Raw genomic sequence first — 56803 nt, forward strand, 5'->3', positions numbered from 1 at the left:
CCCCGCACCCACTCCACCCCCCTGCCGTAGCTGCGGGCAGTCGTGCCGCTAGGGGCGGCACGGGTGGGCGCAGCGGCACCCCGCAAGCGCGGGCAAGCGACAACGCCCCTACCTCAGCCCCCCACACACCCGCACCCACCCACACCCCCTCCCCCACAGCCCTCCCCTGGGGCGCGGCCACCCTCGCGGCCGGCCTGGCCGTGGAGGCGTACGCGGCCCGCACCACCTCCACCCCCCTCACCCTCCCCGCCGGCCTCCCCACGGGCCCCGCCGCGGTCCTCCTCGGCTGGACCCTCACCGCCCTGGGCCTGGCCCTGGCGGGCCCCGGCCTCACCCACCTCTGCGGCAGACTCCTCCAGACCTTCCGCCCCGGAGCCCTGCGCCTCCTCGCGGGCAGGGGCCTCATGGAGGAGTCGGCGAGAATCGGCCGCCCCCTGGGCATCCTGTGCGCGGTCCTCTCCGGCGCCTACACGATGGCCACCCTGAACGGCGACAGACCGACCGGCCCCCTCTCCACCCTGGGCGTCCTGCTGGTCACCGGCTGCGCCCTGGGCACCCTCCTCACCGCGGCCGTGGAGTCCCGCCAGTCGAGGGCGGACACGACAGCGGCCCTCCTGAGACTGGGCGCCCCGGCGAAGACGCTCCGCACGGCGGCAGCCGTACGCACAGCCGCCCTCCTCCTGGTCTTCGCCCCCCTCACCCTCGCGGTGGCCCAACTGGCCACCCTCCCCCTCGCGACCTGAACCCGGCCCCCTGAAAATTCGTACGAAAAAAATCCCGGACCACCGATGAGTAACCCGCACCCCCGGGGTCTACCTACCGAACACGACGGACCGACACCGATGGAGACCCCGAGATGACCACCCCCGCGTACCAGCAGATGATCTTCATCAACCTCCCCGTGGCGGACCTCGCCGCGTCGAAGGAGTTCTTCACGGGCCTGGGCTACGCCCTGAACCCCCAGTTCAGCGACGACAACGCGGCCTCGGTGGTGATCAGCGACACGATCGTGGCGATGCTCCTGGCGAAGCCGTTCTACGCGACGTTCACGAAGAAGGAGATCGCGGACGCCACGAAGACCAGCGAGGTCATGCTCGCGCTGAGCGCGGAGAGCCGCGCCGCCGTGGACACCCTGGTGGACCGGGCCCTGGAACTGGGCGCGACGGAGCCGAGGGACCCCCAGGACATGGAGGGCTTCATGTACGGCAGGGCCTTCGACGACCTGGACGGCCACACGTGGGAGGTCATCTGGATGGACCCGTCGGCGATCGAGGGCTGACGAGACCTGCCTAGCATGGGCGGGTGGACCAGACACCCGCCCATCAGTACGACAGCGCCCAGCCGTACGACGGCGTACGCGACCGCGAGATCGAATCCCTGGCGGAGTTCGACGAGGTGATCGCCGAGTCCGGCACCCTGGCGAGATACCGCGTCCAGGCGGTGGACCTGACGGCGCGTACGCCGGCGCTCCTGACGGCCGACGCGACCGGCGCCGTCTTCCTGGGCTGCCCGATGACCCCGGAGGCGGACGCGCACGTGAGGTCGGCGGGCGCCCTGGTGTTCCCCCCGGTCCCTGGCCTCCCGTTCGACCCGTACCGGGGCCTCCTGTACACCCCGGACGAGCTGTTCGAGGGCTTGGCGGACGGCTACGAGCACACCCCCGACGCCCGGACGTACGCGTGGTTCCAGCAGACGAAGGCGGACGGCGACATCTTCGCGTCGATGCTCCGCTCGGTGCACGACGACGCCGTCTCGGACGCCCTGGACGAACTCCTCGTCGGCGCAAGGGTGGTGGGAGTGATGGGGGGCCACGCGATGGCGCGCGGCACGGACGAGTACGCCGGCGCCGCGCGCCTGGGCCGCACGCTGGCCCGAGCGGGCCTGACCGTCGCGACGGGCGGCGGCCCGGGCGCGATGGAGGCGGCGAACCTGGGCGCGTACGCGGCCCCGTTCGAGGACGCCATGCTGGAGGAGGCGCTCCAACTCCTGGCGAAGGCACCGACGTTCACCCCGTCGGTGACCGAGTGGGCGTCGGCGGCGTTCGAGGTACGGGGCCGGTACCCCGGCGGTGGGCCGTCGGTGGGCATCCCGACCTGGTTCTACGGCCACGAGCCGCCGAACGCGTTCGCCGCTCACACGGCGAAGTACTTCTCCAACGCCACCCGCGAGGACGGCCTGTTGGCGCGCTGCACGGCGGGCGTGGTGTTCCTGCCGGGCGCCGCCGGGACCGTACAGGAGATCTTCGACAACTCGACGCCGAACTACTACGAGTCGCGGGGTGAGCCGAGGCCGATGGTGCTGGTCGACGAGGCGCACTGGACCAGGCGCCTGCCCGCCTGGCCGCTGTTGGAGGCGCTGGCGAAGGACAGGGCGATGGCGGCGCGGATCACGCTCGTGGACCGTATCGAGGACGCGCCGGGAGCTTTGAAACGCGCGGGTAATTAATAAGCGAGCAAAGCCGTGGGTCAAATGGGATGCGCGCGTTGACACTTCTTATGGCGCGCTTATACACCTGTGAGCCTCAAGGGGATGCTGATGCGCCCCGCGCGGGCTCATCCCCCCTACAGCCCCCCGCAGTTGTGCCTCCCGCAAAGGACAAACGTGTCCATATCCCGCCGCACCGCCGCTCGTTCGGCTCGAATGCTCGGCGTAGCCGCCGCTTCCGCGGCCGTCGTCCTCTCCGCGTCCACGAGCGCACTCGCCTGCACCATCCAGGACTTCTCCGCCGCCGCGTCCTGCGACGGCGACAAGGGCGTCATCACCGTCAAGGACGTGGACGCCACGGGGGTGACCGCCACGGTCACCGTCTACCTGGAGAACAACGGCAGCGACCTCCGCAAGGTCGGAGAGCAGCCGGTGAAGGGCAGCCTGACCGGCACGACCGTCACCTTCACCGAGGACTGGAAGCCGAACGCGGAGTACCGCGTCCACGTCAAGGCCGGCGACCTCGTGAACGAGGACATCAGCCCCAACCTCACGACGCCCTCCAAGGCGTGCAAGGCGGAGGAGTCGCCCTCCCCGTCGCCGTCCCCCTCGGAGTCGGACGCCTCCCCGAGCCCGTCCCCCTCCGCGTCCCCGTCCACCCCGCAGCCGTCGCCCACCCCCGGCGACAGCAGCACCCCGCCCGCCCCCGCGAACAACGCCCCCACGCCCGCGGTCGGCGACTCCCACCTCGCGGAGACCGGCGCGAACTCCAACACCGGCCTGATCGCCGGCATCGCCGCGGTCCTGGTCGTCATCGGCGGCGGCGCGATCTTCTTCGGCATGCGCAGGAAGGGCAGCAGCAACCGCTGACGCCAGGCATGTCGACGGGCCCGCCGCTCGAGTGGCGGGCCCGTCCCCACAGTTGCCGCCCCCTCCGCCTCACCCCATGCTCGCCCGCTCCAGCCAGTACTCCAGCACCCGCCGCTCCCCCACCACGTCCACCGCGTCCAACGGCAGCCGCCGGTAGAACGCGAGCATCACGTCGGCGAGCGGCCCCCGCATCACCACGTCCGCCTTCTCGTGCCCCCGCCGCCAGGTCACCCCGTCGGCCCCCCACTCCACGATCCACTCGGCCCCCGGCACATCGGTCGCGTGCAGATGCAGGCTCCCCCGCGAGGCCGCCTCCCGCAGTTCCTCGGCGGCGATGTGCGGCATGTTCCGCTGCACCCACACGACGATCTCCAGCCACTCGTCGAGCGTGTCGGCGGCGACCTCGGGCACGACGCCGTACGGCACCCCGGCGGCGAACGCCGCGTCGGCGCCGTGCACGGTCAGTTCGTGCGCCATACGCCGCGCCCAGAACCCGGCGTCCCACCGGTCCGCCCAGGCCCACACCCGCGCCTTCGCCCCGGCGTCCCGCAGCGCCGCCACGACCCCGCGCCCGGTCTCCTCCAGCCACGCCCCGAGCGCCCCGGCGTCGCCCGCGAACTCGGGCGCGGCGACCTCGGGCAGCCGTTCCTCGGACCGTGTCCGCACCATCCGCTCGACCCACCCGAGCGCGCCCCCGACATGCCGCAGCAGATCCTCGACGGACCACTCCGGACAGGTCGGCACGGCGGCCCCGAGGTCCACCCCGGACCCGGCCACGGCCCTCAACTCCCCGACCCGCAGGGCGATCTCGTCGCAGTAACGGTCGTGCGAAAGAAGCGTCATGCCTCGACGCTAGACCGATTCGTCCCCGCCGAGAACGACCACTTCGGCCGCGTCGAACCCCACTCCGACGACATCCCCGACCCCCGGAGCCTCCCGCAGCGCCACCGCCGCCTCCAGCCGGGGCGCGTCCCCCTCGGGTGCCAACTGCACCGAAACGTGCGTCCCCTTGAACGTCCGTCCGACGACGACGCACCGCGGCCCCTCCCCGATCCGCACCCCGGCGGCCCGCACCAGCACGTCCCGCTCCCCCTGCGCCGACCCGGCGGGCACCGGCACCTTCCCCCACGGCGTGAGCGCGAACTCCCCCTCGACGGAAGCCGGTACGACGTTCTCGAAGCCGAGGAACCGCGCGACGAACGCGTCGGCGGGCCGCTGCCACACGTCGAGCGGCGTACCGGACTGGGCGATCCGCCCGTCCCGCATCACGACGACCCGGTCGGCGAGGGCGAACGCCTCCCCCTGGTCGTGCGTGACGGCGAGCACGGTCGTCCCCAACCCCCCGAACAGCTCCCGCAGTTCGACGACGAGCCGCTCCCGCAGCGACCGGTCCAGCTGCCCCAACGGCTCGTCCAGCATGAGCAGCCGTGGCCGAGGAGCCAGCGCCCGCGCCAGCGCGACCCGCTGCTGCTCGCCCCCGGACAACGCCCCGACGGCCCGCCGCCCGGCCCCCGGCAGCCCGACGAGGTCGAGCAACTCCTCGACCCGCGACGCCTGTTCCCCCCGCGAGGCACCATGCATCCGCAGCCCGAACGCGACGTTCCCGGCGACATCCCGCTGCGGAAACAGCTGATGGTCCTGGAACATCAGCCCCACTTCCCGCCGATGCGCCGGCACCCCGCCCTGGTCCTTCCCCCCGAGCGACACCCGCCCGGCGTCGAGGGACTGAAGCCCGGCGACCACCCGCAGCAACGTCGACTTCCCGCTCCCGCTGGGCCCGAGCACACACACCACCTCGTGCTCCCCGACCTCCAGATCGACGGCGTCCAGCACGGCCCGCCCCCCGAACCGCACGGTCGCGCCCTCAAGCCTCAGCACCTAGAACTCCCCGTTCCGAAGCATCACAGCTCCCCGCTCCGCTCGGTCCGCAGCCGCTCCAGCACCAGCAGAGCCACCGCGCACACCAGCATCAGGATCGTCGAAAGGGCCATCGCCTGCCCGTAGTTGAGCTCCCCGGCCCGCCCCAGCAGCCGCGCCACGGCGACGGGCAGCGTGGGGTTGTCGGGCCGCGCGATGAACACGGTCGCCCCGAACTCCCCGAGCGACACGGCGAACGCGAACCCGGCGGCGACGAGCAACGCCCGCCGCACCAAAGGGAGATCGACCTCCCGCCACACCCGCCACGGCGACGCCCCGAGCACGGCGGCGGCCTCCCGCAGCCGCTGGTCCACCGCCCGCAGCACCGGCAGCATCGTCCGCACCACGAACGGCACCCCCACGAGCGCCTGCGCGAGCGGCACCAGCAGCCACGAACTCCGCAGATCCAGCGGCGGTTCGTCGAGCGAGATCAGGAACCCGAACCCGACGGTCACCGCCGACACCCCGAGCGGCAGCATCAGCAGCGCGTCGAACCCCCGCACCAGCCGCCCCGCGTCACGCCGGGCGAGCGCGGCGGCGGCGAGTCCCCCGATCAGCACGGCGATCCCGGTCGCGACGACCGCGTACTCCAGCGAGTTGCCGATCGCCTCGATCGGCGGCACCAGGAAGACGTTCCCGTCGTCGGAGGTGAGCGCCCGGTAGTACGCGAAGTCCGTTCCCCCGAGGGAGCGTTGGACCAGGACGGCGAGGGGGAGGACAAGAAGGAGGGCGATCGTCATCAACACCCCGGCCAGCAGCGCCCATTGGCCGAGGCCGCGCGGCCTGCGCGCCGTCAGCGACGCGTCCACCAGCCGCAGCGCGCTCTCCCGCCGCCGTACGGTCCACGCGTGCACGGCGAGGATCGCCCCCACCGCCGCGAACTGGACGACCGTAAGCACAGCGGCCGTCGACAGGTCGAAGATCTCGGACGTCTGCCGGTAGATCTCGACCTCCAGGGTCGAGAACGTCGGCCCGCCGAGGATCTGCACGACCCCGAACGACGTGAACGTGAACAGGAACACCATCAGCGCGGCAGCCGCGACGGCCGGCCCGAGCGCGGGCAGCGTGACTCCGGCGAACGCCCGCAGCCGCGACGCCCCCAGCACCCGCGCCGCCTCCTCCTGCCGCGGGTCGAGCTGGGCCCAGAGCCCGCCGACGGTCCGCACGACGACCGCGTAGTTGAAGAAGACGTGCGCCAGCAGGATCGCCCACACGGTCGTGTCCAGCCGTACGCCCCACAGCTCGTCGGTGAGGCCGCCCCGGCCCACGAGCGCCAGGAACGCCGTACCGACGACGACCGTCGGCAGCACGAACGGGACGGTGACGACCGCGCGCAGCACGCCGCGGCCGGGGAAGTCGAGGCGGGCGAAGACGTACGCGCCCGGCAGGGCGATCAGCAGGGTCAGCGCGGTGGACGCGAGGGCCTGCCAGGTCGTGAACCACAGGACGTGCCGGATGTCGGACTGGCCGAGGACGTCCCCCAGCCGGCCGAGGTGCCAGGTGCCGTCCGCGTGCAGGCCGCGCAGCAGGATCGCGACGACCGGGTAGGCGAAGAAGATCCCGAAGAACGCGAGCGGCAGGGCCATCAGGCCCAGCCGGACTACTTGAGGACGAGAGAGGCCCACGTCTTGACCCAGTCGTCACGCTCGGCGGCGATCTTCGCCGGGGCCATGGTCGCGGGGGACTTCGCGGCGGGGCCGAACTTCGTGAACTCGGCCGGGACGGCGGCCCCTTGAAGCACCGGGTACACGAACATGTTCAGCGGCATGTCCTGCTGGAACTCCCGGCCGATCAGGAAGTCGATCAGCGCCTTGCCGCCCGCCGTGTTCTTCGCGTTGCTGAGCAGCCCGGCGAACTCGACCTGCCGGAAACAGGTGCCCTCGGCGACCCCGGTCGGCGCGGTCGCCGGCTTCGGGTCGGCGTAGATCACCTCGGCGGGCGGGGAGGAGGCGTACGACACGACGAGCGGCCGGTCCCCCTTGGCCTTCCTGCCGCCGGCCGACCCCGAGAACGCCTCGTTGTACGCCTGGTCCCAGCCGTCGACGACCTCGACGCCGTTCGCCTTCAGCTTCTTCCAGTAGCCCTGCCAGCCGTCGTCCCCGTACTTCGCGGCCGTCCCCAGCAGGAAGCCCAGGCCCGGGGAGGAGGTGGAGACGTTCTCGGTGACCAGCAGGTTCTTGTACTCGGGCTTGATCAGGTCGTCGTACGACGCCGGCGGCGCGAGCTTGTGGTCGGCGAAGTACTTCTTGTCGTAGTTGACGCAGATGTCGCCGTAGTCGATGGGCGTGACCCGGTGCTTTCCGGCGTCGAGCTGGAACTCCTCGCCGACCTGCGCGAGGCCCTTCGCCTCGTACGGCTGGAAGAGGCCGTTGTCGAGGGCGCGGGACAGGAGGGTGTTGTCGACGCCGAAGAAGACGTCGCCCTGCGGGTTGTCCTTCGTCAGGATCGCCTTGTTGACGGCCTGCCCGGCGTCGCCGTCGGTCAGGACCTTGACCTGGTAGCCGGAGGTCTTCTCGAAGGCGGCGAGGACGGGCTTGGAGACGGCCCACGAGCTGTGGCTGACGAGGGTGACGGTCTTGGAGCCGGAGGAGGTCTGATTATCAGACCCCTCGGACGATGATCCGCACGCGGACAGCGCGACCATGCCGAGACCCACGGCGACGACGACGAACTTCTTCACGGTGATGACCGAACTTCCTACCCAGAATGACCTGGGCGAGGTTCAGAGGGTCTGCGGCCCGTTCGCCGCACTCTCAGCGCTGTCGCGCTCCCCTGTCGGATATATGACTGCTACATGACTGTACGACTACGAGCTTACCGTTCGGTAGCGGCGAGCTGTCCACACGCCCCGTCGATCTCCTGCCCCCGGGTGTCCCGGACGGTGACCGGCACGCCGTGCGCCGCGATGGCCTCCACGAACGCCTTCTCGTCCTCGGGCCGCGACGCGGTCCACTTCGACCCCGGCGTCGGATTGAGCGGGATCAGATTGACGTGCACGGGCTTCCCCCGCAGCAGCCGCCCCAGCCGGTCCCCGCGCCACCCCTGGTCGTTGATGTCCCGGATCAGCGCGTACTCGATCGACAGCCGCCGCCCCGACTTCTCCACGTACTCGAACCCGGCGTCCAGCACCTCGCGGACCTTCCACCGGGTGTTGACGGGTACGAGGGTGTCGCGCAGCTCGTCGTCGGGCGCGTGCAGCGAGATCGCGAGCCGGCACTTGAGCCCCTCGTCCGCGAACCGGTTGATCGCCGGGACGAGCCCGACGGTCGACACGGTGATCCCGCGCTGCGAGAGCCCGAGCCCGTCGGGGTTCGGGTCGGTGAGCGCGCGAATGGCACCGACGACGCGCTTGTAGTTGGCGAGCGGCTCGCCCATCCCCATGAAGACGATGTTGGACAGCCGCGCCGGCCCTCCGGGCACCTCTCCGTCCCGGAGTGCCCGCATCCCGTCCACGATCTGGTGCACGATCTCGGCGGTGGACAGGTTCCGGTCCAGCCCTGCCTGCCCCGTCGCGCAGAACGGGCAGTTCATCCCGCACCCGGCCTGCGAGCTGATGCACATCGTCACCCGGTCCGGGTACCGCATCAGCACCGACTCGACGAGCGTCCCGTCGAACATCCGCCACAGCGTCTTGCGGGTGGCCCCCTCGTCGGTGGACAGATGCCGCACGACACTCATCAGCTCAGGAAACAGCGCTTCCTGAAGCTTCCCCCGAGACCCCGCCGGAATATCGGTCCACTCCGCCGGGTCGTGCGCGTACCGCGCGAAGTAGTGCTGCGAAAGCTGCTTCGCGCGAAACGGCTTCTCCCCGATCTCCGCGACGGCCGCTTTCCGCTCGGCGGGCGAGAGGTCGGCAAGATGCCGCGGCGGCTTCTGGGCTCCGCGGGGGGCGGCGAACGTCAGCTCGCCGGGAACTGGACGTGCCACGGTCGTACAACTCCTCAAGACGACACGGTCCGGCACCCCCGCGTCAGCGGGTACGACGGCTGGGCCATGCCCAGGCCAGGAGACCTCACCGGACCACCCCGCAGAGCCGCGGGGACGAACGAAGAGCCCGCGGCCTGATGCCACGAGCCCTTCCAGTGTCGCAGACGCGGGAGAGTGCCTCAGCTCGTGACCAAGTCGATCAGGCCGTCGATCAGATCGAAGACCCGCCTGAGCCGCGACGCCTTCCTCCGGTGCTTCCACCCGCAGTACCTCTTCCGGAACCGCCGCCCGTTCTGCGGGACGGGCTCACCGCAGTACTCGCACGGCAGCTCCCCGTACCCCCGTCTCCCCCACGCCATGCGCGGCACCCTACGCAAAGAGCCCCCGCCCGGGAAGGGCGAGGGCTCCACGCATCGCGAGGGGTCAGCCGGAGCCGACGAACAACACCAGCAACGACCACACCACCGGCGCCGTCGGCAGCAGGGAGTCCAGCCGGTCCATGATGCCGCCATGGCCCGGCAGAAGCGTGCCCATGTCCTTGATGCCCAGGTCCCGCTTGATCATCGACTCGCCCAGGTCACCCAGCGTCGCACTCGCGGCGACCGCGAGGCCGAGGAGGAGGCCCTGCCACCAGGTGCCGTCCTCGATGACGTACTGCATGAGCAGGGCGCCCGCGACCATGGCGAACGTGACCGCTCCGAACAGGCCCTCGCGGGTCTTGCCGGGGCTGATGCGGGGCGCGAGCTTGTGCTTGCCGAAGCGCCAGCCGACGGCGTACGCCCCCGTGTCGCTGACGACCGTCAGGACCAGGAAGACGAGCACCCGGCGGTGCCCGTCGCCGGCGGTGAGCATCAGCGCGACGAACGTGGCCAGGAAGGGCACGTAGAACGCGGCGAAGACCCCGGCGGTGACGTCCTTGAGGTATCCCTCGGGAGGTTCCGTCATCCGCCAGACCAGCACCGCGAGGGCCGTGAGCGCCATGGCGACCCAGGCCCCCTCGGGCCCCCGTACGTACCCGGCGACGACCATCGCCGCACCGCCGACGGCGAGCGGCACCAGCGGCGCCTTGATCCCCTTGCGTTCCTGGAGCCGACTGGTCAGCTCCCACAGCCCGACGACGACGGCGACCGCTATCACCCCGACGAACACGGCCTTGACGATGAACAGCGAGGCGACGATCACCACCCCGAGTCCGACCCCGACCCCTATGGCCGCGCCCAGATCACGCCCCGCGCTCTTCTTCTGCGGCGCGGGCTGCCGCTCGTCGGCCATGGGCTCCGGATTCTGCGGCACCGCCGCCTGGGGCTGCGCCGACGGGTTCTCGTCGTGGGGCACGATGGGCATGGGGCGAGTCTGCTGCGCCTGCGGCGCATCGTACGCGGGACCCGCCGGAGCGCCCCCCCAATACCCGGCCTGCCCGGACTGTGGCGGCGCCCCCCAGGAAGAGTCGTTCATCAGACTTCGAGCAGCTCCGCTTCTTTGTGCTTGAGCAGCTCGTCCACCTGAGCGACGTACTTCGCGGTCAGGTCGTCGAGCTCCTTCTCCGCGCGGCGGACCTCGTCCTCGCCGGACTCCTTGTCCTTGACGAGCTTGTCGAGGGTGTCCTTGGCCTTGCGGCGCACGGCGCGGATGGAGACCCGGGAGTCCTCGGCCTTGCCGCGCGCGACCTTGATGTAGTCGCGGCGCCGCTCCTCGGTCAACTCGGGGAAGTTGACGCGGATGATGTTGCCGTCGTTGCTGGGGTTGACCCCGAGGTCGGAGTCCCGGATCGCCTGCTCGATGTTGCGCAGCGCCGTCTTGTCGAACGGGGTGACGACGGCCATGCGCGGCTCCGGCACGGAGAACGAGGCCAGCTGGTTGATCGGCGTCGGTGCCCCGTAGTACTCGGCCACGATCTTGTTGAACATCGCCGGGTGCGCACGGCCGGTGCGGATCGCGGCGAAGTCCTCCTTGGCGACCACGACGGCCTTCTCCATCTTCTCCTCGGCTTCGAGGAGGGTCTCTTCGATCACCACTTGCTCCTGCGTGTCTTGAGTAGGCCCGGCTGCGGGTGCCTGTCGGCGGCGGCCGGCTGCGTCGCGTCTTCTTCCTGCACGGTTCCCGACCGGCAGGACATTGTCCATCCCCCGGTCAGGCCCGGGTGTCCTGGTCACCCACCAGAGTGCCGATCTTCTCACCCTTGACGGCGCGCGCGATATTGCCCTCGGCCAGCAGCTCGAAGACGAGGATGGGCAGCTTGTTGTCGCGGCACAGCGTGATGGCGGTGGCGTCGGCGACCTTGAGGTCGCGGGTGATGACGTCGCCGTAGCCGAGCGCGTCGAACTTGACCGCGTCCGGGTTGGTCTTCGGGTCGGAGTCGTAGACCCCGTCGACGCCGTTCTTGCCCATGAGGAGCGCCTCGGCGTCGATCTCCAGGGCGCGCTGGGCGGCGGTGGTGTCGGTGGAGAAGTACGGCATGCCCATGCCCGCGCCGAAGATGACGACGCGGCCCTTCTCCAGGTGGCGCACGGCGCGCAGCGGGATGTACGGCTCGGCGACCTGGCCCATCGTGATGGCGGTCTGGACCCGGCTGTCGATGCCCTCCTTCTCCAGGAAGTCCTGGAGGGCGAGGCAGTTCATGACGGTGCCGAGCATGCCCATGTAGTCCGAGCGGGCCCGGTCCATGCCGCGGACCTGGAGTTCGGCGCCCCGGAAGAAGTTGCCGCCGCCGATGACGACGGCGATCTGCGCGCCGTCGCGGACGACCGCGGCGATCTCACGGGCGATCTTGTGCACCACGTCGGGGTCCACACCCAGGCCGCCGCCACCGGCGAACGCCTCGCCGGACAGCTTCAGCATGAACCGGCCGCGTACCTTGCCGTCGTCGCTCTTCTGGGTCATGGGTGATCCCGTCTCTTTCACGTGGTGCACATACGAAGAAGGCCACTGCCGGTGGGATGTGTTCGCAACCCGTGCGCGGCAATGGCCTCCTTGTCAGATCTGCGGTCGTCCGTCACGCGCACCCGACCTTATCGGGATCGGGTGCTCGTCGCGGTACGGACTCAGATGCCGACCTTGATGCGCGTGAAGCGCTTCAGGGTGACACCGGCCTCGTCCAGGACCTTCTGGACGGACTTCTTGTTGTCCAGCGCGTAGGGCTGGCCGAGCAGCGTGGCGTCCTTGAAGAAGCCGTTCACGCGACCCTCGACGATCTTGGCGATCGCGGCCTCGGGCTTGCCCTCGGCGCGGGTGGTCTCCTCGGCGATACGGCGCTCCGACTCGACGATCTCGGCCGGGACGTCGTCCTTGGTGAGGTACTTCGGCGCGAACGCGGCGATGTGCTGCGCGACGCCCTTGGCGACCTCGGCGTTCGGCTTGTCCAGCTCGACGAGGACACCGATCTGCGGCGGCAGGTCGGGCATCGTGCGGTGCATGTACGCGAGGACGAAGCCGTCGCTGTACTGCGCGAAGCGGTCGAGGACGATCTTCTCGCCGAGGTTGGCGTTGGCCTCGTCGACGAACGCCTGGACGGTCTTGCCGGCCTCGATCTCGGAGCCGAGCAGGGCGGCGAGGTCGGCCGGGGACGTCTTGACGACGTGCTCGGCGATCTGCTGCGCGACGGCCTGGAACTTCTCGCCCTTGGCGACGAAGTCGGTCTCGCACTTCAGCTCGACGAGGACGCCGGAGGAGTTGTCGTCCGCGATGATCGAGACCACGGCGCCGTTCTCGGCGGAGCGGCCCTCGCGCTTGGCGACGCCCTTCTGGCCCTTGATGCGCAGCGCCTCGACGGCCTTCTCGACGTTGCCGTCGGCCTCGTCCAGGGCCTTCTTGCAGTCCATCATGCCGGCACCGGTGAGCTCGCGGAGCTTCTTGACGTCGGCGGCGGTGTAGTTCGCCATGAGTCGTTAAGTCTTTCTCGAAGTCTGGAAGATCTACCCGGTCCCGGCCTACGTGTAGCGGTGGCGCGGGACCTGCGGGTGAACGGCGGGGGCGACTCGGATGTCGTCGCCCCCGCCGTCAACGCTGACGGTGGCGGATCAGGCCTGCTCGGCCTCGGCGGCCGGGGCCTCGACCTCGGCGGCGGCCTCGGCGACCGGGGCCTCCTCGGCCGGAGCCTCGGCGGCGGGGGTCTCGGCGGCGGGCGCCTCGTCGGCCTTCTTCTCGCCCTCGAGCAGGTCGCGCTCCCAGGCGGCGAGCGGCTCGGCGGCGGCCTTGTCACCCTTGTCGCCGGTGTTGACGCCGGAACGGGAGATGAGGCCCTCGGCGACGGCGTCGGCGATGACGCGGGTGAGCAGGGTGACGGAGCGGATCGCGTCGTCGTTGCCCGGGATCTTGTAGTCGACCTCGTCGGGGTCGCAGTTGGTGTCGAGGATCGCGACGACCGGGATGTTCAGCTTGCGCGCCTCGCCGACGGCGATGTGCTCCTTCTTGGTGTCCACGATCCAGACGGCGCTGGGAACCTTGGACATCTCGCGGATACCGCCGAGGGTCTTCTCCAGCTTGGCCTTCTCGCGCGAGAGCACGAGGAGTTCCTTCTTGGTGAGACCGGACGCGGCGACGTCCTCGAAGTCGATGAGCTCAAGCTCCTTCAGACGCTGGAGGCGCTTGTAGACGGTCGAGAAGTTGGTGAGCATGCCGCCCAGCCAGCGCTGGTTGACGTACGGCATGCCGACGCGGGTCGCCTGCTCGGCGATGGCCTCCTGCGCCTGCTTCTTCGTGCCGACGAACATGACCGTGCCGCCGTGGGCGACGGTCTCCTTGACGAACTCGTAGGCGCGGTCGATGTACGACAGCGACTGGAGCAGGTCGATGATGTAGATGCCGTTGCGCTCGGTGAAGATGAAGCGCTTCATCTTCGGGTTCCAGCGACGGGTCTGGTGACCGAAGTGGACGCCGCTCTCCAGCAGCTCCCGCATCGTGACGACGGCCATGGCCGCACTCCTAGTTTTCTCGGTTGTGCCGCGGAAACCGGACGGTTCCCGCGCCTGACGCCCGCGATGCGCCGAGCCACGAGGACCGAGAGGCGCAGAGTACGGACCGTTTCCGGCCCCGTACCGGGGCGTGCGAAGTCGACCCGGTGACCCGGATCGCCGCTAAAAGTGTACGGGACGCGTACACCCCCGGATGACGCCGCTGTCCACAACCGGGGAGTACTCCACAGGCGTGAACACGGACGACCGCCGAGGACGACGCTCCACTCATGCAGAAAACCCTCTACGCCCTGCTGCTCCTGCTCCCCCCGGCCACCACCTGGCCGGTAACCCCCCACCCCCCGATCCTCCGCCCCTACACCCCGCCCCCGACCCCCTACACGGCCGGCCACCGAGGCGTCGACCTCTCCACACCCCCGGGCACCCCGGTACGAGCGGTCTCCCGAGCCACGGTGACCTTCGCCGGCCGCGTGGCAGGCAGAGGAGTAATCACCCTGCGACTCACCGCAACAGGCCTCCACACAACCTACGAACCGGTCCACCCCACGGTCTCCAAGGGCGACAAGGTCGAGGAGGGCCAGCTCATCGGCAAGGTGGAACCCGACGGAACCCACTGCACGATCCCCTGCCTCCACTGGGGCCTGAAACAGGGAAACACCTACCTCAACCCTCTCTCCCTCCTCCCCCGAACCCCGCCAAGACTGCTCCCCTACCTGGACACCCCCCGCAGCACCATCCCCACCGCGGCCTCGGCAACCGCCCCAGGATCCTCGACCCCCAGCTCGATGCGCCGCACAGCGGAATCCACCACGCCCTGAACCAGCATCGCCGCCAGCCGGGGCTCAGCGTGTCCGAGTTCCGCCAGCGCCTCGACGATCATCGCGACCAGCCCCCCGTGCGCGGCCCGGATCTTCTCCCGGGCCCCCGCGTCCAGCTCACTCGCCGAGATGGCGACCACAGCCCGATGCCGCCGGTCCCCGACCAGCTCCAACTGCTTGCGCACATACGCCTCGACCTTCCCCGCACCCCCCCGAGCCGCCCCCATGGCCACCTCGACCTCAGCGGCCCACACCGGGAAGTCGACCTCGCACAACTCCTCGACGACAGCCGCCCGGGACCGGAAGTACTCGTACACGGACGACCGCGCGAGCCCCGTCCGCTCGGCGAGCGCCGGAAACGTCAGCGCCTCCGTCCCCCCTTCGGACAACAGGGACCGAGCCGCGTCCAACAGGGCGGCTCGCTGCATCGACCGGTGCTCGGCCACGGAGGCCGCTCGAATCCTTGGCACGGCATCCACTGTACGGACGAGCCGCCCGGCACGGGAGTCTCACCTCCCGAACCCGGCCAGCTTCGCCCGCAGCTGGAGCACCGACTTCGTGTGGATCTGGCTGACCCGGCTCTCGGTCACCCCGAGCACGTTCCCGATCTCCGCGAGCGTGAGCCCCTCGTAGTAGTAGAGGGTCACGACGGTCTTCTCCCGGTCGGGCAGCGTGTTGATGGCCCGCGCCAGGAACCTCCGCAGCTCCCGGTCCTCGGCGACCTCGACGGGGTTGTCGGCGGCGTGGTCCTCCAGCGTGTCCACGAAGCTGAGCCCGTCCCCGTTCTCGCTGCCGACGTGCAGCAGTTCGTCGAGCGCGACGACGTTGGCCAGCGACAGCTGACTGAACACGGCGTGCAGATCCTCGACGGCGATCCCCAGCTCCGCCGCCACCTCCTGCTCGCTCGGCGTCCGCCTGAGCCGCGCCTCCAGCGTCGCGTACGCCCGCTCCACGTTCCGCGCCTTCTGCCGCACGGACCGCGGAATCCAGTCCAGCGCCCGCAGTTCGTCGATCATCGCCCCCCGGATCCGGGTGATGGCGTACGTCTCGAACTTGATCTCCCGCCCGACGTCGAACTTCTCGATCGCGTCGATCAGCCCGAAGATCCCGGACGACACGAAGTCCGCCTGCTCCACATTGGGCGGCAGCCCGACGCTCACCCGTCCCGCCACGTATTTCACGAGGGGCGAGTAGTGCAGGATGAGCTGCTCCCGCAGCCGTTCGTCCCCCGTCTCCTTGTACGACCGCCACAGCTCGTCGAGCGTCGAGGGAGCGGGCCGCACGCTGCCGCCGTCCCGGGCGGCTGGGGGGCCGGCCGTCCGGTCGGACCCGGAGGTGTGCTGGGGCATTCGTCGCCTTGTGCCGTTCTGCCGTGAGTACGTGAGGTAGGAGTGCCTACAGCCGGTCTGTGCCGGAATCCTCGTGAGCGTAGCGTGACAAAGGTGTCGCGGTGTGCGAAGAACGAGCCCCGGACGGTGCGCAGATACGTTCACTCTCCCGTCCCCCAGGGCTCCGCCCGGCACTCGTGTGATCTGTCGCGTCCGTCAACTGCCGGAATTCCCAAGGGGTTACGCGTTCCCTCGGACGGCCGAACCACGGGCCTCACCGCCCGCTCCGGGGGCCCCGAACGGACATCACCGCCTGGCGTGTCAACTTCCAGTTCTCGCCGTGTCGTTCGACGTACCCGAGCGCCCGCAGTTCGTACAGCCGGGCGACGGCGTCGTCCCGGGAGGTCAACGCGGCCCGCGCGATCTCCACGACACCGGCGGCACGGTTGCCCGGCAGCGCGTCCAGCACCTGTGCCGTGGCCGCGCCCAGCAGATCCCGGGGCAGCACGGGCCCTCTCCTCTCCGGCCCCAGCTCCCCCATCTCCCCCACCAGCTCCACGACATCGGCGGCGTCCGTCACCACCTGCCCCTGCCCGCGCAGCAGTTCGTGCACCCCCGCCGACAACGCGCTCGTCACCGGCCCCGGCACCCCCATCGTGTACCGCCCCAGCCGCAGCGCGGCCCGGGCCGTCACCAGCGACCCACTGCGCACGGCCGCTTCCACGACCACGGTCCCCCGCGTCAACGCAGCGATCACCCGGTTCCTGAGCACGAACCGGCTCGGCGTCGGGTGCGCTCCCGGCGGCAACTCCCCCACCACCAGCCCCTGCTCGGCGATCCGCTCGATCAACTCGGCGTGCCCGCGCGGATAGGCCCGGTCGACCCCGCAGGCCAGCACCGCGACGGTCGCCCCACCGACGCCGAGCGCCCCGCGATGAGCGGCCCCGTCGACCCCGTAAGCACCCCCGGACACAACGACCCACCCCCGCTCGGCCAGCCCCGCCCCCATGGCGGCCCCCACATGAGCCCCGTACTCCGTGCAGGCCCGAGCCCCCACCACGGCCACCGACCGCAAAGCCCACACCCTCAGACTCGCCCGCCCCCGCACCCACAGCCCCAACGGCCGCGCGTCCCCCAACTCGTCCAGCGTCGAAGGCCACTCCCCCTCCCCCGGACACACGAACCGAGCCCCCACCCCCCGAGCCACCTCAAGATCCCGCTCCCCATCAGCCTCCAGGGCCCGCCCCCGCATCCCACTCCACCGCCGCTCACCAACCCCCTCCGGCACACCGCCACCCCACCGAACCCACCGAGCCGCCTCCACAGCCCCGACCCCCCGAACCCACCGCCCCCCGACCTCATCCCCAGGCTCGACAACCCGCCCAAGAAACACCCGAGCAACCCGCTCTTCCTCGTCCACCCACAGCTCCTTCCGAGAGGGGCCGCGCACCGCACCTCGGTACGCGGCCCGACCACATGCGTCAGGTCAGCGCGCCGATCGCCATCGGCACCCCGCGCGGTACCCCGGTCCGCAGTTGCAGCGCCAGGGCGACATCGGCCGTGTCGGGGCGGTCGTGGCCGACGAGGTCGGCGACCGTCCAGGCGACCCGCAGGACGCGGTCGACGCCCCGGGCGGTGAGCACACCGCGTTCGAGCCCCCGCTCGGCCTCGTCCATCGCACCGGGCACCGCCTGCCAGCGGCTGCGCAGCTCCCGGCCGGGGACCTCGCTGTTGGTCCGCCACGGCGTGCCGGCCAGCCGGGCCGCCGCGCGCTCCCGGGCGGCCAGCACCCGCGCGGCGACCGTCGCCGTGGACTCCCCGCCGGGCCCGCGGTACGCCAGTTCGGCGCGGCTGACGGGGTCCACCTCGACCCTCAGGTCGACCCGGTCGAGGAGCGGCCCGGAGAGCCGGGCCTGGTAGCGGCGGATCACGGAGGGCGGGCACTCGCACAGCGTGTCCCGCTGCGAGAACCTCCCGCAGGGGCACGGGTTCGCCGCCAGCACCATGAGGAAGCGCGCCGGGAACCGCACCACGCCGGCGCTGCGGGCGATCACCACATGCCCCGCCTCCAGGGGCTGTCGGAGGGCGTCGAGCGCGGTGCTGTTGAACTCCGGGGCCTCGTCGAGAAAAAGCACCCCGCGATGGGCCAGGGACACCGCTCCCGGCCGGGCGATGCCAGGGCCGCCTCCGACGAGCGCCTGCATCGTGGCCGAGTGGTGCGGGGCGCAGTAGGGGGCCACGTCGACGAGCGGCTTGCCCGGCGGCAGCAGTCCGGCCACCGAGTGGACGGCCGTGACCTCCAGGGAGTCCTCCCGCCCGAGCGGGGGCAGCACGGCCGGCAGCCGCTCCGCCAGCATGGTCTTGCCGGCTCCTGGCGGACCCTCCAGAAACAGGTGGTGGCCACCGGCCGCCGAGACCTCCACGGCCGTACGGGCCGAGAGCTGGCCCACGACGTCGGCGAGGTCGTGGCCCTGGTCCTGCTGGGCCGCGCCCATGCTGTGGATGCCGGTGGCCGCGCCCGTCCCGGGCACCCGCAGGCCCGCCAGCAGCGGATCGGGCCGCCCCGCCTCGTCCGGCTCCTCCTCGGGCACCGGCTCGTCCGCGAGGACGGCGATGAGCTGGCGCAGACTGCGCACCCCGAGCACGGACACCCCGGGGACCAGCGACGCCTCCGCCGCCGCGCACTCCGGGACGACGACCTGCTGGTACCCCGCCTCTGCGGCGGCCAGCACGGCGGGCAGGATGCCCCGCACGGGACGCACCCGCCCGTCCAGCCCCAGCTCGCCGATCATCACGATGTCGGCCAGCACCCTCGGATCGATCCGCTCCGCCGCGCCGAGCACCGCGCAGGCGACGGCGAGATCGAAGCCGGAGCCCGCCTTGGGCACCGACGCCGGGCTGAGCCCGACCGTGAGCTTCTTCTGCGGCCACTCGCCACCCGAGTTGACGACAGCCGCCCGCACCCGGTCCCGGCTCTCCGTCAGGCTCTTGTCCGGCAGCCCCACCAACGTGAACGCCGCCACCCCCGGCTCCAGGTCCGCCTGGACCTCGACGACGACTCCCTCGACCCCCACCAGGGCCACGGAACACGTGCGTGCGAACCCCATCTCAGGCCACCCCCCGCACGTGCTCGACGACGGCGGCCCCGCGCCGGGGCAGGAGCACGGCGACGACGTCGATGCGGACGCCCCCGGGCGGGGCGCCGCCGTGGGTGTGGAGCCAGTGTTCGGCGAGGCCGCGCAGGCGGTCCGCCTTCTGGGGGGTGACCCCGGCGAGGGGGTGCTGGAAGGGTCCGTCCCGCCGTGTCTTCACCTCGCAGACGACCAGGACGTCCCCGTCCCGCGCCACGATGTCGATCTCACCGGCCCGGCCGGAGCGCCAGTTGCGCTCCAGGACCGTCATCCCGGCGTCGGCCAGCCGCCGCGCGGCCAGCTCCTCGCCGTACTCTCCGACTGCCTTGCGTGCCAGATCCGTGTTCATGTCGGCACCACCTCCGGCACCGACGATCACGCACCCGGCGAGACCGAAAGGATCTTGGTGGACAAGCCGGGACCTGGGGAAAACTCCGTCACCCGTACAGGTGACGTACTCAGTTCCCCGGCAGTTCCAGATCGCTCTTGTTCAACTCCTCGATGTTCACGTCCTTGAACGTCAACACCCGGACCTGCTTCACGAACCGAGCCGGCCGGTACATGTCCCACACCCAGGCATCCGCCATGGACACCTCGAAGAACACCTCACCCTGGACCGAGTGCACCTGCATCTCGTAGTCGTTGGTGAGATAGAACCGCCGCTCCGTCTCAATCACATACTTGAACAACCCGACGACATCGCGGTACTCCCGATAGAGCTTCAGCTCCATCTCGGTCTCGTACTTTTCGAGGTCCTCGGCGCTCATGGCATGTTCCCCTTCAGCCGTGCGGTCCCACCATTGTGCGCCAGTCCCGCGCGCCCCTAGACGATTTCCGTGTCAAGGGTCACGGGCCTGGGCGGGGGCCCTTCGTCGAGCAGCCGGCGCAGCAGCTCGGCAAGTCTGGTCGGATACACCGTCTCATGCGACCGGCCCAGTTCCCGACAGGTCCACCACCTCGCACCGGCGACACTGCGCCGCTCCAGCTCGGTGAGGGCCGTGGCACGGGTCACGGTCGTCGTCGTACGCGCGAGGTAGTACCACTCGTCCTGGTCCCACCGCCGCCCCGCGAAGGGGAACGAGCACACCCGCCGCCACAGCACGGGCCCGAGCCGCACATCCCTGATCCCGGTCTCCTCGACGAGTTCCCGCAGGGCGGCGTCCTCACGGCTCTCCCCGTCCTCGACACCCCCGCCGGGCGTGAACCACCAGTCGTTCCCGGGATCGTCGGGCTCGTGCCCGTGCAGCAGCAGAACCCGGTCCTCGGGATCGAGCAGCACGACACGGGCGACCTTCCGCAACACCCCCGAGCCGAACGCCTCAGCCGCACCGGACACCCCGCCCACACCAGCCCCCTCAGCCACGCCGGACGCTCCGCCCACACCAGCCCCTTCGGCCACGCCGGACGCCCCGCCTGCACCAGCCCCCTCAGCCGCACCGGACACCCCGCTCACTCCACCCGCCCCGCCCACACCGGACGCCCCGGCCCCGTCAGGCCGCACCGGCCGCCGCCCGCGCCGTGCTCCGCCGGCGCCGCCCCACGAACCCCGCGACAGGCCCGTACGCCCCGCCCGCCAGCACCAGCACCCCGCCCACGACGATCAACCCGACGATCAACCGGACCGGCCCCGGCTGGGACAACGGCCCCAGCTCCTCGAACCCGGTCGGTTTCTTCAGCATCCCGTTCATCGGCCACACGACGGCATCCACGCGCGCCTTCACGGCGCTCCGGGCGACCGTCCCCTGCGCCGCGTCCGTGAGGTGCGCGGTGGAGTCCAGCGACCCCTGCCGCTCGTCGCCGAGGAGGAACAGCCGCCCCTGGGGCACGGTGATCGTCGGGAAGCCGGTGACCTCAGCGACCCCGTCGGCCAGATACGGCTCGGTGATCTTCTTGCCGTTGACCGTCAGCTTCCCGTCGGTGCAGCAGGCGACCGTGTCCCCGCCGACCGCGACGACCCGCTTGACGACGGCCGCGTTCTCGACCCACGTCTTGTCGTTGAAGACGACGACGTCGCCCCGCCGCACCTCGTCCCCGCCGATCTGCTCGGCGAGCACCCGGTCACCGGCCTGGATGGTGGGCGACATGGAGTTCGTCGGCACGGTGTACGGCCGGTAGACGAGGGCCGCCCAGGCGAACCCGCCCACGAACATGACGATCCCGAGGGCGACCGCCACCCCGGACAGCCTGTTCCCGAGCCGGCCCCCCGCGGGAGCCCCCGCCGAAGAAGCCTGCCCGCCACCCTGCCCGCCGCGCGGAGCCGTACGCGTCACACTCTCACCACCCATGACCCGGCACCCTACCCGGCGGTACCGAACAAGGTCAGCCCTTCCCCGAGGCCAACCGCACAACCTTGGGAAAAGGCTTTCCCTCCCACAACACACGCCCACAGCACACGCCCCCGACACGCGCCCACCGCACACGCCCCCAACACATGCCCCCAACACACAGGGCCCGCCAGAACGCACCGAGTGCGTCCCGACGGGCCCCGCAAAAACCCTGCCGGCCGTCAAAGGCTCAGCCGCGTTCCCCCGCGGCCCCCGCGTACTTCCGCCGCCGCCACAGCACCACCGGCACCATCCCCGCCAGCGCGACCCCCTGCGGAGCCACGCTCAGCGCGGCCGACGACTGGTCGTTCAGCCCGGACTGGTCGAAGGTGTCGGGAACCGGCAGCGTGCCCCAGCGGTTGATGGGCCAGGCCTTGACGATCGCGCGCCCCACGACCTCGTCGACGGGAACCATGCCGTGGTTCTTGTCGGACTGGTTGTAGCGGGAGTCCCGGGAGTTCTGCCGGTGGTCGCCCATGACCCAGATCATGCCCTTGGGCACCTTGACGGTGAACTGCCCGCCCTGGTCGTCCATGGAGCAGGGCGTGTTCCCGGGGTAGACGTACGGCTCGTTGAGCGCCTTGCCATTGACCTTGAGCGGCCCGGTCCCCTTGCACTCGATCGTGTCGCCGCCGACCCCGATGACCCGCTTGATCAGGTCCTTCTCCTGGGCGGACGGCATGAGCCCGATCCAGCTCAGAAATGTCTGGATCGCGTTCGGGTCGGCGGTCGGCTCGCCGGCGAGCCAGTCGGCCGGGTCGTGGAAGACGACGACCTCACCGCGCTCGGGCTCGGACCCGAACCACGGGGTGAGCTTGTCGACGAGGACGCGGTCACCCTGCTGGAGGGTGTTCTGCATCGAGTCGGAGGGGATCGAGAACGCCTGCACCAGGAACGTCTTGATCAGCAGCGCGAGGACGAGCGCGATCCCGATGAGGATCGGCAGCTCCTTCCAGAAGGAGCGCGGCTTCTTCGCCTTGGGTGCCGAACCGTCCCCGGACGAGCCCGTGTCCTCGGGTGGCTGCCCGTCCGCGGGACCGTCCGCCACCGGCTCACTCCCGGAGGTCACGGCGTCGTCCGTCGCCGGGACGGCGTCTTCCACGGAACGTCCGCGGTGATCCTCGCCGTCCTGCCCGGACCGTGCGCCAACCGCCACATCCCCCACGCCAGCTCCTCACTCTGTGCCGCTGCCTGCCCCACCTACGGCGCAGGCCCACTACTCCCATAACGAGCGGGAGTTCCGCAGGGCTCGGGAGTCGGACGGTTCCGTTCGGATCGTCCTGGGCAACCCTATGCGACGGCGAGGAGGCGGCGGCCTTCTGTGACGCGGACTTCGCCACAGAAGCAAAGGTTTGCGGATCCTTGAAGCTCGTCCAGTGCCCGACCGGCCAGGCGATGACCATGGCCCTTCCGACGACCTCGTCCTCGGAGACCGTCCCGCCGTACGACGTGTTCTGGTGCGAGCGGGAGTCCGCGGAGTTCGCGCGGTGGTCCCCCATGACCCACAGCCGTCCCTGGGGGACGGTGACCTGGAAGGGGGTCTGGGAGGGCTCGTTGCCCGGATACAGGTACGACGCCTCTTCGAGAGGCGTGCCGTTGACGGTGACCCTCCCGTTCGCGTCGCAGCACTTGACGACGTCGCCGCCGACCCCGACGACCCGTTTGATCAGGTCCTTCTCGTTGTCGGACGGCAGCAGCCCGATGAAGGTCAGGACCTCCTTGACCTGCTTGACGACGACGGGGTCGCTCTTCTTCCCGGTCGCCTGCTCGTCAGCGAGCCAGCCTCCGGGGTCCTTGAAGACGACGACGTCCCCGCGCTCGGGCTTCGAGCCGAACCACGGCGTGAACTTGTCCACGAGGACCCGGTCCCCGATCTGGATGGTCTGCTCCATGGACCCGGACGGGATGACGAACGCCTGCACCAGGAACGTCTTCAGCACCAGCGCGATCAGCACGGCGACCCCGACGAGCAGCGGTATCTCCCGCATCGCCGAGCGCCGCCGCTTGCGCTTGACCTTGCGCTGGAGCTTGCGCCGCTCCGCGCGGGACCGGCCGCCGGCCGGCGTACCGGACGTGCGCCGCGATCCGGTGGGGAGCAGTTCCTCGGCCGCGCTCTCCGGCACTCCGCGCGGTCTGCCGCGGTTACCCATGCGCACCCTCCGGCACGCGCGCGTAGGCGCCCTCCTCGTCGGGCACCCGCCCGATCCGGCTCCAGGGCCATACGACGTACTGCGCGCGCCCGATGACGGCACCGACGGGAATCATGCCGCCGCCCGGCGAGCCGAGGTGGTCGCGGGAGTCGCTGGAGCGGCTGCGGTGGTCGCCGAGGACGAAGAGCGTGCCCTTCGGCACGACCACGACGAAAGGCACCGAGGACGCGCTGTCGCCCGGGAAGAGGAACGCCGACTCGTCGACGGACCGGCCGTTCACCTGGATCCTCCCCTCCTTGTCGCAGCAGACCACACGGTCACCGCCTACCCCCACTACGCGCTTGACGTAGTCGGAGTTCCCGAAGTACCCGGTGCCGTCGAACACGATGACGTCGCCGCGGCGCGGCTCGGCACCGAAACGGTACGCCAACCTATTTACGAGAACCCGGTCCCCGATCCTCAATCCGTTCTCCATGGATCCGCTGGGAATCTGGAAGGGCTTGGCCACGAACGCGTTGAGGAGGAGCAGAAAGACCAGGCAGAGGAGGAGGGAGAGGCTGATCCGGCCGCCGGGCAGCCACGCGGCGGGGCTGCGCAGCCATGCGAAACGCGACCGGCTCTCCGGGCCGTCCGCCGGATCGGCGGGACCTGGTGAGCGGTCGCGTTCGGTTGATCGTACTTCGGTGTCCATCGGGGCCCGATGCTATCCGGCCCCGCTGTGACAACCGCCGTGAGATCAGTTGTCGCGCTTCTCCTTGATCTTCGCGGCCTTGCCGCGCAGCTCGCGCAGGTAGTACAGCTTGGCGCGACGCACGTCACCGCGGGTGACGAGCTCGATCTTCTCGACGATCGGGGTGTGCACCGGGAAGGTGCGCTCGACGCCGACGGAGAAGGAGACCTTGCGGACCGTGAAGGTCTCGCGGACACCGGCGCCCTGGCGGCGGATGACGACGCCCTTGAACTGCTGCACACGGGAGCGGTTGCCCTCGATGACGCGGACGTGGACGTTGACGGTGTCACCCGGGCGGAAGGCCGGGACGTCGCTGCGCAGCGACGCGGCGTCGACGGAGTCGAGCAGGTGAGACATTTCGTCTGCTTTCTTCGCCCATGCCACAGGTCATAGGCGGAAACTAGGTTTCACAAAAGAGGTCTGCCGCTTCCGTCGGGGCGGACGTCGTGTCCCCCTGTGGCAGGGGCGAACGCCGGACGGCACAACAGCAGCGGCCTATTCTTCCACGTCAACGACGCGACGCCAAAATCGGCCGTACGGCGCACCCGCCGGGTCGGGTGCCCAGCCCAGGATCGAGAGCATCTCCCGGTCCTTCTTGTCGAAGCCCTCGGGGGCGGCCCGCTCGATCAGGTCGGGCCGGTGCAAGGTGGTCCGCCTGAGGGCCTCGTCGCGCCGCCAGCGGGCGATCTTCCCGTGGTGGCCGCTGAGCAGCGTCTCGGGGATCTCCCGGCCGCGCCAGGCGGGCGGCTTGGTGTAGACGGGCCCTTCGAGGAGGTTGGCCATCGCGCCGGGCGCGAAGGAGTCGTCCCGGTGCGACTCGGCGTTCCCGAGCACGCCGGGCAGCAGCCGGGCGACGGCTTCCGTGATGACGAGGACGGCCGCCTCGCCGCCGGCGAGGACGTAGTCGCCGATGGACACCTCGTACACCGGCATCCGGGTCGCGTACTCGTCGACGACCCGGCGGTCGATGCCCTCGTACCGGGCCGGGGTGAACACCAGCCAGGGCCGCTCGGAGAGTTCGACGGCGAGGTCCTGCGTGAAGGGGCGTCCGCTGGGGGTGGGGACGATCAGCGCGGGTTCGCGGGCGCCGGTGTCGTACCCGTCGGCGAGGATCTCGTCGAGGGCGTCGCCCCAGGGCTCGGTCTTCATGACCATGCCGGGGCCGCCGCCGTAGGGGGTGTCGTCGACCGTGTTGTGGCGGTCGTGGGTCCAGTCGCGGAGGTGGTGGATCCGTACGTCGAGCTGCCCGCGCGCGCGGGCCTTGCCGACGAGGGAGACGTTCAGGGGGTCGAGGTACTCGGGGAAGATCGTGACGACGTCGAGCCGCATTACGCCTCGTCCCGGGACGACACGATGTCGGCCTGGTCGTCGATCAGGCCCGGCGGGGGGTCGATGATCGCGCGCTGTTCCTCCAGGTCGATCTCCGTGACGATCTCGGAGACGAACGGGATCATCACCTCGCTGCCGTCGGGGCGCTCGACGATGAAGAGGTCCTGGGAGGGCAGGTGGGAGATCTCGGTGATGCGGCCGACCTCGGTGCCGTCGACGGTCACGACGTCCAGGTCCATGAGCTGGTGGTCGTAGTACTCGTCCTCCTCCTCGGGCAGCTCCTCCGGGTCGACGTCGGCGATCAGGAGGGTGTTGCGGAGGGCCTCGGCGGCGTTGCGGTCGGCGACGCCCTCGAAGCGCAGGAGGAGCCGGCCGCTGTGGACGCGGCCGGTGGCGATGGTCAGGGGCCCGGTGGCGGCCGGGTCGGTGGCCAGGACGGCGCCCGGAGCGAGCCTCAGCTCCGGCTCGTCGGTGCGGACCTCCACCGTGACCTCGCCCTTGATGCCGTGGGCACGGCCGACGCGAGCGACTACCAACTGCACTGTGCTTGATCTCCTGTCGGGAACGGCGGCTCATACGACTGCGGGCCGGGGACAGCCCCCGAAAAGGCCCTCCCCGGCCCGAGCCGGTGTTGCGTGCGAAACGTCAGCGCACGTGGTCCACGTCGACGAGGTCGACCCGGACTCCACGACCGCCGATGGCGCCCACGACGGTACGCAGAGCGCGCGCGGTGCGGCCGTTGCGGCCGATCACCTTGCCGAGGTCGTCGGGGTGGACCCGGACCTCCAGCACGCGCCCGCGGCGCAGGTTGCGCGAGGCGACCTGCACGTCGTCGGGGTTGTCGACGATGCCCTTCACGAGGTGCTCAAGCGCCTCTTCGAGCATGCTGCTCAGGCCTCGGCCGACTCGGACTCGGCAGGCGCCTCGTCCTTCTTCTCGGCCTTCTTCTTCTGGGTGATCGCCTCACCCTTGCCCTCGTCGTCGCCGCCCAGGGCCTCGAACGTGGGACGCGCCTTCTTCGGCTCGGCGACGAGCAGCGGAGCCGGGGCGGGCTCGCCCTTGAACTTCTGCCAGTCGCCGGTCTTCTTCAGGATCGCGAGGACGGGCTCGGTCGGCTGCGCGCCGACACCCAGCCAGTACGCGACGCGGTCCGCGTCGACCTCGATGACCGACGGGTGGTACGTCGGGTGGTACTTGCCGATCTCCTCGATCGCACGGCCGTCACGGCGGGTGCGGGAGTCGGCGACGACGATGCGGTAGTGAGGCGAACGGATCTTGCCCAGACGCTTCAGCTTGATCTTGACTGCCACGGGAGTGGACTCTCCTGGTTTTGACGTGGTTGGGCACGACGAGCGAGCCGCGTGGGGTTGCGGTACCCGAGTGCCCGATGGACGCGTCAGCCGGAGGAGAGAGGGGTCCTGTGCGACTGTCGAGTACAGCTAGCCATTGTGCCACAGGGTAGGGGGAGCTTCCGTCGCGGGTGGATGCCATGCGCACGGGGGTGCGCATGGCATCGCCACGGCCGAACCGGCAGCCACGAGATGCCGGTGCGTACGGCCCTTACGCCGCCCCGACGATCTCGGCGATCTCAGGGATGCGGAACGGCTTCCCGCACCCCCCGCAGACGATCGGCGCCTGCGCGAGGACCGACGGGACGACCCGGACGTTGCGCCCGCAGTCGCACACGGCCTTGACCCGCACACCGCCCCCGGAGGAGCCGTGCCGGGCGGCGGGCCCGCGGAACGCGCGCGTCGTCTCCGCGGTCGTCGCCGCCGTGTGGGCCTTGAGCGCCCGCTGGAGGCGCTCGATGGTGGGCCGGTAGCGCCGCTTCGCCTCGGGGCTGAGCGTCACCAGCGAGAAGCCGCTGCTGGGATGCGGCTCCTCGGGGTGGTCGAGGCCCAGCTCCTCGGCGATCGCGAGGAATCTGCGGTTGTGGTACCGCCCGGCGCGGGACGTGTCACGCACGCCGCGCGCGGCGGCGATGCCATGGACTGCCTCGTGAAGCAGTCGCTCGAAGGAGAGTTCGTGACCGCACGCGGACGACGACTCCCCGATCAGGGACTCTGGCGCGGCAAGGTCGGGCAGTTCGGGGTGGTACCGCTGGATATCGGCCCACGCCTCCGCCAACTCTGCGGCGAGAACAGGTGGTGTCTGTGTCGTGCTCACGTAATGACAACGAGCGGGAGTGCCGCTGTGTTCCTATTCCGGGCCATCCCAAATAATTTGCACGTACCCGTCAGTTGGCACTGATGAGCGGAGACGAGGGCGGGTGCGCTGATCTGCGGAGAAGCCTCACAGCTCACCGCAAGGTGGTGCGTAGTCACAGATACGCCCCGGCGTGTACGCCGTCTCCTCGCGCCGGGGGAGCCGTGATCCCCCGGGGCGCAAGGGGCCTTTCGGCCGCGCTCGCGTCCCCGGGGCACCGCCCTCAGTACGCGCGCGCGACGATGGCGACGTTACCGGGTGCGTCCCCGTCGCTCGGCACCGACCCGTCCTCAGCGAGCAGACACCGTACGGTCAACCCCCGTTCCCCCAGCCCGACTTCACCTTCCTCGCCGAGCACCGACCACGGCACGCGCGCCCAGCCGCCCGCCGAAGCCGCCTCCACCGCCTCCCCGACGCTCGCGCAGTCCGCCGTACGGGACTCGCGGTGCGCGCGGGACTGGCGGAGCAGGAGGGCCTGGTCGTCCTCCAGGTACCCGGGAAGCAGCGCGGCAAGCCCGTCGAGCGCGACCGGCTCCTTCGTGCCGGGGACGCGCCGGACCAGGGTCGCGGTGCCGCTCGCCAGGTCACGCGGGCCGACCTCCACGCGCGCGGGGACGCCCTTCAGCTCCCAGTCGACCGCGCGGCGCCCGAAGGGGGTGTCGGTCCGGTCGTCCACGCGCACGCGCAGGCCCGCCGCACGCAGCCGTTCGGCGACCTCGCGGACCTTGGCCAGAACCGCCTCGTCGTCCTTCACGGCCACCACGACCACCTGGACGTGCGCGAGCCGGGGCGGGACGCGCAGCCCGTCGTCGTCCCCGTGGGCCATCACCAGCGCGCCGATCATGCGGGTCGTCGAACCCCAGGACGTCTGCCAGACGTGCTCCTGGGTGCCCTCCCTCGACAGATAGCGCGTGCCGAACGCCTTCGCGAAGTTCTGGCCCAGCTCGTGGCTGGTGACCATCTGGAGGGCCTTGCCGTCGCCCATCATGCTCTCCAGCGTGAGCGTGTTGATCGCCCCCGCGAAACGCTCCCGGGGCGTCTTGCGCCCGCTGACGAAGTCGATCGCGAGGACGTTCTCCAGGAAGTCGCCGTACACCTCCCGCTGGATGCGCGCCGCGAAGTCCCGCGCCTCCTCGTACGTCGCGTGCGCCGTGTGGCCCTCCTGCCACAGGAACTCCGTCGTCCGCAGGAACAGCCGGGGGCGCAGCTCCCAACGGACCACGTTCGCCCACTGGTTGATCAGCAGGGGCAGGTCCCGGTAGCTCTGGACCCACTTCGAGAAGTACTCGTTGATGATCGTCTCGGAGGTCGGGCGGACGACCGCCGGCTCCTCCAGCTCCTTGCCGCCGCCGTGCGTGACGACCGCCAGCTCCGGCGCGAACCCCTCCACATGGTCGGCCTCACGGGTGAGGTACGACTCGGGGATCAGCAGCGGGAAGTACGCGTTCTCCGCGCCGACCGCCTTGATCCGGGCGTCCATCTCCGCCTGCGTCCGCTCCCACAGCCCGTACCCGTACGGTCGGATCACCATCGTGCCGCGCACCGGGCCGTTGTCGGCCAGCTCGGCCTTGGTGATCAGATCCTGGTACCAGCGCGGGAAGTCGACCTCGCGCGGCGTGAGTACGGGTGCTTTCGCCATGACGGGATGCTACGGGCCCACGTTGCGGGGATGTGAATTCTTTTCGCCCGCGCGGGCGCACCCGTAAACCACCCCCTTCGACCCCTGGACGGCACCCCCGTACGGGAGTTACCTGACAACTGCGGGGAGAAGTGCCGCAGCACTGCACGGGGGCCCACGCGGAATCGACACGGCGACACGCTTCGAGAACTCGGCGGATTGGGGCGCTTTTCGATGACACCTACGCTCGTGCGCCGGACCCCCTCCCACGCGGGCACCGCCCCGCCCACGGAACCGGGTGCCCGCGCGCGTGACTGGTCCGAGATCCAGGAGCGGATGCTCGTCCCGCTCTACGAGGCCGCCTACGACCGCCTCGACGTCGGCCCCGGCACCCGGCTCCTGGGCCTGTCCTGCGGCTCGGGGCTGGCCCTCCTGATGGCCGCCTCCCGGGGAGCCACCGTCAGCGGGACCGAACCCCGCTCACCCCAGCGCCTCGCCCTCGCGCGCGAGCGCCTGCTGCCGGACCACTGGTCACCCCGCGCGCGCCAGGACACCCACCTCGGCAGCGCGCTGCCCCCGGCCCGCGAGCCGTACACCCTGATCACCGCCTTCCACGGCACCGGGCTCCTCGCCGACGCCGTCCCCCTCGCCGAGCGCGGCGCACCCGTCGTCCTCGCCGGATGGGGGCCACCGGAGCGCTGCGCCACCTCGGCCGTCCTGCGCGTCGCCGACCCCCTGAACGGCGGCTGGCGCCCCGCCTGCCGCGACGACCTGGAGGAGGTCGCGTACAGGGCGGGACTCAAACCCGACGGCTCCGGACGCGTCGCGTGCCCCTTCGGGTACGCCGGTGTCGACAGCGCCGTACGGGGGCTGCTGTCGACGGGGCTGTTCGACGCGGCCGTCGAGGCCGGCGACCCGGACCAGGTGGACAAGGAGATCCGGGAAGCGCTGCACCCGTACGTGCAGCGGGACGGCACGGTGTGGATGCCGAACGTGTTCCGCTACCTGATCGCCCGCGTGCCCTGAACGCGCCCCCTATAGGGGCGTCGATCCGGTCAGAAAACGACACGTGGTGCCCTAATCCGCGTCCTTCATCAGCCGCGTGATCCCCGCCACCCGGTACGCGTCCGCCTCCTCCAGCGTCTCGCTCTCCAGCAACGCCAGGGCGAGCGCGTCGAGCTGGTCCCGGTGCTCGACCAGCTTGCGGCACGCCTCGTAGTAGCACTCGTCGACGATGCGCCGCATCTCGCCGTCGATGACGTCGAGGGTCTGCGGCGCCGCGGCGAGGCCGTACGCGGACTGGGCGTCGTTCGGGAGGGCCGAGAGGCGGCCGACGCGCTCGCTCATGCCCCAGCGGGCGACCATCCCGCGCGCGATGTTGGTGACCTGCTCCAGATCGCTCTCCGCGCCCGTCGTGATCACCCCGTACACGACCTGCTCGGCCGCCATCCCGCCGAGCGCGCCGATGATCCGGCCCCGCAGGTACTCCTCGGTGTACGCGTACTTGTCGGCGTCCGGCGTGGACAGCGTGACGCCCAGCGCGCGCCCGCGCGGGACGATGGTGATCTTGCGGACCGGGTCCGCGCCCGGCTGGAGCATGCCCAGGAGAGCGTGCCCGCTCTCGTGGTACGCCGTACGCCGCCGCTCCTCCTCCGGCATCACCAGCGGCCGTTCCGCACCCAGCTGGACCTTCTCCAGGGCCTCCGAGAGGTCGGTCTGGGTCACCTGGTCCTGCCCCCGCTTCACCGCGAGGAGAGCCGCCTCGTTCGCGAGGTTGGCGAGTTCCGCGCCGGTCATCCCCGGGGTCGTACGGGCCACCTGCGCGAGGTCCACGTCCGGGGCCAGCGGGATCTGGCGGGTGTGGATCTCCAGGATCGCCTTGCGGCCACCCCGGTCCGGCGGGGACACCTGCACGACCCGGTCGAAGCGGCCGGGACGCGTCAGCGCCGGGTCCAGGACGTCCGCGCGGTTCGTCGCCGCGATCACGATCACGCCCTCCGAGCCCGAGAAACCGTCCATCTCCGTCAGGATCTGGTTCAGCGTCTGCTCACGCTCGTCGTGACCGCCCATGCCCGAACCGCCGCCCCGCGCGCGACCGATCGTGTCGATCTCGTCGATGAAAATGATCGACGGCGCCACCTTCCGCGCCTCCGCGAACAGCTCACGCACCCGGGACGCCCCCACGCCGACGATCATCTCGATGAACTCCGACGCCGACGCCGAGAAGAACGGCACCCCCGCCTCACCGGCCACCGCACGCGCCAGCAGCGTCTTGCCGGTGCCGGGAGGACCCGCGAGCAGCACACCGCGCGGCATCTTCGCGCCCATCTTCCGGTACGCGTCCGGGTTCTTCAGGAAGTCGACGACGTCGTTCAGCTCACCCTCGACCTCGTCGATCCCCGCGACGTCCTCGAACGTCGTCCGCTTCTCCCCCGCCTCCAGCTCCACCGGCTTCGGCGCCGACCGGCGGCCCAGCATGCCGCCCGCGCCGCCCATCCCCGCGCTCATCCGGCGCGCGATGAAGATCCACAGCACCACCAGGAGCAGCATCGGCGCCAGCGAGATCAGCAGGTTCACCAGGAAACTGCGGTGCTGGACGACCGGTTCCGCGGTCACGGTGACATTGTTCTTCGCCAGCCCCTCCCACAGCTTGTCGTCCGCGAACGTGGGCCGCTCGGTGTTGAACTTCGTGTACTTCTCGCCGCCGTCCGGGTCCTTCTGCTCCTTCTTCAGCTGGCCCTGGATCGCGTCGCCCTTGGCGTAGATCTTGCTGACATTGCCCGCGTCGACCTGCTTGCTGAACTCCGTGTACGAGATCGTCGGCTCGCCCTCGTCGCCGAAGTACGACAACACGATGTTCGCCAGCAGGTACACGACCAGCGCCGTGAAGACCAGCCGCCACCAGCCACCCCGCATCCGCCGCCCACCCGGCGGCTTCGGCGGCTCCTCGGGGGTCCCCTCGGTACGCCAGGGCTGGTCCGGCGACTTGCGCGGCGGGGCAGGGTTCGTCATACCCGGACCGTACGACAGCGCCCCGCGCACGGCACACGAAGGGCACCCTTCCGAAGAGGGGTGCCCTGGGTGGTCGTACAAGAATATTTACAGCCAAGCTGCTTTCAGCCCGAGCCGCCGTCGGGCCGAGCCGCTGTCAGCCCATGAACTTCTTGAACTCGTCCGGCAGCTCGAAGTCCTGCGTGCCCTGCTGCGGCACCCCGAACGCGTTCCCCTGCGCCGCCGCCTCCCGGCGCTGCGCCTCCTCCAGCTCCTGCTGCTTGCGCTTCATCGGGTTGCCGGACCGCTGCTTGCCCTTGGCCTGCTTCGGCTGCTTCTTCGTACGGCCCGGGCCACCGCCCATCCCGGGGATCCCCGGCATGCCCGGCATCCCGCCGCCCTGCGCCATCCTCGACATCATCTTCCGCGCCTCGAAGAACCGCTCCACCAGGCCCTTCACCGCGCTGACCTCGACGCCGGAACCCTTCGCGATACGCGCGCGGCGCGAACCGTTGATGATCGTCGGGTCCGTACGCTCCGCCGGGGTCATCGACTTGATGATCGCGGCCGTGCGGTCGACGTCCCGCTCGTCCAGGTTGTTGATCTGGTCCTTGATCTGGCCCATGCCGGGCAGCATCCCGAGCAGCTTCGAGATCGACCCCATCTTCCTGACCTGCTCCATCTGGGACAGGAAGTCGTCCAGGGTGAAGTCCTGGCCCTTCTTCGACGCCAGCTTCGAGGCCATCTTCTGGGCCTCTTCCTGACTGAACGTCTTCTCCGCCTGCTCGATCAGGGTGAGCAGGTCACCCATGTCGAGGATGCGGGAGGCCATCCGGTCCGGGTGGAACGCGTCGAAGTCCTCCAGCTTCTCGCCGTTCGACGCGAACATGATCGGCTTGCCGGTGATCTGCCGGATGGAGAGCGCCGCGCCGCCTCGGGCGTCGCCGTCGAGCTTGGAGAGGACGACACCGTCGAAGCCGACGCCGTCGCGGAAGGCTTCCGCGGTGTTGACGGCGTCCTGGCCGATCATGGCGTCGACGACGAAAAGAATCTCATCGGGCTGGACTGCGTCCCGGATGTCCGCGGCCTGCTGCATCAGCTCCGCGTCAATACCCAGCCGACCGGCGGTGTCCACGATCACGATGTCGTGGACCTTCGACTTCGCGAACTCGATCGAGTCCTTGGCGACGGCCACGGGGTCACCGACGCCGTTGCCGGGCTGCGGAGCGTATACGGCGACACCAGCGCGCTCGGCGACAACGCTCAGCTGGTTGACGGCGTTGGGGCGCTGGAGGTCGCAGGCGACGAGGAGGGGCGAGTGGCCCTGCTCCTTGAGCCACTTGCCGAGCTTGCCGGCGAGGGTGGTCTTACCGGCGCCCTGGAGGCCGGCGAGCATGATGACGGTCGGGGGGGTCTTGGCGAAGCGGAGGCGGCGGGTTTCGCCGCCCAAGATCGTAATCAGTTCCTCATTAACGATCTTGAGAACCTGTTGGCCTGGATTGAGCGCCTTGGAGACCTCGGCCCCGAGGGAACGCTCCTTGACGTTCTTGATGAAGGAACGAACGACAGGAAGAGCAACGTCCGCTTCGAGGAGCGCGATGCGGATTTCCCGCGCGGTGGCGTCGATGTCCGCTTCGCTCAGCCGACCCTTACCACGCAGGGTTTTGAAGGTAGTCGCGAGGCGGTCGGAGAGAGTATCGAACACGGCGGCGTCGGTCCTCGGAGTCGGGGGCAGTGTGAGCGTCTTCCAGGGTATCCGGCCATACAAGCAAATCGTCCCCGCCCGTTGCGTTCAACGGACGGGGCTCCGCCTCACGCCCTCAGCGTCTCCTCCAGCTTCCGAGCCACCGCCCCCGCCTCGTCCCCCGGCAGCGGCGCCCCCGAAGCCGACGTCACGTAGAACGCGTCCACGGCATTCGCACCCAGCGTGCTCACGTGCATGCTCCGCACCCGCACCGCGGAGTCCTCCAGCGCCGACCCGATCCGGAACAGCAGCCCCGGTGCGTCCTGAGCCCGCACCTCGATGACCGTCGCGTGCCGGGAGGCCGCCGAAGCGACGGTCACCCGGGGCGGCGGGGCCACCCAGCCTCGGCGGCGGGGGTAGGCCGCGTCCCGCTCGGCCAGGCGTCCGGCGATGTCCAGGGAGCCGTCCAGCGCGCGCACCAGGTCCGCGCGCAGCCGGGCGGCCTGCGGCAGCGAGCCGTACTCCGCCGCCACCCGCCAGTCGAGGAGCAGCACCGAACCCTGGTCCACCCCGTCCGGCAGCTCCAGTTCGCGCAGCTCTGCCGTGCGGACCGTCAGCCGGTGCATGGCCAGCACACCGGCCACCGCCGGAAGCACACCCGGCTGGTCCGGGACGGCGATCAGCAGCTCCACCCCCAGCGGCTCGCCGGGGTCCATCTCCTCCTCGTGGGTCTGCGCGCGCAGCGCCAGTACCGGCCCGCCCGTGCGGTGTGCCTCGATGGACAGCCGTTCCTGTTCGGCGGTGGGCGCGGACGTGGACGGCGCCTCGGGCTCGTCGCCCGCGAGGACCGCGCCGACCCGTTTGACCAGCTCCGTGACGAGGGAGCCCCGCCACGAGGACCACGCCGCAGGCCCCGTGGCCAGCGCGTCCGCCTCGGTCAGCGCGTGGAGCAGCTCCAGCGTGCTCTGCGTGCCGACCGCCTCCGCGACGGAGCGGACCGTCGCCGGATCGTCGAGGTCGCGCCGGGTCGCCGTGTCGATGAGCAGGAGGTGGTGGCGTACGAGGGTCGACAGCACCGCCACGTCCGTACGGTCGAACCCGATGCGCGCGGCGACGTCCTTGACGATGATCTCGCCCGCCACTGAGTGGTCGCCGGGCCACCCCTTGCCGATGTCGTGGAAGAGCGCGGCCACCAACAACAAGTCCGGTCGGCTCACCCGGCGTGTGAACTCCGATGCGCGCACGGCCGTTTCGATGAGATGCCGGTCGACGGTCCAGATGTGGACGGCGTTGCGCTGGGGGCGGCAGCGAACCCGCTCCCAGTCGGGCAACAACCGGGTGATCAGCCCCTCGGCCTCCAGGGCTTCCCAGACGTCGATGGTGGGCTGGCCGGAGCCGAGCAACGTCACCAGTTGCTCGCGGGCCTCGGCGGGCCAGGGGGTCGGCAAGGGGCGTACCGTCGCCGCCAGCCGGCGTACGGCGTGCAGCGACAGCGGAAGCCCCGCCTGTGCGGCAGCCGCAGCCGCGCGCAGCGGCAGAACCGGGTCCCGTTCGGGGCGGGCGGCGCGGGCCAGCACGACCTCTCCGTCTTGCTCGACCACGCCTTCCGCGAGCGGCGACCGCTCCACGACCTGTTTCCCGCCGCCGAGCATGGCCCGCAGCCGGGGACGGACCGCACGCGACCGCAGGACCCGGCCGACCTCGCGCCAGGTGACGTCGCTGGCGTAGGAGATGAGCCGGGCGGATTCGTAGACCTGCCGGAGCAGGGTGTCGGCGTCGAGGAGGCCGAGTTCGGCGGCGACCTGGTCCTGTTCCTGGAGGGCGAGGCGGTCGGTGGCGCGTCCGGTGGTGAGGTGGAGGGCGTCGCGGACGTCGAGGAGTCTGCGTCGCGCGTCGTCGAGTCCTTCGCGGGGTGCGTCGGCGAGCCAGGACGCGGCGACGGCGCGCAGGGCGGTGGCGTCGCGCAGGCCGCCGCGGGCTTCCTTGAGATCGGGTTCGAGGAGGTACTGCAACTCGCCCTGGCGGTCGGCGCGTTCGGCGCAGAGTTCGCGGAGTTCGGGGAGGCGTTTGGGGGCTTGGTTGCGCCAGTCGGCGAGGATCGCGGTGCGCAATCCAGAGGTGAGGCCGAGGTCGCCGGCGAGGTGGCGGGCGTCGAGGAGGCCGAGTTGGACCTTGAGGTCCTCGCCTGCCGTCTTGCGGGCCTCGGTGGGGGTGCGGACGGAGTGGTCGAGGTCGAGGCCGAGGTCCCAGACGGGGTACCAGAGGCGATCGGCGACGGTGGCGACGGCCTTGGTGTCGCTGCCGTCGTGCAGGAGGAGGAGGTCGAGGTCGCTGCGGGGGGAGAGTTCGCCGCGTCCGTAGCCGCCGACGGCGACGAGGGAGATGCCTCTGAGGTCTCCGGTGGCGGAGGCGAACAGGCCGGCCAGCCAGTCGTCCGTCAGTTCGGACAGGGCGCTGCGGCGCTGCGGCCCGGCCGTACCTCCCTCGGTGAGGAGGTGCAGCCGGGCCGCCGCGTAGCCGCTGGGTCCCGAGTCCTGTTCTTCGCTTCGCTCGTCCGTGCTCGTCACCCAGCGACTCCTGTTCTGTTCTTCGGTCAGAGCGCGTCCGGGCCGCGCTCGCCGGTGCGGACCCTGACGGCCGTGTCGACCGGGAGGGACCAGACCTTGCCGTCACCGATCTTGCCGGTGCGGGCGGCCTTGACGATGACGTCGATGAGCTGTTCGGCGTCGTCGTCCTCGGCCAGGACCTCGATGCGGATCTTGGGGACGAGGTCGACGGTGTACTCGGCACCCCGGTAGACCTCGGTGTGTCCCCGCTGCCGACCGTAGCCGCTGGCTTCGGTGACCGTCAGTCCGTGGACGCCGAAGGCCTGGAGGGCTTCCTTGATCTCGTCGAGCCGGTGGGGCTTGACGACGGCGGTGATGAGCTTCATGCGTCCACCTTCTTGGACTCGGCACCGACGCCCGCGGGGACGGCGGCGGACTTGACGATGCCGCCGCCGGCGCCGCTGAAGTCGTAGGCGGTCTCGGCGTGTTCGGCCTGGTCGATGCCGGAGATCTCCTCGTCCTCGTCGACGCGCATGCCGAGGGTCTTGTCGATGAGGAAGGCGAGGATCGCGGAGGCGATGAGGGAGTAGGCGAGGACGGCGCCGACACCGGCGAGCTGCTTCCAGAGCTGGTCGGCGTTGCCGCCGTAGAAGAGGCCCTTGACGTCGGACTGGCCCTTGCCGCTGGCGAAGAAGCCGATGAGGACGGAGCCGAGGACACCGCCGACCATGTGGACGCCGACGACGTCGAGGGAGTCGTCGTAGCCGAACTTGAACTTGAGGCCGACGGCCATGGCGCAGACGACGCCGGTGATGAGGCCGATGCAGATCGCGCCGATGGGGGTGATCGCGCCGCCGGAGGGGGTGATGGCGACGAGGCCCGCGACCGCGCCGGAGGCGGCGCCGAGCGTGGTGAAGGCGCCGTGGCGGATCTTCTCGTAGGCGAGCCAGCCGAGCATGGCGGCGGCGGTGGCGATCTGCGTGTTGACGAACATGAGCGCGCCGACGCCGTCGTCGTTGCCGAGCCAGGACCCGGCGTTGAAGCCGAACCAGCCGAACCACAGGAGGCCCGCGCCGAGCATGACCAGCGGGAGGCTGTGGGGGCGCATCGGGTCCTTCTTGAAGCCGACGCGCTTGCCGATGACGAGGATGACGCCGAGGGCCGCCGCGCCCGCGTTGATGTGGACGGCCGTGCCGCCGGCGAAGTCGATGACGCCGAGTTCGAAGGCCCAGCCGCCGGTGCCCCAGACCCAGTGGGCGACGGGGAAGTAGACGACGGTGGCCCACAGGACGACGAAGAGGGCCCAGGCGGAGAACTTGACGCGGTCGGCGATGGCGCCGCTTATCAGGGCGGGGGTGATGATGGCGAACATCATCTGGAAGACGGCGAAGACGAACACCGGGATGGTGTAGCCGGACCAGATGTCCATCTTGTCGATGCCGGACCAGCCGACGAAGTCGGACTCCCAGCCGATGAGGGAGCCGTGGTCGGTGCCGAACGCCATGGAGAAGCCGTAGAGCACCCACAGGACGGTGACGATGCCCATGCTGATGAAGCTCATCATCAGCATGTTCAGGGTGCTCTTGACGCGGACCATGCCGCCGTAGAAGAAGGCCAGGCCGGGGGTCATCAGCAGCACCAGGGCGGAGCAGATGAGCATGAAGCCTGTGTTGGCGGCAGACAGTTTGTCTGCGGCGATGGTGATGGCTGGAGCCATCGGCGTCTCCTCGTCGTCGTACGGCCCCGTGCGGGCGAAGCCTCGGCTGCGGAGTGGGGGCGGGCCGGTTATGGGCCTTGAGACTGGCGCAGCGCGGTTTCGGCCCGGGCCCCTCGCTGTTTCGCGGGGGTGACGAAGGGGTCGCCTGTGTTACGCGTCGATGAATTGGCTGATGTTGGCCGCGAGGATCGTTATCGTGGCGCAACCTTCCCCTTCCGGACACAGGCCGGCCGCGGCCGGCCTCCGAAATGACCTGGCATGGGGGAGCCGAGTCGGGCAGTTCGGGAGGGCCGGCCGCGGCCGGGGTCGCGGGGTCCGACGGGTGCGTCAGACGGCTTCGGCGGTCTCGGGGAGTTCGGCGGCGAGGCGGTCGGTGAGGTCGACGACGTCGGTGAGGTCGCCGAATTCGCGGGCGGCGTTGTCGACGGTCTTTCGGATACGAGTGTTGACGCGTTCGGAACGGACCCGCTTGGCGGCGGCCATGGCCTCGGTGGCGTATTTCGCGCTCTGTTCGGGCTCCCGCTTGAGGAGGTGGACGGTGGCGACGCCGATCAGGTTGAGCGCGTAGGAGCGCTGGTAGTCGTCGGACTCCTTCGCGAAGAGGTCGACGGCGCGCAGCATCAGGGGTTCGGCGAGGGAGGCGTACGTGGGGCTGCGGCCGGCCACGTAGGCGAGGTCGCGGTAGGAGTGGCTGTTCTCGCCGTACAGCTCGGCCTCGGTGAAGAAGCCGATCCAGTCGGGGTCGGGCTCGTCCCAGTCGGTGGCGTCGGCGAAGGTGTCCTCGGCCATCCGCACGGCGCGTTTGCAGCGGCCCGGCTGGCCCATGTTGGCGTAGGCGCGGGCCTCCATCGCATACAGCATCGACTGGGTGCGCGGGCTCGCGCAGTCGCGGCTGCCGTACTGCGCGAGGTGGATCAGCTCCAGCGCGTCCTCCGGCCGTCCGAGGTGGATCATCTGGCGGCTCATGTTGGAGAGGATGTACGAGCCGAGGGGGCGGTCCCCGGCTTCCTTCGCGGCGTGCAGGGCGAGGACGAAGTACTTCTGCGCGGTGGGCTGGAGCCCCACGTCGTACGACATCCAGCCGGCGAGTTCGGCGAGTTCGGCGGCGACCTTGAAGAGGCGTTTGGCGGTGGACTCGGGGTGGGGTTCCTGGAGGAGGTCGGTCACCTCGTGGAGCTGGCCCACGACGGCTTTGCGGCGCAGTCCGCCGCCGCACTGGGCGTCCCACTTGCGGAACATCGAGGTCGTCGCCTCCAGCAGCTCCAGTTCCTGCCGGGAGAGGCGGCCCCTCGCGCGGCTGGTGGGCAGCGGGCCGGAGGCGCGGGGGGTGCTCGGCGGGGAGGGGACCAGCCAGCGCTGCATGGGTTCGATGAGGGTGGGTCCCGCGGACAGGGCGAGGGAGGTGCCGAGGAAGCCGCGGCGGGCCAGCATCAGGTCGCTGCGGGAGAACTCGCTGAGCAGGGAGATCGTCTGGGGGCCGGTCCAGGGGAGGTCGACGCCGCCGGAGGAGGGGGACTGGCGGGCGGCGCGCAGGCCGAGGTCCTCGACGGAGACGACGCAGCCGAACCGCTCGGAGAACAGCTCGGAGAGGATGCGCGGGATGGGTTCGCGGGGGTTCTCGCCGTCGAGCCAGCGGCGTACGCGGGAGGTGTCGGTGGAGATGTGGCCCGCGCCCAGCTGGCGGGCGCGGCGGTTGACCTGGCGGGCGAGTTCGCCCTTGGACCAGCCGCTGCGGACGAACCAGGAGGAGAGCAGTTCGTTCGGACGCTTGTCCGTGCTCGTCCCGCCGCTTTCGTTGCCGCTCACTGGAACGCCCCCATCCCTGAGACCACTTGCGGTACGGACCGCGTCGCCCGACTGCGCCAAGCCTTATCAGAATGCCGGTAAATAGCCCTGCCGTCCGGCGTTTGTCACCCTTCGAACAGAAGGACGACTTGCCGGTGGCATACCCACTGGTGCGTGTACCCCCAGGCCCCGCACACTCAAAGTAATCCTACGATCACCCGTCCGGCCATGGCGTTCCGGGAATCGCCACCATTCGCCACCCCTTCGGATGAACTCAGAGTGGCGCGCACGCGATTGACTTGACGCGGGACGGCCCGAGCGAACGGAAAGGTGCACTCGGGGGCGCGCACGGGCGGCTTCACCACCCTCGCGCCTCAGTGCGCCGCCCCGGTCCGAGGGCGTTCCGGAGATCATGAGTACGGAGAGTCACGCCGCACGCTCTTTGCGTGACCACCGGTGCGTCGGACCCGTTGGAGGGGGCATGGGCTTCACGATCGGCGGCATTCGCGAGATCCGTTCCGGCGCGCGCAGGCGCGGTCGCTCCCCCGAGTGCACGGCCGTCGCCGAGTTAACGGGCCTGTGGGGCTGGGACGTCGTCCCCGGCGCGCACACGGTCTCCGGCGTCTGCTCCTGCGGCCACCCCTGCCGCACCCCCGGCGCCCACCCCCTCGACTTCGCCCCCCACCTCCCGGCGGGCGCCACCCTCGACGAGGCCACGTCCGTCTGGTCCGACTTCCCCGACGCGACGGCGATGCTGCCCGTGGGCCACACGTTCGACGTGATCGAGGTGGCGGAGGCGGCGGGCCGCAGAGCCCTGAGCCGCCTGGAGCGCATGGGCCTCCCCCTGGGCCCGGTCACGGCGACCCCCGAGGGCCGGGCCCACTTCTTCGTGGCACCGGGCGCGGCAGCCTCCCTCCCCGACCTCCTGTACCGCATGGGCTGGGACGACCCGACGACCCTGGACCTGAGGGGCCTGGGCAAGGGCGCGTACATCACGGCACCGCCGTCGGACAGGGGAGGGCTGGGCCCGGTGACATGGCTCCGACCCCCGGACCTGGACTCGGCGACGAAGCCCCCGGCGGCAAGGCTGTTGCTGGGCACTTTGGCGTACGTGGCACACAGGTCAAGGGCATAAAAAAGTGCCCGCTTCTCATAAAAGAAACGGGCACTCTATGCCGTCAGGGGCGCGGGGCTGTGTTCGATGTGCGGCTTCCGCCGCGTGGGCGCGAACAACCACAACGAACCCGCAGCCGCCACACAACAGAACCCGGCACCCCAGTAGGCACCCCTAGTCCCCGATAAGCGCATCGACGAACGCCTCAGGCTCGAACGGCGCCAGATCGTCCGCCCCCTCCCCCAGCCCGATCAACTTCACCGGCACCCCCAGCTCCCGCTGCACCGCCACGACGATCCCGCCCTTGGCGGTCCCGTCCAGCTTCGTCAGCACAATGCCCGTGATGTCGACGACCTCGGCGAACACCCGAGCCTGAACGAGCCCGTTCTGCCCCGTGGTCGCGTCCAGCACGAGCAGCACTTCGTCCAGCGGCGCCTGCTTCTCGACGACCCGCTTGACCTTCCCCAGCTCGTCCATGAGCCCGGTCTTCGTATGCAACCGCCCGGCCGTGTCGATGAGCACGACATCGACGCCCATCTCCTTGCCCTCCTTCACCGCGTCGAAGGCGATGGAGGCGGGGTCACCCCCCTCGGGCCCGCGCACGGTGTACGCCCCGACCCGCTCCCCCCACGTCTGCAACTGATCGGCGGCGGCGGCGCGAAACGTATCGGCGGCGCCGAGCACGACGGTCCGCCCGTCCGCGACGAGCACCCGCGCCAGCTTGCCGGTCGTGGTCGTCTTCCCGGTCCCGTTGACCCCGACGACCATGACGACGCCCGGCTTGCGCCCCTCGGGCTCGGTCTGGACCGCACGGTCCACGTCCGTGCCGACCAGCTTGAGCAGTTCCTCCCGCAGCAGGCCCCGCAACTCGTCCGGCGTCCGCGTCCCGAGCACCTTCACGCGCTCGCGGAGCCCGTCGACGAGTTCCTGCGTCGGCATGACGCCGACGTCGGCGGTGAGGAGGATCTCCTCGATCTCCTCCCACGTGTCGTCGTCGAGGTGCTCGCGCGACAGCAGCGTGAGCAGGCCCTTGCCGAGGGCGTTCTGCGACCGGGAGAGCCGCGCGCGGAGCCGGACGAGGCGCCCGGCCGTGGGCTCGGGGACCTCGATCGCGGGGGCCTCGGGCTCCACCGCGGCCGGCAGGTCGACTTCCTCTATGGTTCGCCGCTCTTCGTCGCGCGGCGTCTCGGCCTCGTCACCGACGTGCGGTTCGGCCGGTGGCGCGGTCAGGTCGGGCGTGGTGGACGGCGGCGGCGCGGGCAGCGACTTCTTGCGCCGCGTCCCGACGACGAGTCCACCGATCGCACCGAGGAGGACCACGGCGATGATGACTACAAGGATGACGGTTTCCATAACGGGTCCAGTATGCGTGACCTCAGGATCGGCGGGCCGTCGCCCACAGAGACCCTCCGGGCCGAGCGGGGTGAGGCAGAGCCGGACCTGGCGGGGCAGTGCCGTGCCGTGCCGGGCGCGCCGGGCAGGGCAGCGCCAGGCGCGCCAGGCAGGGCAGGGCGCGCCGGGCCGGATCGGGCCGGGCGGGGCGCGCCAGGCCGGGCCGGGTGAGGCAGAGCGCGCCGGGTCGGGCCGAGCCGGGCCGTCGTCCGGCGTGGTGTCCACACGCCCCCGCGGCCGGAGCCCCCGTCGGGCACGCGGCAGGCCGGGGCTCGTGTGGCCCCGCCCGGCGTGCGCCGCGCCATCGCCGTATCCCTGGCCATCTGACGCCCCCTCGGCTACGGTCCCTCCCCCACCGACGAAGGGGCCCGCCATGCCCGTCTCCGTGCTCCGCTTCAACCTCGCCGCCCCGGACGCCACCCCCGCCGAGCTCGCGGCCCGCTATCAGGCCGCTCTCCGCATGGCCGCGTACGCCGACGGCCACGGCGTGACGACCGTCCAGACGGAGGAGCACCACGGCGCCGAGAACAACTGGCTGCCGTCGCCGTTCACGTTCGCGGGCGCGGTCCTGGGGGCGACGGAGCGCCTCGCGGTGACCGTCTCCGCTGCGATCGGCCCGCTGCACGACCCCCTGCGGCTGGCGGAGGACATCGCCGTACTGGACCTCCTGAGCGGGGGCCGCCTGATGACGGTGGCCGGGATCGGGTACCGCCGCGAGGAGTACGACCGGGCGGGCGTCCCCTGGGAGCGCCGGGGCCGTCTCCAGGACGAGCTCCTGGAGACGCTCCTCCAGGCGTGGACCGGCGAGGACTTCACGTACCGGGGCCGCAAGGTACGGGTCACCCCCCGCCCGGCGACGGCCCCGCACCCCCTGCTCCTGGTCGGCGGCTCCTCCGAGGCCTCCGCCCGCCGGGCGGCCCGCCTGGGCCTCCCCTTCTTCCCCAGCGCCCATCTCCCGGCCCTGGAGTCGTACTACACGGCCCGCCTGAAGGAGTACGGCACCGAGGGCTGGGTCCTGATGCCCCCGGCCGAGACCCCTCTCCTCCACCTCTCGGAATCCCCCGACCGGACCTGGCGGGCCTACGGCCACCACTTCCTCCACGAGGCCCGCACGTACGCCGCCTGGCAGTCCACGGACATCCACTCGGTGGTCCGCTCCTCGGCGACGACCGTCGACGAACTGCGCGAGGAGGGCGTGTACAGAATCCTCACCCCCGCCGAATGCCTGGCCCAGAACCTCGGCAACCTCGTCCTCCACCCCCTGGCCGGGGGCATGCCGATCGAGGAGGGCTGGCGCAGCCTGCGGCTGTTCGCGGAGCGGGTGCTGCCGCAGGCCGGGGACTGAGGGCGCCCCGCATACGAAAGCCGCCGCCCCCGGAGATCCGGGGGCGGCGGTCGTGTTCGGGGAGAAGGACAGCGGGGACTTGGTCCTCCTCCCCGGGATCGGGGAGGGCCTCAGCCCATCTCCTCCAGGGACTTGCCCTTGGTCTCCTTGACGAACCTGAGGACGAAGGGGATGGAGAGGGCCGCGAAGACGGTGTAGATCATGTACGTCGCGGAGAGGTTCCAGTCGGCCAGGGACGGGAAGCTCGCCGTGATCGCCCAGTTGGCGATCCACTGCGCGGAGGCGGCGACGCCGAGGGCCGCCGCGCGGATGCGGTTGGGGAACATCTCGCCGAGGAAGACCCAGACCACCACGCCCCAGGAGAGGGCGAAGAAGAGGACGAAGATGTGGGCGGCGACGAGGGCCGTCCAGCCCTGGGCGGTGGGGAGCTTGCCGTCGACGAGGTCGTACGAGAACGCCCACGCCTCCAGCGCGAGGCCGATCACCATGCCGACGGAGCCGATGAGGGCGAGCGGCCTGCGGCCCACCCGGTCGACGAAGATCATCGCGATGACCGTACCGACGATGTTGATGATCGACGTCGTGAAGGAGTAGAAGAACGAGTCGGTCGGGTCGACGCCGACGGACTGCCACAGGGTGGACGAGTAGTAGAACGCGACGTTGATGCCCACGAACTGCTGGAAGACGGAGAGCCCGATGCCGATCCAGACGATCGGCTTGAAGAAGAAGCCGCCGCCGAGCAGGTCCTTGAACGTCGACTTGTGCTCGCTCTTCATCGCGTGCTCGATCTCCGCGACCCGCGCGTCGAGGTCGGCGCTCTCGCCCTCGACCTCCGCGAGGATCTCCCGGGCCCGCTCCCGCTTGCCGACGGACAGCAGGAACCGCGGCGACTCGGGGATCGCGAAGGACAGCAGCCCGTACAGCACGGCCGGTACGACCATCACACCCAGCATGACCTGCCAGGCTTCGAGCCCCATCAGCTTCCCGCGCTGATCCCCGCCGGCGGCGTTCAGCAGCCCCCAGTTGACGAGCTGCGAGATGGCGATCCCGATGACGATCGCGGCCTGCTGGAAGGACCCGAGCCGCCCCCGGTACGCGGGCGGCGCGACCTCGGCGATGTACGCGGGGCCGATGACGGACGCCATCCCGATCGCGAACCCGCCGACGACCCGCCACAGCGCGAGGTCCCACAGCGCGAACGGCAGCGCGGAGCCGACCGCGCTGATCGTGAACAGCACGGCGGAGATCTGCATGCACCGGATACGCCCGATCCGGTCGGCGATGCGCCCGGCCGTCGCCGCCCCGATCGCACAGCCGATCAGCGCGATGGCGATGACCTGCGCGAGCGCGGCGGACCCGATGTCGTACCGGTCCCGGATCGCCTCGACGGCGCCGTTGATGACGGAACTGTCGTACCCGAACAGGAACCCGCCCATCGCCGCGGCGGCGGCGATGAAGATGACGTGCCCGAGATGATCGGGATGAGCCTGGGCTCCGGACTTGGACGCCTGCGCTGTGCTGGTCACGATCAACTCCTCGGGCCACCGGCAACGCTGCCGGCCACGGTCAGCCCCTCCAGTGGCGCACAGCACGCCGCCGCCCACCACCTGAAGGGAAAAGCAACGCCCCAGAGACTATGTCTTCAAGTTGTGAAGTCCAATGCCGGGTGATGTGAGATGACAGTCACTCCTGGATCGGAATGCGTTCAAGTCTTGAATTCAACGCAGTCGCTGCGAGATCACCTTCGACACCCCGTCCCCCTGCATCGACACCCCGTACAGCGCGTCCGCGACCTCCATCGTCCGCTTCTGGTGCGTGATGACGATCAGCTGCGACGACTCCTGCAACTCCTGCATGATCCGGATCAGCCGCTGGAGGTTCGTGTCGTCGAGCGCCGCCTCCACCTCGTCCATCACGTAGAACGGGCTCGGCCGCGCCTTGAAGATCGACACCAGCAGGGCCACGGCCGTCAGGGACCGCTCCCCGCCCGACAGCAGCGACAGCCGCTTGACCTTCTTGCCGGGCGGGCGGGCCTCGACGTCCACGCCCGTCGTCAGCATGTTGTCCGGATCCGTCAGGATCAGCCGGCCCTCACCACCGGGGAAGAGGCGGCCGAAGACCCCCTCGAACTCCCGCGCCGTGTCCCGGTACGCCTCGCTGAACACCTGCTCGACACGCTCGTCCACCTCCTTCACGACCTGGAGGAGGTCCGTGCGCGTCTTCTTCAGGTCTTCGAGCTGCTCGCTGAGGAACTTGTGGCGTTCCTCCAGCGCCGCGAACTCCTCCAGCGCGAGCGGGTTCACCTTGCCGAGCTGCTGGTACGCCCGTTCGGCCGCCCTGAGACGCTTCTCCTGCTCCGCGCGGACGAACGGCACCGGCCGCGGGTCCTCCGCCGGCTCCTCCCCGTCCGCCGGGGGCGACGGCGGTACGAGCTGATGCGGGCCGTACTCCGTGACCAGGCCCTCCGGCTCGACCCCCAGCTCCTCCAGCGCCTTCGTCTCGACCTGCTCGATCCGCATCCGCTTCTCGGCGCCGAGCACCTCTCCCTTGTGCACCGAGTCCGTCAGCTTGTCCAACTCGGCCTTCAGGTCCCGGCCGACGGTCCGCTCCGCCGCCAGCTCCTGTTCCCTCGCGGCCTTCTCCGCCTCGGCCTCGGCGCGGTCGGCTGCCGCCCGCTGTACGGAGACCTCGACGTGGGCCAGCAGGCGCCGGGCACCCTCCGCCACGGCCGTCGCCACGGACGCCTCGTACGCCAGCCTGCGCTGCCGCTGCTCCGCCCTCGACCTCGCCTCGCGCTCCGCCCGCGCCGCGCGGTCCAGTGAATCCGCCCTGCCCGCGAGGGCCTTGACGCGTTCCTCGTGCGTGCGGGCCTGGAGGCGGGCCTCCATCTCCGTCTGGCGGGCGTTCGCGCCGTCCGCCGCGAGGCGGTCGCGTACGGCGGTGTCGGGTTCCTCCTCCACGGGCAACTCCTCGGCGACCGCGAGGCGTTCGGCGAGGATCTCCACTTCTTCCAGGGCCTTGTCCAGAGCCTCCTGCGCACGGGCCGCCGCCGCGGTGGCTCTCTCCGCCTCGCCGGTCGCGCCCCTCGACTGGCCTGCGAGGCGGCCGAGTTGCTGGGCGACCGCGGACTTCTCCCGGTCCGCGGTACGGCGTTGGTCGGCCAGCTCCTCGACTCGGGCCGCGGCTTCCTTGCGGCGCTCTTTCGCGGCGTCCTGTTGTGCCGCCAACTCCTCGCAGCGGACGGCGAGTTCTTCCAGTTCCGCCGCCGCTTCGTCCACGGACGCCTGGACTTCGAGGAGGCTGGGGGCTCCGGCGGAACCGCCGGTGGCGAAGTGGGGGTTGAGGAGGTCGCCTTCTGTGGTGACCGCGGTGAGGTGGGGGTGCTGGCGGACCAACTGCTCGGCTTCTTCGAGGGAGTTGACCACGGCGATGTCGTGGAGGAGGTGGTGGATCGCGGGGAGGAGGTCGGAGGGGGCGCGGACCAGGTCGGTGGCGAGAGGAGGTGTGGCGGGTGCGGGTGTCGCGCCCTTGGAAGGCACTTCTCCCCCTGCCAGCAGCAGCGTCGCCCTCCCCCCGTCCTGCTTCCGCAGCAGCCTGATCGCCTCCGCCGCCTGCCTCACCCCCGTGACCGCCACCGCGTCCGCCGCCGCGCCGAAGGCTGTCGCGAGGGCGACTTCGTAACCGGGCTCGATCGTCAGCAGCTCAGCCGCTGGGCCCAGCACCCCCGTGAGCCTGTCCTTCGCCGCGAGCAGTACTCCCGTGCCGTCCTTGCGGCGCAGGCCGAGGGAGAGCGCTTCGTGCCTCGCCTTGGTCGCCGCGCGTTGGCGTTCCGCCGCTGTCGCCGCTTCTCTCGCCGCGCTCAGCGTTGACTCCGCCTCCGAGAAGGAGCGTTTCGCTGCCTCGTGGGCCTGCGTCAGGGTTTCGTCGTCCGCGTCCAGGCCATCCACCTCGGCCTTCAGGGACTCGTACTCCTCCTGTGCGGCTACCGCTCTCTCCTGCGCGTCGTCGCGGGCGACCGCCAGCCGGTCGATCTCGGACTGTGCCGAGGCCGCGCGGGAGCGGGCCGCGTTGACCTGGCCGCCCAGGCGGGCGAGGCCCTCGCGGCGGTCGGCGATGGCTCGGGCGGCGTCCTTGAGGCGGCGTTCCTCGGCGGCGAGCTCGCGTTCGAGGTCGGCGCGGTGGGAGACGGTGTCTTCCAGGGCGCGTTCGGCGGCTTCGAGGGCGGCTTCCAGTTCCGCTTCTTGTTCGCGGACGCGGGACGCCTCGCGTTCGAGGTCCTCGGGGTCGCGGCCCCGGCGTTCCTCGGGCGGTGCGGAGGTCGCGCTCTTCACGCGTGCGTCGGCGAGGGAGATGGTGCCCCGGACGCGTTCGGCGAGCTGGGAGAGCTCGTACCAGGTCTGTTGCGTGCGCTGGAGGCGGGGCGTCAGGCGGCGGACCTCGTCTTCGAGGTGGGCCTCGCGCTGGAGCGCCTTCTTGAGGTCCCCTTCAGCCGTCTCCTTGCGCTGCTTGAGGGCGGCTTCGTCGGCGATCTCGGTCTGGAGCGCGGCGCGGAGGCGTACGAGGTCGTCGGCGAGCAGCCTCAAGCGCGCGTCTCGGAGATCCGCCTGGATGACGGCAGCCCGGCGTGCGACGGCGGCCTGCCGGCCGAGTGGCTTGAGCTGCCGGCGGAGTTCGTCGGTGAGGTCCTGGACGCGGGAGAGGTTGGCCTGCATCGCGTCGAGCTTGCGGAGCGCCTTCTCCTTGCGCTTGCGGTGTTTGAGGACGCCCGCCGCCTCTTCGATGAAGGCGCGGCGGCCCATGGGGTCGGCGTGCAGGACGGAGTCGAGCTGGCCCTGGCCGACGATGACGTGCATCTCACGGCCGATGCCGGAGTCGGAGAGGAGGTCCTGGATGTCGAGGAGGCGGCAGGTGTCGCCGTTGATCTGGTACTCGCTGGAGCCGCCCCGGAACATGATCCGGGTGATCGTGACCTCGGCGTACTCGATGGGCAGCGCGCCGTCGGAGTTGTCGATGGTGAGGGAGACCTCGGCCCGGCCGAGCGGGGGGCGGCCGGTCGTGCCGGCGAAGATGACGTCCTCCATCTTGCCGCCGCGCAGCGACTTCGCGCTGTGCTCGCCCATGACCCAGGTGAGCGCGTCGACGACGTTGGACTTGCCCGACCCGTTGGGCCCCACGACGCAGGTGATCCCCGGTTCGAACCGGAGCGTGGTCGCGGAGGCGAACGACTTGAAACCGCGCAGGGTCAGGGCCTTGAGGTGCACGCCGTCGGACTCTACCAACGCCGGGCGGCCCGGCGGTTTCATGGCTGAACGCGCCGGGCACACCACACGTTATAGAGAGTGAGCGGGGCCCGATAGAAGACGCCGGGGAAAGAAAAGAAGGGACGCCGAGGCGTCCCTTGCAAATCTTGACAACTCAAACGGTGCCGTGGAGCGGTGCAGCAGCGATCAGGTGAACGCAGGCTCCGGCTGGTGTGCGTCGATGCTCTCCATGAGCCTGTCGTGAGAAGCGGCAGCCGTCAGTGCGTCGTTCTCGGCCTGGATCCGTCCGAGCTCGGATTCCAGATCCTGGACGCGCTGCTGGAGCCGTCGCATCTCGGCGAGGAGTCGCGGGTCGGAACCGCCGACGTAACCGAGAAGCGCCTTTGCCATGATGGATGGTCCTCCACACTGAGTGACCGACCGAAGCGGTGTGGGTCGTGAGGGAATCGCACCCGGCTTCTGGGCAGGATCTGTTGTAGCTGCCGTTCATCCATGCCGAACAGCTAGGTGCGCGGGGTTCCCTCAGCGTCTCACCAAAAAGTTTGACGGTCAACACGATCACGCCCCGTGCGGAGCGGTCCGGGGGGCGAGCACGGCGCCGGTCGGCGGTGCTGCGAGCCTCGCGGAGCCCGGGGGCGCGGCGGTCACACTTGGACGGGGAGCCTGCCAGAGCGCGTGCTTCTTGGCAACCACCTGCTTCTTTTCCTCCGACGCCCCGCCCGCGCGCACCGCCCGGCCGCTCGGGGCTCAGCGGATCGCGAACCCGTCGTACCCGCCGCGCGGTGTGTCCCAAATCTCGGTGACACCGTCCACGCGGCCGGGCGTGTCGTCTCCTGTCAGCCAGTCCAGCAGTCCCTCACAGTCACGCCGGGTCCCCTCGGCGACGACTTGTACGCGCCCGTCGGCCAAATTGAGAGCAAAACCACTCAGCCCTCCGATCTCCAGCGCCTTGGCCCGCGTGAACCAGCGGAATCCCACGCCCTGTACGTGTCCACGGACCCAGGCGACCAGTCGTGCATCCTCGCTCATGGAGGCCACCCAACCAGACCGATGTCGCTCAGGACACTTCCTCCTCGGACGTCATGGGGTACCGTCCCCACCCAAAAGAAACTCACCCGATCGAGTGATTCGGGGCGACCGCGAGGAGTCGGCGACCACAGGGCTCGGGGACCGCGTCGCTCGGGGTGCTCGGGAACGCCGCAGGACGAGGAAGGCCACCAGATGGGACGCCACCGACGCGCAGCCGCCGGACGCGCCGAGACGGGCCACGCGTACGGCACCGACGGGCCCGGGCAGGACCACACCCCCGGCATGGGCATGCCGCCCTCCGTGGACCCCGAGGCGTACGCGGACGCCAACGCGCTCAGCTCCGACTACCTGTACGCGACGGACAGCGCCGCCGAGACGGCCGCCGGCACTCCGCACCGGCGCCGCAGGAAGCGCCCCGTCCGCGCCGGCCTCCTCGGTGTCTCCGCCGCCGTCGCGCTCGGCGCGGTCGCCGTGACGTCGGGCCTCGTCCCCGGCCTGGAGAGCTACAAGCTCGGCGGCGACAGCACCTCGGACGCCTCCGGCGACCACGTCCGCGCCTCCGACTCCCCCACCAACGCGGCCTCCGAGCAGGGCGGGGCCGCCGGTACGGCGGACAGCGCGACCGGCACGGCACCAAGGGCGTCCACCCCGTCGGCACCCCCCTCTCTCGCGCCGAAGCCGTCCCCCGCGCCGGAGAAGGAGAAGAAGGCGCCTGAGAAGAAGGCCACCGAGGCGAAACCTTCCGCCAGCCCCTCCGAAGCGGCCGAGGCGCCGGTGAAGGAGAAGGAAGCCTCCGCCAAGTCGCCCGCCGCGAAGGCACCGGCCAAGGCCGCGAGCGCCGTGTCCGCCGAACTCCAGGCCGCCGCCCAGGTCCTCGTACTCGTCAACGAGGAGCGCGCGAAGGTCGGTTGCAGCGCCCTGTCCGCGAACAGCGCCCTCGCCGATCTCGCGCAGAAGTTCAGCGAGGACATGGCAGCCCGGGGCTTCTTCGACCACACCGACCCCGACGGCAAGTCCCCCTGGGACCGGGCCGCGGCGGCCGGGATCAGCGACCTCGCCGGGGAGAACATAGCCCGGGGCCAGGGCGACGCCGCCGCCGTGATGGAGGCGTGGATGAACAGCCCCGGCCACAAGGCGAACATCCTGAACTGCGACTTCAAGACGCTGGGGGTCGGGGTGCACTTCGGCTCGGGCGGGCCGTGGTGGACGCAGGACTTCGGCTACTGACCGGTTAGCGCTTACCTCTGGTTAGTGCAACCTGTCGGTAAGCGCTCGTTTCCCCTACCCTTACCCCATGACCAGCACCCAGGAGACCCCGGTCGAGGACCTGCCGTACAGCGTGTTCGCGAAAGCCTGCGTCTCCCGGGGAGCGCTGGAACACGTGACCGGCAGGTGGGGTGGCCTGACACTCGGAGCCCTGTACGAAGGCTCCCTGCGCTTCAACGAACTGCGCCGCCGGGTCGACGGCGTGAGCGAGAAGATGCTCTCCCAGACGCTGCACGCCCTGGAGCGCGACGGCTTCGTCCACCGCGAGGCCCAGCCGACCAACCCCCCGCGCGTGGACTACGAGTTGACGCCCCTGGGCCGCGAGGTCGCCGAACGCCTGCTGACGCTGATCCAGTTCGTCGAGGGCCACATGGACGACGTCCTCGTGGCGCGCGCCCGCTACGACGAGACGCGCGGCTGACGCTGGCACTTCGGGCAGAAGTAGCTCGACCTGTTCATCCACGGCCGCCTGCGCATCGGCGTGCCGCAGCGGTTGCAGGGTTCGCCCTCGCGGCCGTACGCGTCCAGGGAGCGGTCGAAGTAGCCCGACTCGCCGTTGACGTTGACGTACAGGCTGTCGAAGCTGGTGCCGCCGACGGCGAGGGCCGCGTTCATCACGTCGCGGACGTGGCCGAGGAGTTCCGTCGTGCGCGGGCGCGTGAAGCCGGTGGTCGGGCGGTCGTAGTGCAGGCGGCTGCGCCAGAGGGCCTCGTCCGCGTAGATGTTGCCGACGCCGCTGATCAGGGACTGGTCCAGGAGCGCGCGTTTGATCGTGGTGCGCTTGCGGCGCAGGGACTCGTGGAACGCCTCGTCGTCGAAGAGGGGGTCCAGCGGGTCGCGGGCGATGTGGCCGATGACGTCCGGGAGGCCGTCGTCCGTCGTGTCGTGGAGGGAGAGGCCGCCGAAGGTGCGCTGGTCCACGAAACGGAGTTCGGTGCGGACCTCGTCCGCGAAACGGACCCTGATGCGCAGGTGCTTCTCGTCGGCGGCGTCCGGGGGCTGGACCAGGAGCTGGCCGCTCATCCCGAGGTGCGCGAGGATCGCCTGGCCGCTGTCCGCGAGGGGCAGCCACAGGTACTTGCCGCGCCGGGCCGGCGTGCCGATGCGGTGGCCCTTCAGCCGGTGGACGAAGTCGTCCGCGCCGGCGAGGTGACGGCGGACGGCCCTCGGGTGCAGGACCTCCGCGTCGGCGACCGTACGCCCGGCCACCCACCGCTGAAGACCCCGCCGGACGACCTCGACCTCGGGCAACTCGGGCATGGCACTCCCCCGGATGTGAGCCGAGCGCCCGGCCCCGGCGAGGGGGCGGGCGCTCGGTCGGCTGTTCTTACGCGGAGGCGGACTCGGCGTCGGTGGCGGCCTCCTCGGCCGCCGCCTCTTCCTGTTTGATCCGTTCGTCCGCAGCGGCGCGGATCGCGCGCCACGCGGACTCGGCGGCTTGCTGCTCCGCCTCCTTCTTGCTGCGGCCGGTGCCGGTGCCGTACGAGACGCCTCCGACGCGGGCGGCAGCAGTGAAGGTCTTCTCGTGATCGGGGCCGGTCTCCGTGACCAGGTACTCGGGGACACCGAGCCCTTCGGTCGCGGTGAGCTCCTGGAGACTGGTCTTCCAGTCCAGGCCGGCACCGAGGTTCGAGGACTTCTCGATGAGCGGGTCGAACAGGCGGTGCACCAGTTCGGAGGCCGCGTCGAGGCCCTGGTCGAGATAGACCGCGCCGATCACCGCTTCGAGGGTGTCGGCGAGGATGGACGCCTTGTCCCGGCCGCCCGTGCCCTCTTCACCCCGGCCGAGCCGGATGAAGGAACCCAGGTCGAGGCCGCGGCCGACCTCCGCCAGCGCGCGCGAGTTGACCACCGCGGCCCGGAGCTTGGCCAGTTGGCCTTCCGGGAGGTCGGGGTGGGTGTTGTACAGCGTGTCGGTGACGACGAGACCGAGCACGGAGTCCCCGAGGAACTCCAGCCGCTCGTTCGTCGGCAGACCGCCGTTCTCGTACGCGTAGGAACGGTGCGTCAGCGCACGCACCAGAAGGGCGGACTCCAGCCGGTAGCCGAGCCGCCCTTCCAGAAGCGTGTGGGACGAGGCCGTGTTGTCCGCAGAGTTTTTCTTCGGCGTGGACACAGTGCCTCTCACCAGCCTCAGACTTCGAGGACCTGGCGCTTGTTGTAGGTGCCGCAAGACGGGCACGCGATGTGCTGCAACTTGGGCTCGTGGCAGCGCTCGCACGCAACCAGGGTGGGGACCGCAGCCTTCCACTGCGACCGGCGGTGGCGCGTGTTGCTGCGCGACATCTTCCGCTTCGGAACAGCCACGGCTACTTCTCCTGCTTCTCGTCGACGCCTGCTTCAGCGCCGCTGATCTTGTCCTTCTCATCGGATTCGAGCGAACCCGAGAGTCCCTGCAATGCCGCCCAACGGATGTCGACGGCGTCGTGGTGGTGGTCCTGGTCGTCCGCGAGCCGCACTCCGCACTCGGAGCACAGGCCCGGACAGTCGTCCTGGCACACCGGCTGCATCGGCAGTGCGAGCACCACCGCGTCACGCAGCACGGGTTCGAGGTCGAACAGGCCGTCCTCGATGAAGAGCGTGTCCTCGTCGTCCTCGGCGTCGTCGACCGGTTCCGCCTTCGGGCGGCCACGGTCGTCGGCGTCAGGGTACGAGAACATCTCCTGGAAGTCCGCGTCGACCTCGAGGCCGACCGGCTCCAGACACCTTACGCACTCCCCCTCGGCCCGTGCACGGGCGGTGCCTGTGACGAGCACACCTTCCATGACCGACTCCAGCCGGAGGTCCAGCTCGACCGGGGCGCCTTCCGGCACTCCGATGACCCCCTGGATCCCCAGATCCCGGGGGGCGTCGATCTCACGGGTCAGGCGCTGGAGCGCGCCGGGCCGCCGGCCCAGCTCGTGCGTGTCGAACACGAGGGGGTTGCGGTGGTCGAGGCGGGCGTTCGCGGCCATTCCTGCTTTCGATCTCTTCGAGCTGAGACGCCGCCCAGCGGTGCTTCGGGGCAGCGGTGATCGCGGACGTGCACGCGACCGAAGAGCCAGGATACTGGAGCTTTCGCCCACAGCCCAATCCGGGTCCTGGTTAGAGCCCTCGCCCCTGCTCGTACGCCCTCAGCTGCTCCGGCGTGATCATGCCGGTGTCGAAGAGGCTCGTCTCGTCGAGGGCGTACGCCTGCTGGGCGTGCTGCTGCGGCTGCTGGGTCTGCTGCGGGTCGTACGTCTGCTGCTGGTCGTAGCCCTGGTAGGCGGTCGCCGCGTACGGGTCGGCCTGCTGGTAGGCGTACGGGTCCGGCTGCGCGTACGGCTGCTCGTAGCCGCCGTAGCCGTCCTGGTAGCCGTACGCGGGCTGCTGGTCGTAGCCGTGGACGGCGGCCGGCTGCTCGGCCTGCGCCGGGAGGGGGGTCGAGCCGGTGCGGGAGGACTCCTCGCGGTCGGAGAGGGCCGCGAGGTCGGCGAGGTAGTCGGCGTCCGAGGAGTGCTGGAAGGTGGAGGTGTCGTCGGCGAGCGCGCTGAGGTCGTCGGTGGCGATCCGGCCGTGCAGCTTGTCGCGGCCCCGGCCGACCGCCTCCAGCGTCTTGGCGAGTACCGCCTCGAAGGCGCCGAGCTTGACGTCGACGTACGCGTCGGCGTCCTTGCGCAGGGTCTCCGGGTCGTGGCTGCGCTCGGGGGCGTCCTCGTCCTCGTAGCCGTTCTCGTCGAGGCCCGGGCCCGTGCCGAGGAGCTTCTCGCGGCCCCGGCCGACCGAGCCGAGGGTCTTGGTGAGGACCACCTCGAAGTTGGCGAGCTTGGAGTCGACGTACTCGTCGGCCTCGGCGCGTACCTCCTCCGCCTCCCGGCGGGCCTCCGCGAGGATGCGGTCGGCCTCGGCCTGGGAGCGGCGGGCGACCTCGGTGCCGGAGATCAGCGAGCCGCGCTCGGCGTGCGCGGTGGAGATGATCCGCTCGGCCTCCTGGCGGGCCTGGTCGACCATCTGGTCACGGTCGCCGATCAGCTCCTGCGCCTGGGCGAGGGAGTCGGGCAGCGCCGCGCGCACCTCCTCCAGCAGGGCGAGCAGCTCGGCGCGGTTCACCACGCACGAGGCCGACATGGGCATCGACCTCGCGCCGGACACCGCCGCGACGATCTCGTCGAGCTTCTTCTGCACGTCCACCTAGGCTCGCCACTCTCTACCGCTGTGTTGGAGACGGACAGGGCCGACTGTAGCCCCCGGTGCCCCATCAGTCCTTGCGCAGGCGCTTGTTGAGCGCTTCGAGGACGATCGGCGGCACCAGGTGCGCGATGTCGCCGCCCCAGGTCGCGACCTCCTTGACGAGCGAGGACGACAGGAAGCTGTACGCCGGGTTGGTCGGCACGAACAGCGTCTCCACCCCGGACAGGCCGATGTTCATCTGCGCCATCTGGAGCTCGTAGTCGAAGTCGCTGACCGCTCTGAGGCCCTTGACGATCGCCGGGATCTCCCGCTGCTTGCAGAAGTCCACCAGCAGGCCGTGGAAGGACTCCACGCGTACGTTGCCGTACTCGGCCGTGACCTGGCGGATCAGGTCGATCCGCTCGTCGACCTCGAAGAGGCCCTGCTTCGATTTGTTGATCATCACCGCGACGTACACCTCGTCGTAGAGGCGGGAGGCGCGGGAGATGATGTCGAGGTGTCCGTTGGTGATCGGGTCGAACGACCCGGGACAGACGGCGCGGCGCACTTGTGATCCCTCGCTCTCCGGTCCGGTCATCGTGCGTCTTCGCACGTAGAGGCGTTGTCGCCCGTGGCGGCGCGACCGTACCAAAACGTTCCCTCGCCGTAGCGACGGGCCTTGACCGGTGCGAACCCCTCCGGCCAGTGGAATTCTCCGCCTCTGGTGCTGCGCTCCACGGTGACGATCGCGTCCGGTGTGAGCCAGCGTCCGGTGCGGAGTGTGAGGAGGATCTCCCGAAGATCGTGATCGGTGACGGCGTACGGGGGGTCGAGGAAGGCGATGTCGTAGGGGGCGGCGGG

55 protein-coding genes and 2 pseudogenes (1 of these 57 cut by a window edge) are annotated in these 56803 nt (G+C 70.6%); 10 read left to right on the plus strand and 47 right to left on the minus strand.

The features are described 5' to 3' along the window. The 4 genes and pseudogenes from PV682_RS15990 to PV682_RS16005 all read left to right on the plus strand — a co-directional run. A pseudogene (locus PV682_RS15990) lies at positions 1-743 on the plus strand (hypothetical protein); the annotation flags it as partial. A 113-nt stretch (positions 744-856) separates the two neighbouring features. Next, positions 857-1279: a VOC family protein gene (locus PV682_RS15995; protein ID WP_319730224.1), complete on the plus strand. Its 423-nt coding sequence runs from the start codon at positions 857-859 to the stop codon at positions 1277-1279. 23 nt (positions 1280-1302) lie between these two features. Further along, a complete protein-coding gene (locus PV682_RS16000) occupies positions 1303-2445 on the plus strand; it encodes an LOG family protein (protein WP_319730225.1) in 1143 nt (380 codons plus the stop codon). A gap of 156 nt (positions 2446-2601) precedes the next feature. Next, positions 2602-3294 (plus strand): LAETG motif-containing sortase-dependent surface protein, encoded by a 693-nt coding sequence (locus PV682_RS16005; RefSeq protein WP_319730227.1) that lies wholly within the window; start codon positions 2602-2604, stop codon positions 3292-3294. 69 nt (positions 3295-3363) lie between these two features. Here PV682_RS16005 and PV682_RS16010 read toward each other — a convergent pair whose 3' ends face one another. The 11 genes from PV682_RS16010 to rpsB all read right to left on the minus strand — a co-directional run bounded on the left by PV682_RS16010 (position 3364) and on the right by rpsB (position 14048). Then, the gene (locus PV682_RS16010) at positions 3364-4137 is read right to left on the minus strand and encodes a maleylpyruvate isomerase family mycothiol-dependent enzyme (RefSeq protein WP_319730228.1); all 774 of its coding nucleotides are present in this window, start codon (positions 4135-4137) and stop codon (positions 3364-3366) included. Between the two features lie 9 nt (positions 4138-4146). Next, the gene (locus PV682_RS16015) at positions 4147-5172 is read right to left on the minus strand and encodes an ABC transporter ATP-binding protein (RefSeq protein WP_319730231.1); all 1026 of its coding nucleotides are present in this window, start codon (positions 5170-5172) and stop codon (positions 4147-4149) included. 23 nt (positions 5173-5195) lie between these two features. Beyond that, a complete protein-coding gene (locus tag PV682_RS16020; protein WP_319730234.1) occupies positions 5196-6797 on the minus strand; it encodes an ABC transporter permease in 1602 nt (533 codons plus the stop codon). Positions 6798-6811: 14 nt separating this feature from the next. Next, entirely contained in the window at positions 6812-7855 is a 1044-nt protein-coding gene (locus tag PV682_RS16025; RefSeq protein ID WP_319730618.1) for a thiamine ABC transporter substrate-binding protein, read from the minus strand. A 170-nt stretch (positions 7856-8025) separates the two neighbouring features. Further along, complete coding sequence (gene rlmN / locus PV682_RS16030; RefSeq protein WP_319730237.1) at positions 8026-9138, minus strand: 23S rRNA (adenine(2503)-C(2))-methyltransferase RlmN; 1113 nt, start codon at positions 9136-9138, stop codon at positions 8026-8028. 179 nt (positions 9139-9317) lie between these two features. Further along, complete coding sequence (locus PV682_RS16035) at positions 9318-9497, minus strand: hypothetical protein (protein ID WP_319730240.1); 180 nt, start codon at positions 9495-9497, stop codon at positions 9318-9320. 64 nt (positions 9498-9561) lie between these two features. Next, positions 9562-10593, minus strand: coding sequence for a phosphatidate cytidylyltransferase (locus tag PV682_RS16040; RefSeq protein ID WP_319730242.1), 1032 nt, complete (start codon positions 10591-10593; stop codon positions 9562-9564). Then, positions 10593-11150: a ribosome recycling factor gene (gene frr / locus PV682_RS16045; RefSeq protein WP_055720515.1), complete on the minus strand. Its 558-nt coding sequence runs from the start codon at positions 11148-11150 to the stop codon at positions 10593-10595. The genes PV682_RS16040 and frr overlap by 1 nt, the downstream gene beginning before the upstream one ends. 118 nt (positions 11151-11268) lie before the next feature. Next, the gene (gene pyrH / locus PV682_RS16050) at positions 11269-12018 is read right to left on the minus strand and encodes a UMP kinase (RefSeq protein WP_055720510.1); all 750 of its coding nucleotides are present in this window, start codon (positions 12016-12018) and stop codon (positions 11269-11271) included. Between the two features lie 161 nt (positions 12019-12179). Continuing rightward, the gene (tsf, locus tag PV682_RS16055; RefSeq protein WP_319730246.1) at positions 12180-13016 is read right to left on the minus strand and encodes a translation elongation factor Ts; all 837 of its coding nucleotides are present in this window, start codon (positions 13014-13016) and stop codon (positions 12180-12182) included. Between the two features lie 138 nt (positions 13017-13154). Further along, positions 13155-14048, minus strand: coding sequence for a 30S ribosomal protein S2 (gene rpsB / locus PV682_RS16060; protein WP_319730248.1), 894 nt, complete (start codon positions 14046-14048; stop codon positions 13155-13157). A gap of 269 nt (positions 14049-14317) precedes the next feature. Between rpsB and PV682_RS16065 the strand changes: the two genes are divergently transcribed. Continuing rightward, a complete protein-coding gene (locus PV682_RS16065; RefSeq protein ID WP_319730250.1) occupies positions 14318-14866 on the plus strand; it encodes a M23 family metallopeptidase in 549 nt (182 codons plus the stop codon). Here PV682_RS16065 and PV682_RS16070 read toward each other — a convergent pair. From PV682_RS16070 to proS, 18 genes are all read right to left on the minus strand, one after another. Further along, complete coding sequence (locus tag PV682_RS16070) at positions 14758-15312, minus strand: TetR/AcrR family transcriptional regulator (RefSeq protein ID WP_319730620.1); 555 nt, start codon at positions 15310-15312, stop codon at positions 14758-14760. The genes PV682_RS16065 and PV682_RS16070 overlap by 109 nt on opposite strands. Positions 15313-15375: 63 nt before the next feature. Continuing rightward, positions 15376-16215, minus strand: a complete 840-nt coding sequence (gene whiG / locus PV682_RS16075; RefSeq protein WP_319730252.1) for an RNA polymerase sigma factor WhiG — start codon at positions 16213-16215, stop codon at positions 15376-15378. A gap of 253 nt (positions 16216-16468) precedes the next feature. Continuing rightward, a complete protein-coding gene (dprA, locus tag PV682_RS16080) occupies positions 16469-17620 on the minus strand; it encodes a DNA-processing protein DprA (RefSeq protein WP_407705694.1) in 1152 nt (383 codons plus the stop codon). Positions 17621-17675: 55 nt separating this feature from the next. Continuing rightward, positions 17676-19301: a YifB family Mg chelatase-like AAA ATPase gene (locus PV682_RS16085; protein ID WP_319730256.1), complete on the minus strand. Its 1626-nt coding sequence runs from the start codon at positions 19299-19301 to the stop codon at positions 17676-17678. 1 nt (position 19302) lies between these two features. Beyond that, on the minus strand, positions 19303-19704 hold the full coding sequence (locus tag PV682_RS16090) for a YraN family protein (protein ID WP_319730258.1): 402 nt from the start codon (positions 19702-19704) through the stop codon (positions 19303-19305). A 79-nt stretch (positions 19705-19783) separates the two neighbouring features. Continuing rightward, positions 19784-20092 (minus strand): DUF2469 domain-containing protein, encoded by a 309-nt coding sequence (locus PV682_RS16095; protein ID WP_010353840.1) that lies wholly within the window; start codon positions 20090-20092, stop codon positions 19784-19786. 56 nt (positions 20093-20148) lie between these two features. Next, positions 20149-20670 (minus strand): NUDIX hydrolase, encoded by a 522-nt coding sequence (locus PV682_RS16100; RefSeq protein WP_407705695.1) that lies wholly within the window; start codon positions 20668-20670, stop codon positions 20149-20151. A 145-nt stretch (positions 20671-20815) separates the two neighbouring features. Further along, on the minus strand, positions 20816-21610 hold the full coding sequence (gene lepB / locus PV682_RS16105) for a signal peptidase I (protein WP_319730261.1): 795 nt from the start codon (positions 21608-21610) through the stop codon (positions 20816-20818). Positions 21611-21839: 229 nt separating this feature from the next. Then, positions 21840-22814: a signal peptidase I gene (lepB, locus tag PV682_RS16110; protein WP_319730263.1), complete on the minus strand. Its 975-nt coding sequence runs from the start codon at positions 22812-22814 to the stop codon at positions 21840-21842. After that, a complete protein-coding gene (gene lepB / locus PV682_RS16115; protein ID WP_319730266.1) occupies positions 22702-23799 on the minus strand; it encodes a signal peptidase I in 1098 nt (365 codons plus the stop codon). Before lepB (PV682_RS16115) ends, lepB (PV682_RS16110) begins: the two co-directional genes overlap by 113 nt. After that, positions 23792-24490 carry a signal peptidase I gene (gene lepB / locus PV682_RS16120; protein ID WP_319730268.1) on the minus strand — a complete coding sequence of 233 codons (699 nt, stop codon included), beginning with the start codon at positions 24488-24490 and terminating at the stop codon, positions 23792-23794. Before lepB (PV682_RS16120) ends, lepB (PV682_RS16115) begins: the two co-directional genes overlap by 8 nt. Before the next feature lie 45 nt (positions 24491-24535). Next, a complete protein-coding gene (gene rplS, locus PV682_RS16125; RefSeq protein WP_020128707.1) occupies positions 24536-24886 on the minus strand; it encodes a 50S ribosomal protein L19 in 351 nt (116 codons plus the stop codon). A gap of 138 nt (positions 24887-25024) precedes the next feature. Then, a complete protein-coding gene (gene trmD, locus PV682_RS16130; RefSeq protein WP_319730270.1) occupies positions 25025-25858 on the minus strand; it encodes a tRNA (guanosine(37)-N1)-methyltransferase TrmD in 834 nt (277 codons plus the stop codon). Continuing rightward, on the minus strand, positions 25858-26400 hold the full coding sequence (gene rimM / locus PV682_RS16135) for a ribosome maturation factor RimM (RefSeq protein ID WP_112472273.1): 543 nt from the start codon (positions 26398-26400) through the stop codon (positions 25858-25860). Before rimM ends, trmD begins: the two co-directional genes overlap by 1 nt. A gap of 103 nt (positions 26401-26503) precedes the next feature. Further along, positions 26504-26743, minus strand: a complete 240-nt coding sequence (locus tag PV682_RS16140; RefSeq protein ID WP_003973401.1) for an RNA-binding protein — start codon at positions 26741-26743, stop codon at positions 26504-26506. Positions 26744-26748: 5 nt separating this feature from the next. Further along, positions 26749-27168 (minus strand): 30S ribosomal protein S16, encoded by a 420-nt coding sequence (rpsP, locus tag PV682_RS16145; protein WP_055719894.1) that lies wholly within the window; start codon positions 27166-27168, stop codon positions 26749-26751. Positions 27169-27418: 250 nt separating this feature from the next. Beyond that, positions 27419-28024 (minus strand): hypothetical protein, encoded by a 606-nt coding sequence (locus tag PV682_RS16150; RefSeq protein ID WP_055719893.1) that lies wholly within the window; start codon positions 28022-28024, stop codon positions 27419-27421. A gap of 262 nt (positions 28025-28286) precedes the next feature. Further along, positions 28287-29702, minus strand: coding sequence for a proline--tRNA ligase (proS, locus tag PV682_RS16155; RefSeq protein ID WP_319730274.1), 1416 nt, complete (start codon positions 29700-29702; stop codon positions 28287-28289). A gap of 213 nt (positions 29703-29915) precedes the next feature. On the opposite strand from proS, the gene PV682_RS16160 reads away from it, so the two are divergent. After that, a complete protein-coding gene (locus tag PV682_RS16160) occupies positions 29916-30707 on the plus strand; it encodes a class I SAM-dependent methyltransferase (RefSeq protein ID WP_319730277.1) in 792 nt (263 codons plus the stop codon). Positions 30708-30758: 51 nt separating this feature from the next. On the opposite strand, the gene ftsH is transcribed toward PV682_RS16160, so the two are convergent. From ftsH to nsdA, 6 genes are all read right to left on the minus strand, one after another. Continuing rightward, a complete protein-coding gene (ftsH, locus tag PV682_RS16165) occupies positions 30759-32693 on the minus strand; it encodes an ATP-dependent zinc metalloprotease FtsH (protein ID WP_319730279.1) in 1935 nt (644 codons plus the stop codon). 136 nt (positions 32694-32829) lie between these two features. Continuing rightward, positions 32830-34377, minus strand: a complete 1548-nt coding sequence (gene ffh, locus PV682_RS16170; RefSeq protein WP_319730281.1) for a signal recognition particle protein — start codon at positions 34375-34377, stop codon at positions 32830-32832. A gap of 107 nt (positions 34378-34484) precedes the next feature. Continuing rightward, positions 34485-36923 carry a [protein-PII] uridylyltransferase gene (locus PV682_RS16175; protein WP_319730284.1) on the minus strand — a complete coding sequence of 813 codons (2439 nt, stop codon included), beginning with the start codon at positions 36921-36923 and terminating at the stop codon, positions 34485-34487. A 26-nt stretch (positions 36924-36949) separates the two neighbouring features. Continuing rightward, positions 36950-37288, minus strand: a complete 339-nt coding sequence (locus PV682_RS16180; RefSeq protein WP_055725071.1) for a P-II family nitrogen regulator — start codon at positions 37286-37288, stop codon at positions 36950-36952. Beyond that, positions 37285-38619 carry an ammonium transporter gene (locus PV682_RS16185; RefSeq protein ID WP_319730288.1) on the minus strand — a complete coding sequence of 445 codons (1335 nt, stop codon included), beginning with the start codon at positions 38617-38619 and terminating at the stop codon, positions 37285-37287. The genes PV682_RS16180 and PV682_RS16185 overlap by 4 nt, the downstream gene beginning before the upstream one ends. A 327-nt stretch (positions 38620-38946) precedes the next feature. Next, the gene (gene nsdA / locus PV682_RS16190; protein WP_319730290.1) at positions 38947-40425 is read right to left on the minus strand and encodes a transcriptional repressor NsdA; all 1479 of its coding nucleotides are present in this window, start codon (positions 40423-40425) and stop codon (positions 38947-38949) included. Positions 40426-40885: 460 nt separating this feature from the next. Between nsdA and PV682_RS16195 the strand changes: the two genes are divergently transcribed. Next, positions 40886-41539 (plus strand): bifunctional DNA primase/polymerase, encoded by a 654-nt coding sequence (locus PV682_RS16195; RefSeq protein ID WP_319730293.1) that lies wholly within the window; start codon positions 40886-40888, stop codon positions 41537-41539. 153 nt (positions 41540-41692) lie between these two features. On the opposite strand, the gene ftsY is transcribed toward PV682_RS16195, so the two are convergent. Further along, positions 41693-42871 (minus strand): signal recognition particle-docking protein FtsY, encoded by a 1179-nt coding sequence (gene ftsY / locus PV682_RS16200; protein ID WP_055724392.1) that lies wholly within the window; start codon positions 42869-42871, stop codon positions 41693-41695. Positions 42872-43283: 412 nt separating this feature from the next. On the opposite strand from ftsY, the gene PV682_RS16205 reads away from it, so the two are divergent. After that, complete coding sequence (locus tag PV682_RS16205; protein WP_319730296.1) at positions 43284-44255, plus strand: LLM class flavin-dependent oxidoreductase; 972 nt, start codon at positions 43284-43286, stop codon at positions 44253-44255. A gap of 110 nt (positions 44256-44365) precedes the next feature. Here the strand turns inward: PV682_RS16205 and PV682_RS16210 are convergent, their stop codons facing one another. From PV682_RS16210 to PV682_RS16225, 4 genes are all read right to left on the minus strand, one after another. After that, positions 44366-45781 carry a sugar porter family MFS transporter gene (locus tag PV682_RS16210; protein WP_319730298.1) on the minus strand — a complete coding sequence of 472 codons (1416 nt, stop codon included), beginning with the start codon at positions 45779-45781 and terminating at the stop codon, positions 44366-44368. A 192-nt stretch (positions 45782-45973) separates the two neighbouring features. Beyond that, positions 45974-49516 carry a chromosome segregation protein SMC gene (gene smc, locus PV682_RS16215; protein ID WP_319730301.1) on the minus strand — a complete coding sequence of 1181 codons (3543 nt, stop codon included), beginning with the start codon at positions 49514-49516 and terminating at the stop codon, positions 45974-45976. 186 nt (positions 49517-49702) lie between these two features. After that, a complete protein-coding gene (locus PV682_RS16220) occupies positions 49703-49906 on the minus strand; it encodes a hypothetical protein (protein WP_010353869.1) in 204 nt (67 codons plus the stop codon). Positions 49907-50263: 357 nt separating this feature from the next. Continuing rightward, positions 50264-50545 carry an acylphosphatase gene (locus PV682_RS16225; RefSeq protein ID WP_055721882.1) on the minus strand — a complete coding sequence of 94 codons (282 nt, stop codon included), beginning with the start codon at positions 50543-50545 and terminating at the stop codon, positions 50264-50266. A gap of 192 nt (positions 50546-50737) precedes the next feature. Between PV682_RS16225 and PV682_RS16230 the strand changes: the two genes are divergently transcribed. After that, the gene (locus PV682_RS16230; RefSeq protein ID WP_319730304.1) at positions 50738-51772 is read left to right on the plus strand and encodes a CAP domain-containing protein; all 1035 of its coding nucleotides are present in this window, start codon (positions 50738-50740) and stop codon (positions 51770-51772) included. Positions 51773-51839: 67 nt separating this feature from the next. Continuing rightward, on the plus strand, positions 51840-52232 hold the full coding sequence (locus PV682_RS16235; RefSeq protein ID WP_319730306.1) for a winged helix-turn-helix transcriptional regulator: 393 nt from the start codon (positions 51840-51842) through the stop codon (positions 52230-52232). Here the strand turns inward: PV682_RS16235 and mutM are convergent. From mutM to rsmD, 7 genes and pseudogenes are all read right to left on the minus strand, one after another. Beyond that, complete coding sequence (gene mutM / locus PV682_RS16240) at positions 52211-53071, minus strand: bifunctional DNA-formamidopyrimidine glycosylase/DNA-(apurinic or apyrimidinic site) lyase (RefSeq protein WP_319730308.1); 861 nt, start codon at positions 53069-53071, stop codon at positions 52211-52213. The genes PV682_RS16235 and mutM overlap by 22 nt on opposite strands. Positions 53072-53138: 67 nt before the next feature. Continuing rightward, a complete protein-coding gene (rnc, locus tag PV682_RS16245; RefSeq protein WP_319730624.1) occupies positions 53139-53927 on the minus strand; it encodes a ribonuclease III in 789 nt (262 codons plus the stop codon). Between the two features lie 17 nt (positions 53928-53944). Next, positions 53945-54118: a 50S ribosomal protein L32 gene (gene rpmF / locus PV682_RS16250; RefSeq protein WP_007493396.1), complete on the minus strand. Its 174-nt coding sequence runs from the start codon at positions 54116-54118 to the stop codon at positions 53945-53947. Between the two features lie 2 nt (positions 54119-54120). Further along, positions 54121-54765, minus strand: coding sequence for a YceD family protein (locus PV682_RS16255; protein WP_055721877.1), 645 nt, complete (start codon positions 54763-54765; stop codon positions 54121-54123). A 130-nt stretch (positions 54766-54895) separates the two neighbouring features. Further along, a complete protein-coding gene (locus PV682_RS16260) occupies positions 54896-55963 on the minus strand; it encodes a DivIVA domain-containing protein (RefSeq protein ID WP_319730310.1) in 1068 nt (355 codons plus the stop codon). A 67-nt stretch (positions 55964-56030) separates the two neighbouring features. After that, positions 56031-56510 carry a pantetheine-phosphate adenylyltransferase gene (gene coaD / locus PV682_RS16265; protein ID WP_010353878.1) on the minus strand — a complete coding sequence of 160 codons (480 nt, stop codon included), beginning with the start codon at positions 56508-56510 and terminating at the stop codon, positions 56031-56033. A gap of 26 nt (positions 56511-56536) precedes the next feature. Beyond that, positions 56537-56803 (minus strand): annotated as a pseudogene (rsmD, locus tag PV682_RS16270) (16S rRNA (guanine(966)-N(2))-methyltransferase RsmD); its annotated part runs 345 nt beyond the window's last position; the annotation flags it as partial.

Origin of the sequence: Streptomyces niveiscabiei, from assembly GCF_033794345.1 — a bacterium.
Lineage (GTDB): Bacteria > Actinomycetota > Actinomycetes > Streptomycetales > Streptomycetaceae > Streptomyces > Streptomyces niveiscabiei.

Bases quoted from the DNA above. Each gene is read 5' to 3' on its own strand.
- PV682_RS16225 (WP_055721882.1), bottom strand. From the start codon at position 50,545: ATGAGCGAGGATGCACGACTGGTCGCCTGGGTCCGTGGACACGTACAG.
- PV682_RS15995 (WP_319730224.1), top strand. From the start codon at position 857: ATGACCACCCCCGCGTACCAGCAGATGATCTTCATCAACCTCCCCGTG.
- rplS (WP_020128707.1), bottom strand. From the start codon at position 24,886: ATGTCTCACCTGCTCGACTCCGTCGACGCCGCGTCGCTGCGCAGCGAC.
- PV682_RS16220 (WP_010353869.1), bottom strand. From the start codon at position 49,906: ATGGCAAAGGCGCTTCTCGGTTACGTCGGCGGTTCCGACCCGCGACTC.
- PV682_RS16020 (WP_319730234.1), bottom strand. From the start codon at position 6,797: ATGGCCCTGCCGCTCGCGTTCTTCGGGATCTTCTTCGCCTACCCGGTC.
- PV682_RS16025 (WP_319730618.1), bottom strand. From the start codon at position 7,855: ATGGTCGCGCTGTCCGCGTGCGGATCATCGTCCGAGGGGTCTGATAAT.
- PV682_RS16205 (WP_319730296.1), top strand. From the start codon at position 43,284: ATGCCCGTCTCCGTGCTCCGCTTCAACCTCGCCGCCCCGGACGCCACC.
- PV682_RS16035 (WP_319730240.1), bottom strand. From the start codon at position 9,497: ATGGCGTGGGGGAGACGGGGGTACGGGGAGCTGCCGTGCGAGTACTGC.
- proS (WP_319730274.1), bottom strand. From the start codon at position 29,702: ATGGCGAAAGCACCCGTACTCACGCCGCGCGAGGTCGACTTCCCGCGC.
- trmD (WP_319730270.1), bottom strand. From the start codon at position 25,858: ATGCGGCTCGACGTCGTCACGATCTTCCCCGAGTACCTCGACCCCCTG.
- lepB (WP_319730261.1), bottom strand. From the start codon at position 21,610: ATGGGTGGTGAGAGTGTGACGCGTACGGCTCCGCGCGGCGGGCAGGGT.
- mutM (WP_319730308.1), bottom strand. From the start codon at position 53,071: ATGCCCGAGTTGCCCGAGGTCGAGGTCGTCCGGCGGGGTCTTCAGCGG.
- tsf (WP_319730246.1), bottom strand. From the start codon at position 13,016: ATGGCGAACTACACCGCCGCCGACGTCAAGAAGCTCCGCGAGCTCACC.
- PV682_RS16195 (WP_319730293.1), top strand. From the start codon at position 40,886: ATGGGCTTCACGATCGGCGGCATTCGCGAGATCCGTTCCGGCGCGCGC.
- PV682_RS16095 (WP_010353840.1), bottom strand. From the start codon at position 20,092: ATGAGCGCCGAGGACCTCGAAAAGTACGAGACCGAGATGGAGCTGAAG.
- PV682_RS16255 (WP_055721877.1), bottom strand. From the start codon at position 54,765: ATGGCCGCGAACGCCCGCCTCGACCACCGCAACCCCCTCGTGTTCGAC.
- lepB (WP_319730268.1), bottom strand. From the start codon at position 24,490: ATGGACACCGAAGTACGATCAACCGAACGCGACCGCTCACCAGGTCCC.
- PV682_RS16065 (WP_319730250.1), top strand. From the start codon at position 14,318: ATGCAGAAAACCCTCTACGCCCTGCTGCTCCTGCTCCCCCCGGCCACC.
- ftsH (WP_319730279.1), bottom strand. From the start codon at position 32,693: ATGACGAACCCTGCCCCGCCGCGCAAGTCGCCGGACCAGCCCTGGCGT.
- PV682_RS16235 (WP_319730306.1), top strand. From the start codon at position 51,840: ATGACCAGCACCCAGGAGACCCCGGTCGAGGACCTGCCGTACAGCGTG.
- PV682_RS16140 (WP_003973401.1), bottom strand. From the start codon at position 26,743: ATGCTCGAAGAGGCGCTTGAGCACCTCGTGAAGGGCATCGTCGACAAC.
- PV682_RS16160 (WP_319730277.1), top strand. From the start codon at position 29,916: ATGACACCTACGCTCGTGCGCCGGACCCCCTCCCACGCGGGCACCGCC.
- pyrH (WP_055720510.1), bottom strand. From the start codon at position 12,018: ATGACCCAGAAGAGCGACGACGGCAAGGTACGCGGCCGGTTCATGCTG.
- PV682_RS16010 (WP_319730228.1), bottom strand. From the start codon at position 4,137: ATGACGCTTCTTTCGCACGACCGTTACTGCGACGAGATCGCCCTGCGG.
- rpsB (WP_319730248.1), bottom strand. From the start codon at position 14,048: ATGGCCGTCGTCACGATGCGGGAGCTGCTGGAGAGCGGCGTCCACTTC.
- whiG (WP_319730252.1), bottom strand. From the start codon at position 16,215: ATGCCCCAGCACACCTCCGGGTCCGACCGGACGGCCGGCCCCCCAGCC.
- lepB (WP_319730266.1), bottom strand. From the start codon at position 23,799: ATGGGTAACCGCGGCAGACCGCGCGGAGTGCCGGAGAGCGCGGCCGAG.
- PV682_RS16040 (WP_319730242.1), bottom strand. From the start codon at position 10,593: ATGAACGACTCTTCCTGGGGGGCGCCGCCACAGTCCGGGCAGGCCGGG.
- PV682_RS16085 (WP_319730256.1), bottom strand. From the start codon at position 19,301: ATGGGGTTCGCACGCACGTGTTCCGTGGCCCTGGTGGGGGTCGAGGGA.
- PV682_RS16180 (WP_055725071.1), bottom strand. From the start codon at position 37,288: ATGAAGCTCATCACCGCCGTCGTCAAGCCCCACCGGCTCGACGAGATC.
- PV682_RS16230 (WP_319730304.1), top strand. From the start codon at position 50,738: ATGGGACGCCACCGACGCGCAGCCGCCGGACGCGCCGAGACGGGCCAC.
- PV682_RS16185 (WP_319730288.1), bottom strand. From the start codon at position 38,619: ATGGCTCCAGCCATCACCATCGCCGCAGACAAACTGTCTGCCGCCAAC.
- ftsY (WP_055724392.1), bottom strand. From the start codon at position 42,871: ATGGAAACCGTCATCCTTGTAGTCATCATCGCCGTGGTCCTCCTCGGT.